Below are 50,856 nucleotides of genomic sequence, written 5' to 3' on the forward strand. Positions count from 1 at the left end.
GCCCTCCAGCGCCGATGGTACTGCACTCGGGAGGGTGTGGGAGAGTAGGACACCGCCGGACAATCATTCAAATCAGGGCCACCCCTATCGGGGGTGGCCCTGATTTGTGTTTGCGTCCCGGAAATCAATCTGCCCTGGTTCGGCGAATCGGCCGGCCTCGCCCCGTCTTCTCGGTACCGTCGGTGCGGGACCCGCCCCCGCTGCGGGGTCCCCCGGCGTGATGGCGGGAAACGTGACGTGGAGTACGCCTCGTCCGCAATCGGGGCGGACCGGTCGGGGTACCTGCTCACCGTACGACCGGAACTGACCGTCGGGACCGGCGGAGGCAGGAGTGGTCATGAAGATCGGAATCATCGGCTCGGGGCACATCGGTGGGACGCTCACCCGGCGGCTGCGGACCCTCGACCACGACGTGACAGTCGCCAACTCGCGGGGGCCGCAGACCCTCACCGACCTGGCCCAGGAGACCGGTGCCACCGCGGGCACCCTCGAGCAGGCGGTGCAGGACGCCGAACTGGTGATCATCGCGATCCCGCTGCTGGCCGTGCCGGCCCTGCCCCCGGAGCTCTTCGACGGCAAGGTGGTCGTCGACGCGAACAACTACTACCCGCAGCGCGACGGCGACATCGCCGAGCTGCTGGACCGCAGCCTCAGCTCCAGCCGGTGGACCGCGGAGCACCTCAAGGGTGCCCGGGTGGTGAAGGCCTTCAACAACATCCAGGCCCAGCACCTGATGGAGAACGGCCGCCCCGCCGGCGCCGGCGACCGGATCGGTCTGCCCGTGGCCGGTGACGACGCCGAGGCCAAGCAGCTGGTGATGCAGCTGGTCGACTCGCTCGGCTTCGACCCGGTCGACGCGGGCACCCTCGACGAGAGCTGGCGGCAGCAGCCCGACACGCCCGTCTACGGCACCGACCGGGACGCCGGCGGGGTACGGCAGGGGCTGGCCGCGGCGCGGCCCTGACGGCGTACGACAGACGAAAGCCCCGCCGGCGACGAGCCGGCGGGGCTTCTCCGTGCCCGGATCAGGACGGCTCGGGGCCGCAGATGAAGCGGGGCTCGGCGTCGTAGGTCCAGCTGAACTTTTCCCGCTTGACCACCTTGCCGTCCTTCTTGATCACCCGGAAGGCGTCCTGGGCGAACCCGTCGCTGCCCACGGCGGCGATGCAGGTGGGACCGGGCTCCAGGTACACCGTCTTCGGCTTGGTGATGTTGCGGCGGGGACCGTACTCGGTCTTGACGCTGTCGTAGATCTTCGTGCTCCAGATCGACACCGTGATCGTGCTCGACGTGTACGAGGTGTCGATCAGGACGCCGTGCGGGGTGTTGTTGCGGAACTTGAAGTCCAGGTCCGGCCAGAAGATGGTCGACTCGATCACCGCCGGGTAGCGGCTGAAGTAGAACGAGTGCGGCTTGTGCTCGACGTCCTCCAGGCCCGCGTAGTACGTGGCGTTGAAGAGCGTCGTGGTGAACTGCGAGACGCCGCCGCCGACCCCGGGCACCAGCTTGCCGTTGACGATCACCGGGGCGTCCTTGTAGCCCTGGTCGTACCCGCGCTCCCCGGTGTGCCCGTTGAGGGAGAACGTCTCGCCCGGCTTCACCACCGTGCCGTCGACGTCCTTGGCGGCCTGGATGATGTTCTGGCTGCGCGGCGAGGAGAGCCCGCCGGGGAACCGGGTGGTGAAGGTGGAGACCCGCTCCTTGATGCCCAGCGCGCCGAGCTTCTCCACGGTCAGCTCCGGCTCCGCCGGCTTCAGCTGGCCGCTGATCGTCCGCCCCTCCGCCTTGGGGAGGACGGCGAGCAGGTCGCGACCGAGGGCGGCCGAGTCGAGCTGCTGGCCCGGGCGACCGGCCACCACCTTCGGCTTGCCGCCGGAGATGGTCATCGTGGCGTCCTTCGGTGGCGACTCGATCGACGCCAGCTTGGCACCGAGGGCGGCGCGGAGCCGCTTCACGTCCACCCGGGGGGTGAGCTTGCCGGCCTCGTCGGCCGAGAAGCGCAGGCCGCGCGCGATCGCTGCCGGGGGGATGGTCACCGTGCCCTTGTCGGTGGTCAGCGTGACGGGTGCGGCGACCGCCGGCTTGGCCAGCTCCTCGACCATCCGGTCCACGTCCGCGGCGGTGGTCGCCGGCGCCTGCTCCACCAGCGGCACAGTGACCTGCTCGCGGGCGAGCCAGCCGGCCGTGACGGCCTCGGCGGAGCGCGCCTTGTCCAGGGAGAGGGCGGGCTTCGGGTACACGGGCTTCGGCTTGGTGCCGGTGAAGATGATCGCCGGCATGGTCATCTCGCGGCCCTGCTTGCCCATGATCTTGCGCAGCGCCGCGTCGAGCCGGTCGGAGTCGACGGTGACCACCGGGTCGACCTCGCGGGAGCCGAGCAGCCGGCTGACCGGGGGCGCGTCGGCCTCGGCCGCCGCCGCCACCGTGGCCTCCACGTCGATGGCCAGCCCCACGTCGGTCGGGCTGATCTCCGCCCGCTGCTCGCCGATCTGGACGGTCAGCGGGGCGTTCAGGGTGGCCGCCCGGCGCTCCAGCTCGGCACGCAGCTCGCGGGCCGCCTCGTCCCGGCTCCGGCCGCCCAGCTCGGCGCCGAGCACCGACGTGCCCCGGGGCACGTCCCCGGCGTACGCGTAGGCACCGGCGCCGGCCACCCCGGCCAGCACCGCGGCGGCGAGGCCGCCGGCGAGCAGCAGCCGGGCGCGCCGCGACCGTGACCCGCCCGGGCCGCTGCCGGTCGGCGCCGGCTCGTCGTCACCCGGCCAGGTCACCGCGGTGACCTGCACCGTGGGCCGGTCGTCGGAGACACGTTTGTCGCCGTACAGGGTCACAGCCACCTCTATCGGACATACCACGTGGGGGCTGCGGGCCCCCGGAGAGACACCTACGGTAGCCAACTCTCGGCCTGAGGACATCGTGCGGGGCGGTCAATATCGTCACCGCGTGTCGATCCCGGCGGCCCCCGCTCGCCCGACCCTGTCGCCGCAGTGGCACCGTGTCCCCGCGAACGCCGGCGAGAGAGGGCCGACCCGGCCGGGTCGGCCCTCTCCGGGATGTCCTGGTCTCCGAGTAATGAACTTTTGCCCTGCCTACGCCGATTGCGGAGATCTGCCGGATCCGGCTACCGGCAGCGCCACACGACAGCCTGGATCGTGTCCCCCGCGTCGTCCGACTGTCCGGCGACAGTGCGCCCGTCATCGCTCAACGTGGTCGCGATATTGGACACGGAGGTCGGCTGTCCGCCGGCCAGAGCCGGCAGCACCACGGGCTCGGCGCCGGCGACGAGCACCGCGCGCCCCTGCTTGTCCGTGCCGACCTGCCAGCCTTGCGCGTTCACCTCATTCGGGAACCCCTGCAGCTCGCCGAAAACGCGCACCTCCCCGGTGCGGACGTTCCACCGGACCACCCGGGCGCTGTTCGGCCGGTCAGCCTTCTTGCCCTTCGCCCCGCGCCTGAGCTGGCCGGCCAGCCCCGTCGCCCAGCCGTTCCGGACGCTGAAGGCCCGGGCGCCGGCGGTCTGCACACCGTCGATGCGTGGTATCGGAAGCTCGCGGTGGGTGCCGTCCGGGAACCAGACGTACGGCCGCTCATCGTCGATGGTGCCGACCGTTGTGCCGTCCTCGTCGATGTCGCGGGCCGTGGACACCGACGTGCCGGCGGGCACCGGCAGCCGGATCGGCTTCGCGGTCGCCGACGGCCAGACCAGCGCGGCCTTGCCGGTGTCGTCGTCGCCCACGATGGCTCCGGCGTCGTTGATCGCGTACGCGGATCCGCGCCGCACGCCCTGCAGCGCCGAAACCTCGCCGTCGTGATAGACGTACGGGACCCGGCCGGTGTCCTCCTCGCTGCCACCGGTGTAGCTCCAGCCGACCGCGGTACCCGCCGAGTTGACGTCCTGCAGCAATTCCTCGTCGCCGGGGAGCATCACCTTCTGGGCTCGGCCGTTGTGCCAGATGACAGCCTGGTAGCTGGCGGCCTTCGGGTACGAGCGCCCGACGATGTACCGGCCGGTGGAGTCGGCGCCGGTAACCAGTGCCATCGGCGCGTTGTCCGGTACGGGCAGCCGGTTGAGCGTGCAACTGGTGGGCGGGGTCGCCGGCGCTGCGCTCCAGCCGGCGGTGCCCGGGATCGTGTACTCCGGCTTCGGCGGGGCGGAGGCGCTGGTGCGCGGCGCACCGGTCGCCGCAGTCTGCGATGGGGCGGGGTTGAACACCCCTCCCGCGACCGAGGCGCCGGCGACGGCGAGCGCGGTCACCGTCGCGGCGCCCGCGTAGCCGACGCTGCGGCGGACCCGGCGGCGGCGTCCGTCGGCGATTGCGCGTTGGACGTCCACGGTGGAAGAGGTGCGCGGCTCGTCGTCGAGCGACCGCAGCAGATCGAGTTCGGATGGCATCATCGACTCCTCAATTGATGGTGGAGAACCCTGCGAACTCCCGCTCACCGAGCAGGCGTCGCAGCGTGGCCAGCCCCCGGGACGTCTGGCTCTTGACCGTGCCCGATGAGCAGCCGAGCATCCCGGCCACCTCGTCGACCGGCAGGTCGTAGAAGAACCGCAACACCAGCACGGCCTGCTGCCGGCGGGGCACCCGGCTCAGTGCCGCCCGGACGACCTGACGCACTTCGACGCTGCCGTCCTCGAACGGCGGTGGCTCAGGTGTCTCGCGAAACAGCCGCACCCGCGCCCACGCCAGCCGTCGCTCGTCCACGTACGTACGCACCAGCATGGTCCGGACGTACGCGTCGAGATGGTCGGCGGCCTGCGCACGCCGCCACTTCACGTACAGCGTGGTGATGGTCTGCTGGACCAGGTCATCGGCGCGGTGCTCGTCGCCGGCCAGGAGGTACGCCAGCCGCCGCAGCGCGGGAATCCGCGCCGTGACGTAGTCGACGTACTCCGTTTCCGAACCATCCCGCATCGCCCGTCCCTCCGTTGGGTCATCACCCCTCAGACGGGCGCGGAAGATCACCCGGTTGTCCGGTCCCGCAAATTGATCGCGTAGGCAGGTGCGGCCACCGCTGGTGGCGCACCGCATCGGCTCGCGCTCAATTTTCGATCCGGTGGTCACGCAACCCTGCAGCTGGCCCCGCTCACCCGACGCTCCCGCTGGCGTGGCACGGTGTCTGCATGAACGCTCGGGTGCTGGCGTACGGCGGCGGATGGCTGGACCGGGCGGCGGCGCTGCGCGGCAACCGCGAGTGGATCTCCGCTCGGCTGACCGATCCCGGGGCCGTTCTGCTGCCGCTCTGGCGGGACCACTGCCTCGTCGACGCCGACCAGACGCCGGTCCGGCTGAGCCCGGCCGACGCCCCCGAAGTGCTCGCCGTCGCCGACGAGACCGTCTTCCTGGGGCTGGACGACGAGGTTCCGGTCTTCGCCGTGGATCTTTCCGGGCGTACCGCGCCCGAGGCGGCCCGGTTGGCCGGGGCCGCCGCCACCGCGGACGTGCGCGCCCTGGTCGCCTGGCTCGACCCGGCCCAGTCAGCGGTGCAGGCGTACGCGCGCGGGCTGCTGCACTGGCACCGGCAGCAGCGCTACTGCGGCAGCTGCGGCTCGGCCACCGTGGCGCGCGACGGCGGGCACGTGCGGGCCTGCTCGGGACCGCGCTGCGGGCGGCTGCTCTTCCCCCGGATCGAGCCGGCCATCATCGTGCTGGTCGAGGCGCCCGGATCGCCGGACCGCTGCCTGCTGGCCCGGCACGCCGGTGCCCCGGAGGGGTCGTACTCCACGCTCGCGGGCTTCGTCGAGGTGGGCGAGAGCCTGGAGGACGCCGTCCGCCGGGAGATGGCGGAGGAGGCCGGGGTGGCCCTCTCCGCGCTGTCGTACCAGGGGTCGCAGGCCTGGCCGTTCCCGGCCGGGCTGATGGTCGGGTTCCGGGCCACCGCCGCCTCCGAGGAGGTCCGGGTGGACGGCGTGGAGCTGCTGGAGGCGCGCTGGTTCACCCGGGACGAGCTGCGCCGCCGGGAGGCCGAGGGACGGCCGCTGGGCCGGGCCGACTCGATCGACCACCAGCTGCTCGGCAGCTGGCTCGCCGCCCGCGACTGACACCGGATCCGCTGTCCGGGCGGCCCGCCCTCAGCGGTGCCGGACCGGGTCAGTCCGGGCGGCGGGGGCGCAGGACCAGCCAGGCCATCACGGCGGCGGTCAGCGCGGCGGTGCCGAGCGCGCAGACCAGGACCCCTTCGACGGTGCGCGGCGCGACCAGCACCGCCGCGCCGGCCAGGCCGGCGGTGGCCACCCAGAGCGGCGCGGCGGGGAACCGGGCACCGCTGGCCACCCGGTCGTTGACCAGCATGAAGACGACCGCGTAGAGGGCGCCGGTGGCGGCGAAGAGCGGGGCCTCGCCGGCCAGGTGCAGGTAGTCGGCGCCACCGGCGAGCCGGAACGCCAGCTCGCCGCCGAGCGCGGCGGCCGCCACCAGGACGGCACCGCAGGCGAGGATGACCGCCAGCCCCAGCGCCCGGACCCGCCGGTCCCCCTGCGCGAGCCGCGGCAGCGCGAGCAGGGTCACCACCTGCGGTGCCCAGAGCGCGCCCTTGGTGAGCACCGCCCCGACCGCGTACGCCCCGGAGCCGTCGGCCGAGAGCAACTGCCGGGCGAGGAGCAGGTCGGCGTACGAGATGGTGAGCATCGCCAGCGTGGCCGCGCAGGCGGTCGTCACGTGGCTGGGCCGCAGGTCGCCCTCCGCTGCGACGGGCGGGCCGGGGCGGGCGGAGCGGGCGAGGCGGGCCAGCAGCGGCAGGGCGAGCAGCCCGGTGACGGTGGCCAGCAGCAGCGCGGTGACCGCACCCCCGCCGAGCGCCAGGCCGGCGATCAGCCCGCCGTAGCGGCCGAGGGCGAGCACGGTCATCCCCACGGAGAGCCGCAGGAAGCGCTGGTCGCCCTGGAGTTCGCCGAGCCAGCGGCCGGCCAGCACGGTGGCGAAGGTGGTCGCCGCGAGCAGCAGGGTCAGCGCCACCGGCAGCCGCAGCAGCACGGTGAGCAGGGGTGCCGCCGCGACCGTGACGCCGGCGGTGACCCCGGCGGTGAGCAGCGCCAGCCGGCCGGTGGGGGTGGGACCGCGCCGGGCGCGGTGCACCGCGACGGCGATCTGCAGGCCGAAGCCGGGCACGGCCGCGATCGCGCCCAGCGCCAGCACGGTGGCCAGCGCGCCGAGGTCGGCCGGGTCGAGCCGGCGGGCGCCGAGGACCGGCACCAGGTAGGCCAGGGCGTTGCTCAGGGTGGTGGCCACGGTGACGGCGGCGCCGGCGGCTCCGAGCCGCGCCGCGCCGGCGTCCCTGCCGATGGTCTGTGTCATGCCGCCCCGAGTGGCCCCGCTGCTCCGACGACCGGGTGCGCCTCGCGGCCGGCGACGGCCGTGGCCGCCCCGGCCCGACCGGGGAGACGGTACCGGTCGACCGACCGGCCGTCCGCCCCGCACCCACGACCCCTGCCGTCGCGGCCGGGAAGCGTCTAGTGTGCTGCCCCATGGCGTCGACGAACGTGGCCGCGGCCGCGACCTCCGGGCTGGCCGCGAAGCTCCCCGAACGGTGGGTCGCGGGCGGGATCCGGCTGGTCTACCCCCGAGTGGAGCCCGAGCTGGCCCGGCTGGCCGACTTCGTGCCGCGCGGCGGCACCGCCGTCGACGTGGGCGCCTGGTACGGCCCGTGGACCGCCCGTCTGCTGCGCCGCGCCGACCGGGTCGTCTCGGTCGAGCCGACGCCCCCGCTGGCCCGCCAGCTGCGGACCGCCTTCCCCACCGTCGAGGTGGTCGAGGCGGCCGTCTCCGACCACGAGGGCACCGCCGCGCTCTACCTGCCCGACGGCGGCGCGATCGTGGGCACCTCCTCGCTGGAGCAGCCGGAGCAGGGCAGCCCGGTGCAGGTACGCCGGATCACCCTGGACTCGCTGGGCCTGACCGACGTGCGCTTCGTCAAGCTCGACATCGAGGGGCACGAGCTGCCCGCGCTGCGCGGCGGGGCGGAGACCATCCGGCGCGACCGGCCGGCGCTGCTGATCGAAATGGAGGAGCGGATCCAGCCGGTGGAGCCGCTGCTGGAGCTGCTCACCGGCTGGGGCTACCGGGGATACGTCCTGCCGGGGCGTACCTGGGTGCCGCTGGCCGACTTCGACCTCGAGCGGCACCAGCGGGAGGCGATCGCCCGGGTGGGCCAGAGCTTCGCCCGCCGGGTGCTCTGGCCCCGCCCCCGCTACGTCAACTCGGTGCTGTTCCGGCCGGAGTGAACCCCGGCCGGGGCCGTCACTGCTGAGGCGTCGGGGTGCCGACGGCGACCTCGTTGGTGCAGAGGGTGACGTCGGGGTCGGCGACGGTCAGCTCGGCGGTGTCCCCGCCGCCGGTGAACTCGAAGTAGATCTGGTGCAGGCCGGTCTTCACCGGGAACCGCTTCTCCGTGGTGCCCAGCCGGAACGTGGCGGTGCTGTTGCCGGAGCTGAGGTAGCCGATCCGGACCACCCAGAACCAGTCGTCGCGCGGCCCGGTCAGCGGCATCCGCACCGTTTCGCCGTCGGTGACCTTCCAGCCGCAGGCCTGCTCCGGCCCCGGCTGCACGGTCGGGCCGTCGATGCGTACCGGGGTGATCCGGCCGGTGCGGTCGAACAGTGACGGCGCCTCCGCCTCGGTGACGAAGACCGGCCGCTCCGGCAGCGCGCGGAAGAAGCTCGACTGCCGGTTGTACGGCGCGGAGAGCGTCGGCACCACGTCACCCGGGACCGGCTGGTCGAAGAAGACCGTGCCGGGCGGGGCGGCGGCCAGTTCGGTCCGGACGGTGTCCAGGTAGGTGCGCCCGGCCTTCACCGCCCACTCGTCGCCGAACCGGGCGGTCGTCCAGGCGGTGCCGAGACCGCCGGCGACCAGGGCGAGGGCCAGGCCGACGGAGACCGCCTCCCGGTGGCGGACCAGCACGGCCGGGGGCGGCGGGTCGTCCGGGTCGCGGCCGCCGGTGAACGCCGCCAGCACGGCCGGCTGCTCCGGCCGGTCGACGGGCGGGTCGGCCGGGTCGGCCGGCCCGGTCGCGGCGACGGTGCGGCCCGCCGGGCCGGTGGCCGCAGCGGGCGGCACCGGCGGGGTGACGGCCGGTGGGGTCGGGCGGGTGGCCGCGCCGGCCCGTTGGGGCGGCGCGTCGAACGGTCGCGCCGCCGGCGGGCGGACCGTGGCCGGCAGATCGTCGTCGTCGTACTCGGCGTGCAGGACGCCGTGGCCCTGGTAGGCGGCGGCCGGGACGGCGACCCGGGGGGCCGGCTCGGCGTCGGCCGGGCGCTGCACGTCGGCCGTGACCGGCTCGGGCGCGGCGGTGGACCGGTCCGGCTCCTCGTCGTCGCCCGCGCTTCCGGTCGCGGTGCCGGTGGGCTCGTCGTCGGCGGTGGTCGCCGGGGTCGCGGCGTCGTCCGCCCGCTCGGTGTCGGAGTCGGCGTCGGCCGGGTCGGCGTCGTCGCGGTCCGCCGGTGCCGGGTCGGCGGGGGCGAAACGGTCCGGCACCGGCCGCAGGCCGAGCAGGGCGACGCCGATGCAGAGTGCGGCCACCACCACCACGTCGCTGACGTACCGGGGGACGGCACCGGCGACGTCGCTGTAGATCGAGCCGAGCCGGGTGGCGGCCAGCAGGGCGGTCACCAGGGTCAGGTACGACGCCAGCAGCAGCCAGGCCCGGCCGGCGACCCGGCGCAGCCGGACGGTCAGCACCACCAGCACCAGGAAGGCCGCCCAGGCGATCCACCGGCCCAGCTCCGGCGGGGCGGTCACCGGGGCGCCGTCACCGGCCGGCAGCCAGCGCCACGGCCCGCCCAGCAGACCCGGTACGACCGTGGAGCCGAGGAGCTGCCAGAGGAAGGAGAACACCTCGCCGAGCGAGTCCGGGCGGCGCAGCGACGACTCCGCGCGGGAGCCGTAGAGGGCGAGGAAGCCCAGCGAGAGCCCGGTCAGCAGCAGCCAGGACGGCCAGTACCGGCGGACGGTGGTCAGCACCGCCCGCACCGGCGGGCCGCCGACGAACAGGAACGCGGTCAGCAGGAAGACCAGCGGCACCACCAGCAGGGCCTTCTCGAAGAAGAGCAGCCCGAGGAGCACGGCCAGGGCGAGGGTCACCAGGTGCCGCCGCCGGCCGGTGCGCACGTAGCGGACCTGGGCGCCGACCGCGAGCACCATGGCGATCTGCATCGGCAGCATGTTCACCCCGACCGCCCACCAGGAGGTGGCCTCCAGGGTCAGCGGGCTGAACAGGAACACCGCCAGCGGCACCAGCAGCGCCCAGCCGGGGCGTACCAGGGTGCGCAGCAGCCGGGCGAAGCTCACCGCGAGCACCGCCTGGGCGGCGGTGAGGATCAGGACGTACGGCCAGTAGGCGAGGCCGACCGCCCGGGTCACCAGCCAGGTGGCCAGCAGCGCCGCCGGCATGAAGTGGTTGTTGTAGAGCGTGAGCAGGAAGCCCGGGGTCAAATCGGACTCCGCGGCCCGGGCGATCAGCATGTAGTCGTCGACCGCCAGGTAGCCGCGCGAGGCGAGCTGCGCCCGCCAGACCAGGCTCACCAGGATCATGGCGACGGCCACCGCCCGGACCGGGTGGACGCGCGCCCAGCCGCCGATGAGGCCGGTCCCTTCAGGGGAGGTGGTCGTGCCGGTCGATGCCATGGCGGGAAGACTGCCACACCGGCCACCTGGCGTCCCATCAGGTCATCGGGTGGTTCACGGTCGTCGCCGGAGCGCGGCGGTGGCCGCGTACAGTGGCGAGCCACCACGGCGCGGTCGGGCCGCGCCCGGCAGGCAGGTGGGGGTCGACGGATGCGTGGACGGCTGGTGCCGTACGGCGTGGCCGCCGTCGTGGCGGCGGTGGTGCTCGCGCCGCTGGCGCTGCCCGGGTACGTGCTCCGCTACGACATGGTCTTCGTGCCCCGGCAGGCGTTGAGCTGGGACGTGATCGCCCCGGCCTCGGCGCTGCCCCGCGCCGTGCCGCAGGACGCCGTGGTCGCCCTCGCCAACCTGCTGGTCCCCGGCTGGCTGCTGCAACGGCTGGTGCTGGTGGCGATCCTCTGGTTCGCCGCGCTCGGCGCCGCCCGGCTGGTGCCCACCACCCGCACCGCCGTACGGGTGGTCGCCGCGCTCGGGTACGCCTGGACGCCGTACCTGGCGGAGCGGCTGCTGATCGGGCAGTGGGGGCTGCTGCTGGCGTACGCGATGCTGCCCTGGCTGGTGGCGGCGGCACTCGGGGTGCGCGCGGGCCGGCCCGGGGCGCTGCCCGGGCTGCTGCTGGCGGCCGCGGTCTCCGCGATCACCCCGACCGGCGGGCTGATCGCCCTGGTGGCGGTGGCGGTGCTGCTGCCCGGTCGCTACCCCGGCGCCGTCCGCCGGGCCGGCACCGGGGTCGCGGTGACGGTGCTGCTCAACGCGCCGTGGCTGGTGGCCGGGCTGGGCAGCGCCACCGGGGGGCGCTCCGACCCGGCCGGGGTGCCGGCCTTCGCCGCGCGTGCCGAGAACTGGGGCGGGTCGCTGGTCGCGCTCGCCGGCACCGGCGGGATCTGGAACGCGCTGACCGTCCCGGCGTCCCGTCAGGCCGTGTTCGTGCCGCTGGCCACCGTCCTGCTGCTGCTCCTCGCCGGATACGGCCTGGCGCTGCTGCGCCGGCGCTGGCCGGCCGGTGCGCCCGCGCGGCTGCTGGTGCTGGCCGCCGGGTCGTGGCTGGTGGCGGCGCTCGGCGTGCTGCCCGGTGGGGCCGCGCTGCTCGGCTGGCTGGTCGACACCGCGCCCGGGGGTGGGCTGGTCCGCGACGGGCAGAAGCTGCTCGTCCCGTACGCGCTGGCCCTCGCGGTGACCGTGGCGCTCGGCGCGGAACGGCTCGCCGACCGGCTGGCCACCCGGTTCGACCGGACCACCGGCACGGTGCTGCTGGTCGGCACGGCGATGCTGCCGGTGGCGCTCCTGCCCGACCTGGCCTTCGGGGCGCTCGGCCGGTTGACGCCGGTGCACTACCCGGCGGACTGGGCGGTGGTCGCCCGGCAGGTGGCCGACCGGCCGGGCGAGGTGATCTCCCTGCCGTTCCAGGAGTACCAGCGGTACGCCTGGAACGGCGACCGGGTGGTGATCGATCCGGCCCCGCGGTACCTGTCGTCGCCGGTGCTGATCGACGACACCCTGTGGGTGGGTGACGTCGCGGTCGGCAAGGAGGACCCCCGCGCGGCCCAGGTGCGCGACCTGCTCGCCGCCGGCCGTCCGCTGGTCGGCATGGGGGCGCGCTGGGTGCTGGTGCAGCGGGCCTCGGGCCCCGCGGTGCCCGAGGCGTCGCTGGTCGGGCTGCGGCTGGCCCACGCCGGGCCGGAGTTGGCCCTCTACGAGAACCCGGCCTGGACGGCCCCGGCCGGGCGGGCCGGCCCCGGTCCGGTCGGTCTCGCCCACCTGCTGGCCGGAACGGTGGTGTTGGCCATCGGGTTTTCGGGCACTGCGCAGGTGCTGCGACGCGTGGTAGCGTCCCGGCACGCGAGTCCCGCGGAAGGAGAAGGTGGATGAGGAACCTGCCCGCGTTCGTCGCCGTCGGGGTGCTCGGGGTCGTGCTCGGCCTGCTCGGCAGCGTCGGTCTGGCGAATGCGCTCAGCCCGTCCGCCAAGGAGGCCGCCAACACCAAGGTGAGCGAGCAGAGCTCCGAGAGCACCCTGTACGGCACGCGCTGAACCATCGTCGACCGGGGCGTCCGCTGATGCGGGCGCCCCGGTCGCGTGTCCGGGGCCGGGGCGCGCCGGCCGTCAGCGGGCGGCGGTGAGCCGGGCGACCAGCTGCGCGAAGCGCGCCCCGGTCGCGGCCCAGGTGAAGCGGCCCGCGTGGGCCAGTGCCGCCTCGCCCATCGCCTTGCGCCGCACGTCGTCGGCGAGCAGCTCGCGGACCCGGTCGGTGAACTCCCGCTCGTCGTCGACCAGCAGGCCGGTCTCGGTGTCGACCATCGCCTCGGCCACGCCACCGGCGTAGCGGAACGCGATCGTGGGCGTGCTGCGGGCGGCGGCCTCGACGATGGTCAGCCCCCAGCCCTCCTTGAGCGACGGGGTCAGCGCCAGCCAGCAGGAGGAGAGCACCTCGTGCTTCTCCTCCTCGCTGATGAAGCCGGTGAAGCGGACCCGGTCGGCGATGCCGAGGGAGTCGGCCACCTCCCGCAGCGGCTGCTCCCACCAGCCCTGACCGGCCACCACCAGCTCCAGCTCCGGCAGCTCCTCGGCCAGCTCGGCGACCGTACGCATGGCGATCTCGACCCGCTTGTGCGGCACCAGCCGGCCCAGCACCAGCAGCGACGGGTGGGTGGTGCGGGGCAGCGGCGGGCCGGTCACCGGCGGGGTGCCGTTGGGCACCACGTCGATCCGCTCCGCGTCCACCCCCAGCTCGGCCAGCTCGCTGCGGCTGGCCTCGGAGACCGTCACGTAGCGGCAGCGGCGGTAGAGCCGGACCGCCAGCCAGGACTCGATCCACCAGCCCAGCCGGCACATCCACGGGCCGAAGACCACCGGCCACTGCTCCCGGTGCACGTGGTGCACCAGCGCGAGCACCGGGCGGCCGGCGTAGAGCGGGGCGAAGAACGGCACGCCGTTGCAGACGTCCACCACCAGGTCCGGCAGGCCGAGGCCGCGCCGGCCCAGCGGGCCCAGCCCGAACCGGCCGGCCAGGTAGGTCAGGGCCGCGCGGGCGTACACCGTGTGCCGGGAGCCGCGCCGCAGCAGGCGTACGCCGTCGGGGTTGGTCTCCTCCGGGCCGCCGTTCGGGTGGGCGGCGCAGAGCATCGTCACCCGGTGTCCGGCGGCGACCAGTTCGGCGGCGATCCGCTCGATGTAGACCTCCGAGCCCCCGCCCTCGGGGTTGCTGGTGTCGCGCCAGTTGAGGAACAGCACGTGGCGAGCGGTGGTGCTGCTGGAGTTGTCCACGCCGCTCCTACCGGTCAGTAATCGGCACGATCGCGCCACCCTAGGGCGGCCCGGCCCGCGTACGCAATGGGTCGGACCGGCAGCGACGATCGGATAACAGCTCGTCGACCGGGGGTTTGCCGGGGACCCGAAACCTTGGCAGGGTGTGTCAGCGCGGAACGATGCGGGGTCGGTGAGACACCGGCCAGGGCCGTCCGCGACACCCGTGACCTGCGGCAGCGTGCCGACGGACGGGCGACGACCAGGAGGGGAGGCAGCCGTGGTGCGCGACGTGCCGGCGCGGTTGCTCGCCCGCCGTTCCCCGGTGGTGCTGCTCAGCGCCGCCCTGGTGCTGCTGCTCGTCGGCTGGGCCGGGTACGCCTGGCTGCGTGACGAGCAGGTGACGCCGGAGTGCGCCGAGCGGGTGCGGCTGCGGGTGGCCGCCGCCCCGGTGGTCGCCCCGGCGGTGGACCGGATCGCCCGCGCCTCGGTCGGCCGGCAGCCGTGCGTGTCGATCGCCGTGGAGTCCCGGGAGTCCGACGCCGTCGCCGCCGAGCTGGCCAGTGGCGCCGAGGTGGCCGACGCCTGGCTGCCCGAGTCGACGTTCTGGCTGCGCCGGGCCCGCGCCGCCGGCGCGTTCGAGGTGCCCGGGCAGGGCACGTCGGTGGCGAGCACCCCGGTGGTGCTCGCGGTGACCGAGCGGGTGGCCCGCAAGTCCGGCTGGCCCGCCAAGCCGCTGACCTGGGCGCCGCTGATCGGCCCCCGGGCCGGCGCGCGCCCGGTCGGGCTGCCCGACCCGGCCGCCGACCCGGCCGGGGTGGGTGCGCTGCTCGGCGTCCGGGCGCTCGCCGCCGGGGAACGCGACCCGCGCGGGGTGGTGGCGGCGACGCTGCGCCGGCTCGCCGGCCACACGTTCAGCCCCACCGGCACCGGGGCCGCGCTGTCCCCGGGCGCCGGACTGCCCGGCCGCTCCGAAGCCGTCGCCACCACCGAACAGGCGGTGCTCGGGCACAACGCGCTGGCCGGCGCCGACAAGCTGGTCGCCGCGTACCCGGAGGTGGCGGTCCCCGCGCTCGACCTGCCGTACGCCGTGCTGCCCGCCGCCCGCGACGCCGTGCGGGACGCCGCCGCCGGCTTCCTCAGCGACCTGCTGACCAGCGCCTCCCGGGAGGTGCTGACCGGGTACGGCTTCCGCACCGCCGCCGGCTACCCGCCCGCGATGCCGCGCGACCGCCGCCTCGACCCGGCGGTACGCGAACCGGTGGCGCTGCCAGCCGAGGAGACGGTCACCGAGATGCTGACCGGGTGGAGCGGGGTGCAGCGCAGCGCCCGGATCCTCACCATGCTGGACGTCTCCGGCTCGATGGCCGCCCGGGTGCCCGGCGGCGGCACCCGGCTCGACGCCACCGTGGCCGCCGCCCGCGAGGGTGCCGGGCTGCTGCTGGACAACAGCGAACTGGGGATCTGGGTCTTCTCCACCAAGGTCGACGGCGACCGGGACTACCGGGAGATCCTGCCGGTCCGGCCGCTGCGCGCGCAGCGGGCCGCGTTGGCCCAGCGGCTCGGCGAGGTGAAAGTCAAGCCCCAGGGCGGCACCGGCCTGTACGACTCGACCCTCGCCGCGTACCGGGAGGCCCGGCGGCACTGGACCCCGGGACGGATCAACCTGGTGCTGGTGATGACCGACGGGCGTAACGAGGACGCCGAGGGCATCGACCGCAAGAAGTTCCTCGCCGAACTCACCGCGCTGCAGGACCCGCGCAAGCCGCTGCCGATCGTCTTCATCGGCCTCGGCCGGGACGTCGATCCGGCCGAGCTGAACGCGATCGCCAAGGTCACCGGCGGGCAGGTGTTCCGGACCGACCAGCCGAAGGGGATGCGGCAGATCTTCTTCTCCGCCCTGGCCAAGCTGAGCTGCCTGCCGCCGGAGTGCCGGCGGTGACCGCGACCTCGGCGCGGCGGGTGCTGGACCGGGTCGTCCGGCCGGTCCGCGAGGCCCCCGCCACCGCGTCCTGCCTGGTGCTGCTCACCGTGCTGGCGTTCGCGCAGCGGCCCGGCCAGGTCACCTTCGACACCAAGCTCGACCTGGCGGCGAACCCGCTGCACTTCATGGCCCGGGCGCTGCACCTGTGGAACCCGGAGGCCACCTCCGGCGAGTTGCAGAACCAGGCGTACGGCTACCTGTTCCCGATGGGGCCGTTCTTCGGCGCGGGGCAGCTGCTCGGCGTACCCCCGTGGATCACCCAGCGGCTCTGGTGCGCGGTGCTGTTCTGCGCCGCCTTCTACGGCCTGCTGCGGCTGGCCCGCGCGTTCGGCATCGGTACCGAACCGACCCGGTACGCCGCCGCGCTCGGCTACGCGCTGGCGCCCCGGATGCTCACCGAGATCGGCGCGCTCTCCTCCGAGGTCCTCTCCGCGGCCATGCTCCCCTGGGTGCTGCTGCCGCTGGTGCAGGTGAAGCGGATCGGTTCGCCGCGCCGGGCCGCCGCGCTCTCCGCGCTGGCCGTGCTCGGCATGGGCGGCATCAACGCGGCCGTGGTGCTGATGGCCCTGGTGCTGCCCGGGGTGTGGCTGCTCTCCCGCCGCTGGGACGCCGCCCACCTGCGGCTGGTCGGCTGGTGGTGCCTCGGCGTCGTCGGGGTCTGCCTCTGGTGGATCGTGCCGCTGCTGCTGCTCGGCGAGTACAGCCTGCCGTTCCTCGACTACATCGAGTCGTCCACCACGACCACCGCGGTCGCCTCGCTGTTCCAGGCGGTACGCGGCACCAACCAGTGGGTGGCGTACATCGTCCAGGGCGACCCGTGGTGGCCGGCGGGCTGGCTGCTGATCGACCACCCGGCGCTGATGGCGCTCACCGCCGTGGTCGCGCTGGTCGGCCTGGCCGGGCTGGCCGGCAACCTGCTGCCGGAGCGGCGGTTCCTGGTGCTCGGCTTCCTGGCCGGGCTCAGCCTGCTCACCATGGGCTACGTCGGCAGCCTGGACAGCCCCCTCTCCGAGCAGGTCCGCGACCTGCTGGACGGCCCGCTGGCGCCGTTCCGCAACGTGCACAAGCTGGAGCCGGTGTTGCGGCTGCCGCTGATGCTCGGCTTCGCGCACGGCGTCGACGCCTGGGTCACCCGGCTGCACACCGCCGCCCGTCGCCGCCGGCCCGGGCTGCGGTTGCGCCCGGTGGTGTTCGTGCCCGTCTTCGCCCTGGTTCTGGGGGCGGCCGCGCCGGCCTGGACGGGGCTGCTGCGCCCCGGCCCCGGCTGGTCGGACCTGCCGCCGCACTGGCGGGCGGCGGCCACCTGGCTCGCCGACCGGGATGCGCTGGCCCGCACGCTGGTGGTGCCCGGCTCCGGCTTCGGTCAGTACGACTGGGGACGCACCGTCGACGAGCCGTTGCAGTCCCTGGCCGGGGCGCCCTGGGCGGTGCGCCACCAGATCCCGCTCGGCTCGATCGGCAACATCCGGATGATGGACACCGTCGAGACGGTGCTGGCCGGTGGCCGCGGCTCGGCCGGGCTGGCCGATTTCCTGGCCCGCTCCGGCTTCCGCCACCTGCTGCTGCGCAACGACATCGACCGTACGCAGATCGACGCCCCGCCGGTGGCGGTGCTGCGCCGGGCGCTGGCCGGTTCGCCGGGGATCACCCGGGTGGCCACCTTCGGCAGCACCGACGCGGTCGGCCGGGCCGCCGGCAGCCCGGTCGACGACGACGCCGGGGCGCTGCCGGCCGTCGAGGTGTACGAGGTCGACCGGCCGGTGCCGGCCGCCTCGGCGGTGCTCACCGCCGACGTGCCCACGGTCAGCGGCGGCCCCGAGTCGCTGCTACCCCTGCTGGAGCAGGGCGTCGTGGAGCGGGACCGCCCGGTGGTGCTGGCCGGCGACCGCCCCGACGCCGACGTCGGCGCCACCGGCGACCGGTGGATCGTCACCGACGGCCTGCGCCGCCGGGAACGCGACATCGGCCGGGTACGGGACAACCTCAGCCAGACGATGACCGCGGCGGAGTCGGGCCGGCAGGGCCGGGTGGCCCTCGACCTGCTGCCCTTCGGCGGACGCCGGCACCAGACCGTCGCGACCTACCAGGGGCTGCGCGAGGTCAGCGCCTCCACGGCGGCCAGCTTCGTGGACAACCTGGCCCCGGCCGACCCGTCGCACCTGCCGTTCGCCGCCGTCGACGGGGACGCCGGCACCGCCTGGCACTCGGCCTCCCTGGCCGGGCCGGTGGGGCAGTGGCTCCAACTGGACCTGGACACCCCGCGCGAGGTCCAGCAGGTCTCGCTGGCGTTCGTCGACGACCTCGGGGTCGGCTGGCCGGTCACCCGGTTCCGGATCAGCACCGACCGGGGCTCGGTCGACCACGACGTCACCGGCGGGCTGGGCGCGCAGACGTACTACACCCTGCCCGGGGCCACCAGCACGATCCGGATCACCGTGCTGGGGGTGGCCGGCAACCGGCTCGACGGCGGGGTGGGCATCCGGGAACTCACCGTCCCCGACGTCACGCCCCGGCGGGCGCTGCGGGTGCCGACCGACCTGCCGGCCACCGGCACCGGCCCGGTCTCCTGGTCGTTCAGCCGGGGCGCGGGCGACCGGCCGGCGTGCTTCCCGGCCGACGCGCCGAAGGGCGACCCCCGCGCGGTGCCGGCCGGCTCCGACGCCGTGCCGGCGAACTCCGAGGTCGTGCCGGTCAGGCGGACCACGGCGGGGGTCCGGCCGGCCGGCACCGTGGTGCGCTGCGACCGCTTCCTGGCCCGGGTCGGCGAGGAGCCGCTCGGGGTGGACCGGCTGTTCCGCAGTACCACCGCCGGCACCTACCGGCTGACGGTCACCGCGGTCGCCCGCCCCGGCGGTGCGGTGACGCCGGCCGGTGCCCCGGTGACCGCCGGCGCCTCGTCGCACCTGGCCGGTGACCCGTCCGTGGCGCCGTACGCGGCGGTCGACGGTGACCCGGGCACCGCCTGGCTGGCCGGCATCGGCGACCTGCGGCCCACGCTCACGCTGGCCTGGAAGGGGCAGCGCCGGATCGACCGGCTCCGGCTGCGCCCCGCCGACCTGCCGGTCGGTTCCCCGCCCACCCGGGTCGAGGTGCGCGCCGGTGGCCGTACCCAGCTCGTGCCGGTCGGCGCGGACGGCCTGGTCCGGTTCGCCGCCGTGCGTACCGACCGGGTGGAGATCGTCGTGCGGGAGGCCACCGACCGGGTGGCAGACCGGCGCGGCAACGGCTGGACCGCTACCGTCGGCATCGCCGAGGTGGAGATCCCCGGGCTGCCGATCCGGCCGCTGAACGCCGGTTCCCGGGTCTCCGCGCCGTGCGGCACCGGCCCGGCGGTGGAGCTCGACGGCTTCCGCTACGACACCGCGGTCACCGGCACTCTCGGCGACGTCGTCGCCGGGCGGCCGATGCCGGTCACCCTCTGCGGGGAGACCGGCGCGGTGGTGGACCTGCCGGCCGGCGGGCACCGGCTGGCCACCTCCCCGTCGCGCGGCTTCGTGGTGCAGGACGCGACGCTGCGGCCCGCCGGCCCGGCCGCCGTCGCACCCCGGCACCGCGACGTGTCGGTGCTCGACTGGGCCCCGACCGAGCGCCGGGTACGGGTGGCCGCCGGGGAGAGCGCGCTGCTGGTCGTACCCGAGAACGCGAACGCCGGGTGGACGGCCACCCTGAACGGACGGGAGTTGCCGGCCACCCGGGTCGACGGGTGGCAGCAGGCCTGGGTGCTGCCGGCGGGGGCTGGCGGCGAGGTGCGGCTGGAGTTCACGCCCGACCGCGCCTACCGGGGCGGCCTGGCCGTGGGCGCGCTGACCGCGCTCGCCGTGCTGGTGCTCGCCGCCTGGCCGGTGCGGCGGCGGCCGGAGGGCTCCGGGTCGCTGCCCGCCGAGAGCGCCCCCTGGTTCGTCGGGGCGCTGCTGGTGGTGCTGCTCGCCGCGCTCGGCGGGGTGCTGCCGGTGGCGATCGTGCTCGCGGCGATGCTGCTGCGCCAGCTCGCCCTCCGGGCCCTGCCGGTGGTGGTCTTCGGCGGCCTGACCGTGGCCACGGTGGTCGCGGTCGCCGGCCGGCTGCGCGGGCACGGCCAGGAGTGGGCGTACGGGACGTGGGTGCAGGCGGCGATGCTGGTGGCGATCGGCGCGGTGGTCGCCGCGGTGGTCCCGGTCCCCGGCGCGGTCCCGGCGACCGACGGCGGGCCGGCACGCGAGTCCGACCCGGTCGTCGCCGGTGCGTCGTCGACCCCGGGCGACGGGGCCGACGCCGCGCGGGACGAGCCGCCCGCCGGACCCACGACGGACGACGGGCCCGGCGTGCCGGACCGCGCGGACGACGGGGACGATGTGCCGGGCTCCGCGGAGGACCAGGACGGTGACCGGCCGACCGCCGGCGAGGACGAGGACGGGACGGTAGTGCGATGACCGTTGGACAGGGACCGGCGGCCCGCCGCCGGTTCGCCACGCTGGGCCGGTCGGTGGCCCTGTTCCGGGCCTTCCTGGTCGAGCAGACCGACCCGGACCACTTCTACGGCCTGCTCGCCGACGACTCGGTACGCCAGGTCTCCGGCTACACCGGGCTGGCCGGGCGGACGGTGCTCGACGTGGGCGGCGGCCCCGGCTACTTCGCGCAGGCGTTCCGCGCCGCCGGTGCCCGCTACGTGGGCCTGGACCCGGACGTGGGGGACTTCTCCGCGGCGGAGTCCTCGGCCGGGATGCTGCGCGGCAGCGGCACCGCGCTGCCGGTGCGCTCGGGCAGTGTCGACGTCTGTTTCTCGTCGAACGTGCTCGAACACGTCTCCGAGCCGCACCGCATGCTGGACGAGATGGCGCGGGTGACGAAGCCCGGGGGCGTCCTGTTCGTCTCGTTCACCCCGTGGCTCTCGCCGTGGGGCGGGCACGAGACCGCCCCCTGGCACTACCTGGGCGGGCAGCGGGCCCGGCGGCGGTACGAGCGGCGCAACGGACGCCCGCCGAAGAACCGGTTCCGCGAGACGCTCTTCCCGGTCTCCATCGCCGACGCGTTGCGCTGGGCCCGGGGCAACCCGGAGGTCGAGGTGCTGGATGCGCTGCCCCGCTATCACCCCTGGTGGGGGCGGTGGATCGTGCGGATTCCCGGGGCGCGGGAGATCGGCTCGTGGAACTTCCTGCTCGTGCTGCGCCGGGCCGGTGAGCGGCCCGACGTTGCCGGGCAGGCGGAGAAAGTAGAACTGACCGGGGGTCGCGTCCAGATGTGACCAGGTAGTAACCTCCGGCCATCCCTCTGATCGACAACGACGAAATTGAGCTCCTCCAGGGAGGAAACATGAAGCACCGCGCCATCGGTGCCGTGCTGTTCGGGGTCGGCGTACTGCTCCTGGCGCTGGCCGCCGGGCTGGTGTTCGTCGTGACCCCCGCGCTGACCAAGCTCCCGTACGACCTGAAGCCTGCGACGTCGGTGGCGGAGGCCAACGACGCGAAGTTCCTCCAGATCAGTAACGGGTCGATCAAGGTCAACGACGGTGACCTCAGGTCCACCGTCCGGGTCAACCAGCTGAAGGACGAGACCGCGAAACTCGGCGGCGACCTCGACGGCAAGGCCGTGGTGTGGCAGGTCGGTCAGACCGTGGACCGGGTCGACAACAAGGAGCTGGTGAGCGCGTACGGCGCCAAGCTGGCCATGGACCGGGTCTCCGGCGAGGCGGTCAAGTGGCAGGGCCAGTGGCTCGACGACACCGGCCAGCGCGACACCGGGATCCAGTTCGCCGGCCAGATCTACAAGTTCCCGTTCAACACCGAGAAGCGGGACTACAAGATCTTCGACCGTGACCTGCGCCAGGTCCGCGACGCGAAGTTCTCCGGCACGGAGAACATCAAGGGCATCGAGACCTACCGGTTCGAGCAGGTGATCACCGACGAGCAGCTGACCCTCGACCCGAGCCGGCTCGCCGCGCTGCTGGCCACGTTGGCGCCGGGTGCGACCGACGCCTCGCTCGTCTACAGCAACCAGCGCACCGTCTGGGTGGACCCGGTGACCGGGTCGTACATCAAGGTGCGCGAGGTGCAGAAGAAGGTCCTCACCCCGAACGTGGGCGCGCCGACCACGCTGCTGGACGCCGACTTCACGTACAACGACGCGACCATCACCGCCTCGGCCGAGCGGGCCAAGGAGAGCCGGGACAGCCTCAAGCTGCTCAGCGTCTACGTCCCGGTGGGCCTGGCCGTACTCGGTCTGGTGCTGATCATCGGCGGCGTGCTGGTGGCCCGCCAGGGTGCGGTCGCCACGGCCGGCGAGGCGCGGCACCGCGCCGACGTCGCGCCGTTCGACGCGCCGACCCGGCACGAGGAGCCGGTCGTGGACCGGGAGCGGCCGACCGCCGAGCAGCCCGCCGTGGGCCGCGAGGGCGGACCGCTGACCGACGAGATCCCGCCCGCGTCGACGAACTGGCGCACGGACAACGAGCCGACGGTCCCGACCCAGCGGTCCGCGTCGGACGAGACTGAGAAGCACTGACGCCGTAGCACCATCCAAGGGGGCGGGTCGATCCTTCGACCCGCCCCCTTGGCGTCGGTGTCGTCACGCTCGGCACTTGTTACTGAATCGTAACTTGTCGATGGTTTCACTGCGCGGGGTAGCCGACGGCGCTCGGGAACGTCCTTTTTGGCGGCTTGGTCCTCGCGTCTGCGCCCGAATGCCATGCACCGAGAGTGAAGACGATCAACCCTTGCCGTCCCGGTAACTTACGGCACCGTAAGTAGGGTCTTGTGACCCACGCCTCACTGGGTGCACCATCATGCGCACGTTCGTTACTCGCTGGTAACAGGCCTCCCGGTCCGGCCCCCGGGGTGCCCCCGTCCACGACCTGGCGAACGACCCCGAAGAGCACCGCCCCCCACCCAGGAGGAACCCGTGCAGGATCGGATCGAGAACCCGGGTCGTACCCGGTGGCGGCGTTTCGCCGCGATGATGGTGCCGGCGACCGCAGCCGTCGGCGCCATCCTGTTCGGCATGCAGTCCGGCGCGATCGCGTCCGACATCACCGTCTCCGGCCAGACCTTCAAGATCGGCGCCGAGCGCCTGGAGGGTGACGGCTTCAAGCAGTACGGCGGCATCGCCAAGGAGAAGAACGGCAAGGTCCACCCGGTCGCCCTCTCCGAGATCAGTCGCGCCGAGCTGTACAAGCTCTGCCAGTCGGTCCGCGCCGACCTGCCCGGCCTGCCGGTGGTCCTCACCATCAACGCCGGGGACGACAAGCCGGCGACCGCCAAGGACATGCTGATCGCGATGGACAGCCTGGAGGGCAACGCGACGTTCACCAACATCAGGATCGGCCGCGACGCCACCGACCTGAACGCGTCGGCGCAGGCCGGGTCGTTCGGTCAGGACGCCCAGCACGTCACCATCACCGATCTGGAGCAGGTGTCCCGCTACACCACCGCGGCCACCTTCAACCTGACCGGCCTCCGTCTCAAGGTCAACGTCGGGGACGCCGCCAAGGGCAAGGAATGCTTCTGAGCTGAGTCGTGGCCCGCGGCGCGCAACCGCCGCGGGCCGCGTCCGGTCCCCCGTCCCCCGCTCAGCCAGGAGGAGTACGTGACAACCGCCGATCCACGACACGTCCGCGCCGGTGGCCCCGGCCGGGCCTGGCGGGGATTCCGCCGCTGGCGGCGGAGCCGGCCGTTCTGGGGCGGCCTGTTCACCGCGCTGGCCGGGGTGGAGATGTTCGCCTCCACCCGGATGACGCTCAACGGCCTGAGCTTCCAGTCCGGAGCCACCGGGCTCTACTCGCTGCTCATCCCCGTCATCCTGCTCACCTGTGGGCTGCTGCTCTGGTTCAGCCCGGCGCAGCGACTCTTCTACTCGATCGTCGCCGCGGTCACCACGATCTACTCGCTGATGGGCCTCAACCTGGGCGGCTTCTTCGTCGGCCTGCTGCTCGGCCTGGTCGGCAGCGCCCTCGGCTTCGCCTGGACGCCGCTCGCCCGGAACGACGCCGCGACCACCGCGGTGGATCCGCCGGGCGACGAGGACCCCGGCACCCCCGGGCCCGACGACCCGACGCTGGCGGACGACCTGATGCCGGTCGACGACCGGCCCCTGCCCCACCAGCGCGGCGAGCTGCCGTCGTACCGGCCGGAGCACCCGGCCCCGGCCGGGTACGAGGCCCCGCCCACGCCGCCGGCCGGCCCCCGGGACCCGCGCTACTTCGCCGTGGCGCTGGTGGTGCTCGGCCTCTCCGCCGGTGGGCTGGTCGCCACCCGACCGTCGCCGGTGCAGGCCGCTCCGGCGGTGCCCACCCCGGCCGTCACCGCCACCGCCTGCCCGCGGCCGTCCGCCCCGTCGCCCACCCGGTCGGCTGCGCCCCGGCCGAGCGCGCCGACCGCCACCCCGTCGGCCGGCCCCACCCCGTCGCCGACGTCCACCTCGGACGGCACCATCATCGGCGACATCCTGCGCGGCATCGGCGACCTCTTCACCGGGGGTCGGCGGGCCGAGCCGAGCGCGACCCCCTCCGCCAGCCCGACGCCGAGCCCGACGCCGAGCCCGACGGCGACCGCGCCGAGCGCGAAGGCGATCTCGCCGAGCGCCGGGCCGACCCCGACCGGTCGGGCGTCGGGCCGTACCGGCGAGTGCGTGCCGAGCCGACCGAAGCGGCCCGACACGGTCGAGCCCGGCAAGCTGCTACCCCGGTTGGCACCCGAGCCGGGGCAGCCGAAGGTGGCCCAGCGGCCGTCCAAGCTGACCGGCTCCAAGGTCACCATGACCAAGTTGCGGTTCGAGGGGATCGTCGACCTGCCGACCGCGAACGGCACGTTGAAGGCCTTGAAGTTCGGCATGAGCAAGGCGGTGACCGACGACTTCAAGCTGGTGGCGGACGGCCCGGCGGGCCGCAGCCAGCAGTACGTGACCGACCGGCTCACGGTCCAGGGCGACGTGGAGTTCTACGCCACCCGCTTCGTCGGCCGGCTCCTCGGCATCAAGATCACGCTGACGCCGGACCTGCCCTTCCCGAACGGCATTCCGATCACCTCGCCCATCCCGATCACCTTCACCGACCCGGTGATCGACCTGGCGTTCGTCGAGTGCGACACGTTGACCGCCCGGCCGGCGCTGGAGCTCAGCCTGCCCTGACCTGTTCCCACCACCCTGGTGACCGGGGGCGGGCCGTCCCGCCCGCCCCCGGTCGGGAGCACTCAGAGGCGGGACAGCGCCTTGCGCAGCGGGTCGAGCCCCAGCGAGCCGAGGTCGAGCGCCTGCCGGTGGAACTCCTTGAGGTCGAAGTCGGCACCCTTGCGGGCCTTCGCCTCCTCGCGGGCCTGGAGCCAGATCCGCTCACCGACCTTGTAGGACGGCGCCTGCCCCGGCCAGCCCAGGTAGCGGTTGAGCTCGAAGCGCAGGTTCTCGTCCGGCACCCGGCAGTGCGCCCGCATGAACTCCCAGCCCAGCTCCGGCGTCCAGCGCTCGCCCGGGTGGAAGCCGAACGGGTTGTCCTTCGGGATCTCCAGCTCCAGGTGCATGCCGATGTCGACGATCACGCGCGCCGCCCGCATGGCCTGCCCGTCGAGCATGCCGAGCTTGTCGCCCGGATCCTCCAGGTAGCCCAGGTCGTCCATCAGCCGCTCCGAGTAGAGCGCCCAGCCCTCGCCGTGCCCGGAGACCCAGCAGAGCAGCCGCTGCCAGCGGTTGAGCAGCTCGGCCCGGACGGCCGTCTGCGCCACCTGCAGGTGGTGCCCCGGCACGCCCTCGTGGTAGACGGTGGTCACCTCGCGCCAGGTGGAGAAGTCGGTGATGCCCTGCGGCACCGCCCACCACATCCGGCCAGGGCGGGAGAAGTCCTCGCTCGGCCCGGTGTAGTAGATCGCCCCGTCGCTGGTCGGCGCCAGGCAGCACTCGATCCGGCGGACCTGCTCGGGGATGTCGAAGTGGGTGCCGTGCAGGTCGCTGATCGCCTTGTCGGCCAGCGCCTGCATCCAGTCCCGGAACGCCTCCTTGCCCTGGATGGTCCGGGCCGGGTCGGCGTCGAGCGCAGCCACGGCTTCGTCCACAGTGGCACCCGGACCCACGATGCGCCCGGCGAGGGTGCGCATCTCGGCCTCCAGCCGGGCCAGCTCCGCGAAACCCCAGGCGTACGTCTCGTCGAGGTCGACCTTCGCGCCGAGGAAGTACTGGGAGGCCAGCTCGTACCGCTCCCGGCCGGCGGCCTGCTTGTCCCGCCCGTGCGGGGCCAGCTCGGTGCGGAGGAACTGGCCGAACTCGGCGGTCGCGGCGGTGGCGGAGGCCGCGCCCCGGCGCAGCTCCGCGCCGAGGGTGCCGTCCGTGCCGAGCCGTTCCACCAGCCCGTGGAAGAAGTTGTCGCCGTCGGGGTCGGTCCAGACGTCGCACTGCTTGGCCACCTCGACCAGCTGCACCTTCGAGCTGACCTGGCCACCGGCGGCCGCCTCGCGCAGGGTGGTCTTGTAGCCCTCCAGCGTCGCGGCGAACCGGTTGAGCCGGGCGGCGATGTTCGCCTGGGCGGCCTCCCCGTCGGTCGGCATCAGGTCGAAGACCATCCGGATCTCGTGCAGCCCGCTGGCGATCACGTTGACCTCGCTGGTCACCTCACCCGCGTCGTACCGGGCCAGGTCGAGGCCGAGGCGTTCCTGCATCGCCTCCTTGGCCGTCCGCTCGGTCTCCGAGTCCGGCTCGGTCACGTCGAGGTCGGCGAGGGTGCGCCGGGTCAGCTCGGCGCGGGCCGCGTAGCCGGCGGGGGAGAGGTCGTCGAGCTGGTCGTCGTAGCCGGCGATGCCGACGTAGGTGGCGCCGGTCGGGCTCAGCGGGGCCCAGTCGGCCACGTAGCGGTTCGCGAGGTCATCGATTCGTCCCACGCTGCGACCCTACGTGACCGACCGGCCCCGATGTCGAGCGTGTTTGGCGTGTTCGGGGCAGCAGTCGTGCCGGGTCGACATCGATCGGGAACGGCGCGCGGGCGCGCAGCCGCTGGCCGTCCACCGCCCGCGCGGTGCGGACGTAGTGCCCGTCGCCGTCGAGGCCGAACAGCTCCACCGCCACCGGCCGCGACCGGCCGCCGGTCTCCACCCGCATCACGTACGGCACGCCGCCGTCGGCGCAGCGACGCCACGTCTCCGCGCCGTCCCGTCCGGGTCCGCCGGGGCGGACGAACTGCACCGCCAGGACGCACAGCTCCGCCGGCACCCACCGTTCCTCCTCGTCGCTGGCCGGGAGGGTGTGCAGCACGGTGACGTCGGGCTGGATCCAGCAGCTCGGCGAGAAGGTCAGGTTGACCCGGCCGAGCACGTGCCGGCCGGCCGCCTCGGCCGCCGGGACGAGGGCGCTGGCCAGGCTCGCCATGGCGATGCTCTCGGTCGCCGGCGGGAACGGCGTCACCACCAGCCGCCCGTCGAGGCACTCGTGCCGGGCGCCGGCCAGCTCGCCGATCCGCAGGTGGCGTTCGGCGCGCCGCACCGTCCACCCGCCGTCGAGGTCGGGGACCGGTGCCGACCCCCGCGTCAGCAGCATCAACGCCTCATCCCTCCCGGCTGATCAACGACGGCGCGCCGCCGGGGTTCCGGTGCGGAACGTGCACCTGCCGAGGATCGACGTCCGCACCGGCCGACGGTGGCTGTGGCGGGCGACACGGCGTCCGATTTTCGCGGGACATCGTCGTACCCCTGCGGCAGAGTGTCAGGGGTGACCACCCATGTGACTCCTGACCGGGCGCCGCTGCGCAGCTGGCTGCCGGGCTTCCTGGCGCTCGCCGCGATCTGGGGTGCGAGCTTCCTGTTCATCAAGATCGGTGTTGAGGAGCTGCACCCGGTGCATCTCACCCTCTACCGGGTGGCCGCCGGCGCGCTCACCCTGCTGGTGGTGCTCGCCGTGCTCCGCGACCGGCTGCCGCGCGAGCCCCGGGTCTGGGCGCACCTGGTCGTGGTCGCCGCGTTCGGGGTGGCGCTGCCGTTCACCCTCTTCGGCTACGGCGAGCAGCGCGTCGAGTCGATGCTCGCCGGCATCTGGAACGCGACCACCCCGCTGATCGTGCTGCCGCTGGCGGTGCTGGTCTTCCGCACGGAGCGGTTGACCACGCGCCGGGCGGTCGGGCTCGGGCTGGGCTTCCTCGGGGTGCTGGTGGTGCTCGGCGTCTGGGAGGGCGTCGGTGGGTCGCACTTCACCGGCCAGCTGATGTGCCTCGGCGCGGCAGCCTGCTACGGCGTGGCCATCCCGTACCAGAAGAAGTTCATCGCCGGCAGCGCGTACTCCGGGCTGTCGCTCTCGACGGCGCAACTGCTGATGGCGACGGCGCAGCTCGCGGTGGTCGCGCCGCTGGTGGCCGGCGCGCCGCCGGTGCCGACCGAGCTGTCGGCGCCGGTGGTGGGCAGCGTGGTAACGCTCGGCGCGCTCGGTACGGGGCTGGCCTTCGTGATCAACCTGCGCAACATCCGGGCGGCCGGCGCGAGCACCGCCTCCACGGTGACCTACCTGATCCCGATCTTCGCGGTGCTGATCGGCGCGGTGGTGCTCGACGAGCGGCTGAACTGGCACCAGCCCGTCGGTGCCCTGGTCGTGCTGCTCGGCGTCGCGGTGACGCAGGGCCTGGTCGGGCCGCGCCGCCGGCGCGACGAAGCCGTTCCCGGCATCCCCGCCGTGCCGGCCGCGGAGCCTGCCGCGCGCTGACGCCCTGTCGCGACGACCCGGGTGGATCAGCGCTGGGGCGTCAGCGGCGGGTCCGGGCCCACTTCAGCAGGCGGTCCGCCGGCCAGGTGTTGACCACCCGGTCGGCGGGCACGCCGCAGAGCGCCGCCCGCTCGCAGCCGAACCGCTGCCAGTCCAACTGGCCCGGCGCGTGCGCGTCGGTGTTGACGGCGAACCGGCAGCCCGCCTCCAGGGCCCGGCGGATCAGCCGCTTCGGCGGGTCCTGCCGCTCCGGCCGAGAGTTGATCTCGACCGCCACCCCGCGTTCGGCGCACGCGGCGAAGACCGCGTCCGCGTCGAAGTCGCTCTCCGACCGGGTACGCGGCCGGTGCGCGCGGTCACCCGGACCCTTCACCCCGGCCGGGCGGGACGACACCATCCGCCCGGTGCAGTGGCCGAGGATGTCCAGGTGCGGGTTCTCGATCGCGGCCAGCATCCGCCGGGTCATCTTGGCCCGTTCGTCGTTCAGCCCGCTGTGCACCGAGCCGACCACCACGTCCAGCCGGACCAGCAGCTCGTCGGTCTGGTCGAGCGAGCCGTCGGCGAGGATGTCCACCTCGATGCCGGTGAGGATGCGGAACCCCTTGGGCAGCGCCTCGTTGACCGCCGCGACGTGGTCGAGCTGTTTGCGCAGGCGGTCCGCGGTGAGGCCCCGGGCCACCTTGAGCCGGGGCGAGTGGTCGGTCAGCACCAGGTACTCGTGGCCCAGCTCGACCGCCGCGAGCGCCATCTCCTCGATCGGCGACCCGCCGTCGGACCAGTCGGAGTGGGTGTGGCAGTCCCCGCGCAGCGCGGTCCGCAGCGCGGTGGCCGCGGCGTCCAGGTCGGTGCCCTCGGTGGCGACCAGCCGTCGCAGGTAGACCGGCTCCTCACCGGCCAGCGACTCGGCGACGCAGCGGGCCGTGACGTCGCCGACCCCGGGCAGCTCGGTGAGCTTGCCGGTGCGGGCCCGCTCGGCCACCTCCTTCGCCGGCAGTTCGGCGAGGGCCTTCGCCGCCGACCGGAACGCCCGGACCCGGTAGGTGGCCTCGTTGGCCCGCTCCAGCAGGAACGCGATCCGGCGCAGGTCGGCGATGGGGTCCCGGGCGCTCATGACCTGCAAACTACGCGCCCGCGCCGCCGGTCGGGGGTACGACCGGCGGCGCGGGCTGGTGGTGGTGCGGCGGATCAGGCGTACGGCAGCGTCACGACCGAGCGGTCGCCGATGCCGAGGGTGGTCGGGTTGGTGCCGATGGCGGACCAGACCTCCACCTTCACCGTGCCGTTGGCCAGGTTGCCCAGGGCGCCGGTGGCGGAGTGCAGCCCGGCGCTCTGCGTGTAGTGCTCGTAGCCGGGCACCGGATCGGTGGCGAAGTACCGGTACGTCTCCACCCGGTCGAAGCTGCCGTCCCCGGTCAGGTCGTAGGAGACCCGGGTCTGCACCCCGTTGCCGACCGCCGAGCCGGCGTCGAGGAACAGGTCGAAACGGGTCTGCCCACCCGAGTACGCCATGGTCAGGCCGGTCGCGGTGAAGACCACCGGGCTGGTCGGCGTGCCGTCGTGGTTGACGCCGCCGGCACCGGCCACGGTGGTGGTCGCCGGGCCACCGGCCGTGCCCAGACCACCGCCCGGCAGCAGGTACCGGGTCGGCGAGCCGCTCGGCGGCGGGGTGGTGGGGGGCGGCGTCGGGTTGGTGGGCGTCGGCGTCGGGTCGGTCGGCGTCGGGCTCGGGCTCGCGCCGCCGCCCGCGTTGCCGCCGCTCCAGGTGTACGCCCCGGTGGTCGCCGTCCGTCCGGCCGCGACCGTCAGCCGGGTGCCGTCGGACCAGGTGACGGTGAGCGGCGCGGCGGTGATGTTGCTGGCGACGTAGGTGCGGGCGCCGTTGCGGCTGAAGACGACGGCCAGCGGGTGGTTGGCGGTGACGCCGGTGTCCACCTGACCCAGTGCCGCGAGGTTGCGGACCCAGTGGAAGGTGTGGGCCCGGCTCCCCCCCTCCTCCGGGGTGTAGCCGGGGTTGGCGCGCAGCTTCGCCAGCGCCGCGTCCGGGTCGCCGAGGGCCAGGAACTGCCAGTGGATGTCCTGCCAGACCGTGGGTTCGCCGCCGTTGTTGCGGACGAGTTCGGCGTAGTTGGCCCGGACGTAGGCCGGCCGGTTGCCCAGGTACAGGTGACCGCCGGTGACCGGCAGCAGGTTGATGCCTTGGATCATCTCCGGTTCGGCGCTGAACCAGGTGGCGTACGCGGCGCCGTCGCCCCACACCATGCCGACGGTCGAGTGCCCGAAGTTGGCGGGGAAGTTCTCGTCGTCGACGTCGAACCAGTACTGCTGGATCGCCGCCGCCTGGGTGGTGTGCATGAAGATGCCGGCGTCACGTACGGCGGTGTTGCCGGTGGCCTGCCCCCACTGGATGAGGGCGTTGGCGAAGTTCATCCCCTCCGAGGACGACTCCTGGTTGTTGCCGGCGTTGAACGAGCCGTGCCCGGAGGCCCAGTCGTGCCCGGCGTAGATGTCGAAGTCCCGCAGGTACGGGAAGCGGGTGTCCTCCCGGCTGTAGTTGTTCGCGTCCCGGATGAGCAGGTCGACCATGCCGCCGTACTGCGCATTGGTGGCCCAGGTCGGGTCGAACTTGGCCAGCGTCGCGGCGGCCGCGATGAAGTAGCCGTAGTGGAAGTGGTGGTCGTTGAGTTCCTGGTCGGAGCCGTACGAGGCGGGGTAGCCGATCAGGGTCCCCCAGTTCCGGTCGTAGTGGAAGACGCGGGCGGTCTTGCCGGGGGTGGCGGTGAACCAGTCGGTCAGCGTGGCCCGGATGGCGTTCAGTGCGGCGGTACGGGTCTGCGTGTCGCCGACCAGGTCGGCGATCTCGGCGATCCGAGCCGCGCGGCCGAGGCCCTTGCCGGTCCAGTAGGTGTCGGTGCCGCGCTGGTCCATCGGGTTGCTGCGGACCGCCGCGAGCTGTTCCCTGAGCTGCGTCAGGTCGGCGCCGGCGCCGGTGGCGACGGCGGGCAGCTCCGGCAGCACCCCGTGGTAGGTCATGGCGGTGCGGAACTGGCTGACGCCGGTGAGCACCTTCATCCGGCCGCGGGCGGACGGATAGGTCTGGCCGATCGGGGTGGCGCCGGTCAGTGACTTCCACTGGTGCGGGTAGAGGCTCACCACCGTCTGGGTGGCGGTGCCCTCGCGCGGGGTGGTGGTGAGCGCGTACGTGGTGGTGAGCCGGCTGCCGGCCTGGTCGTAGGCGTACCCGACGCGGGTGCCGGTGACGTGCGCGTGGGCGTACCGGCCGTAGGTGGTGGCGAGGCCGACGCGGGCGGTGGCGTCGGTGCCGGGCGTGGTGGGCAGCAGGGCGACGGAGAAGTAGTCCTTGCCGGCCAGGCTGGAGGTGATCCGTCCGCCGGAGACGGTCCAGCTCGCGCCGGTGGGGGCGTAGGCGACGTAGTCGTGCCCCCGGACGGTGAACCCGATGGTGGCGCCGCTGTGCGACCAGATCGTCGGGCTGCCGCCGGTGGGGTTGATCAGCGCCTCACCGCCGCCGGTCCGGAAGTACGCGAACGGCAGGCCGTGCCCGATGGTGGCCCGCAGGGTGCGGGTGCCGTCGCTCCAGTGCGGACTGACCGTCCAGTCCGTCCAGTCGTCGACCTTGACCACCGGCGCGCCGAGCCCGGTCACGCCGACCCGGATGTCCTCGGTGTACGTGTACTTGTACTCGCCCACCCCGGTCGCCGTGCCGGTGACGGTGGGGGTGGAGGTGGCGGAGAAGCCGAGGCCGTCGCCGAACGGCTGGTAGGAGACGGGGTGGGCGTGCAGCGGCTCGCTGTACGCGCAGTTGGTCCGCTTCCACAGCAGCGACGACCACCAGTCGTTGGTGGGGACCGGGCCGGCGGGCGCGTTGGCGGTGGCGAACTGCCGGGGGTTGGTGGTGAGGTCGCCGCAGCCGGTGGGGAGCGGGCCGACCCGGTCGGTGGTGTAGCTGCCGGCGCCGACGGGGGCGGCCTCGGCCGGGGCGGTGGCGGCGGTGATGGCGAGGCCGGCGACGACGACGGCCAGGGCGGTGGTGGTGGCGAGCACCCAGGGGGTGCGGCGGGGTGGGACGGGAGGGTTCATCGTTCCTCCAGCGCGCGCCGGATCGGGGGACCGGGGTCGCGGTTCGTCGGAATCGGGAGGTTTGTTATCCGAGAGAGCGCTCTCTCACGCGGACGTTAACGATTGATATGACTTTCGTCAATGTTTCAATCGAATGACGCACCCGTTGCGGGCCGCCGGACCCTCCGGTCAGCCGGCGCCGGTGGTGGCCCGCGGGGTCTTCGGGCAGCCGTGTTCGCGCTCCCAGGCGGTCACCTCGGCGGCCGGCGAACGGTTGCCGCGCCGCCGCCACGAATCCAGGTACTTCGCCGGCCAGACCACGCCCCGCCGGATCCACCAGTCGTCGCGGCCCGTGCACTTCGGCGACAGGCCGAAGTGGAGGTGGCAGACGTTGTTCGCGTTGCCGGTCCGTCCCACCTTGCCGAGCTGCTGCCCGGCGCGGACCCGTACACCGGCGCCGATGCCCGCGCTGATCGCGCTCAGGTGCGAGCCGTAGTACCGCACCCCGTCGTCACCGAGCAGCGACACCGAGAGCCCGCCGTTGTACGGCCCCAACGGCCCCCGCCGGTCGAACCGGTCCACCCGGCTCACCTCCAGGATCGTCCCGTCGGTCACCGCCACGACCGGCTCGCCGCAGTCGGCGAAGATGTCCGTGCCCGGATACGTCGAGTGCGTCGGGTGGTAGGCGACGTCGCTGGCGCGGACCGGAAAGACCCGCCGCAGGGGCGCGCGGCTCGGCGACGCCGACGGCGCGGCCGGGGTCGCGGCCGGGGTCGCGGAGGGCGCGGTCGTCGTCGGCGCCGGCTGGCTCGCGGTGGCCACCGCGGAGGGGGCGTCCCAGACCGTGCTCGGTGCGGCGGCCGGCCGGTCGCCGGGCGCGCAGCCGGCGAGCAGCGCCGGCCCGAGCAACAGCAGGACCGGGTACGCCGAACGCGCGCGGCGGCCGGTCGATCGCGACGACATCCGGACATCCTGGCAGACGGATACGGTGGAAGGGTCCCCCCGGAGCGCCGGGGGTCCGTGGACGGGAGCAGACGGCGATGGACGGTCAGCCCACGTACCCGGTCGGGCCGGCCGCCGGGCAGTTCATGGCGCGTACCCCTTCGGGTCTCTTCCCCTCGGGGCCGCCCCGCCGGCCCACCTGGCGCGAGCCGCACCCGGTGACCGGCAGCGGAGTCGCCGCCGGCGGCGCGGTCGCCGCCGCCTGGCTGGTGCTCTTCGGCCTCCTCGGCCGGGACGTCCCCGGGTACGCGTGGTGGACCGTGATCGCCGGCGCGGTCGCCTGGCTGGCCGCCCTCGGGCTCGTCCGGTACGGCGACCGGGGGGTCGGCACCGGCGTGGCGATCGTCACAGCGGGTGGCTGGAGCATCGCGTTCGCGGTCGTGGTGGTGCGCTGGGCGACCAGCGCGGACTGGCCCCTGTGGTGACGCTCCGTGGCTGGTCGGCTCCGCTTCGAACGCCATCTTGACGTACTCGCTGTGACTGGGGACGCTTTCCGGTATGGCCTGGACCACCCCGCGGCTCGACCCTGAGCGAAGCCGTCGCCGCCTGCAGATTCTCGCCGAGCTGGCGGGGGCCCGCGCGGTACGACAGCGGGACAAGCCGCAGCGGGAGCGCACCGAGCGACTGCGGCAGCTGATCGCGACCCGGCGTCGCGTCGCCGGCTGACCCGTTTTCTCAGGATTGACCGGCCCTTCGGGGCGTTGACCGGTCGCCTGCCGACCCGACCGGTTAACGTGCATCGCGTAACGAGTCGGCGTGCTGTGCCGAAGCCTTTGGGGGGACCGTGTCGTACTTCGCTGCCGCCGTGGTGCGCGACGAGGGCGAATGGAGCGCCGCCGAGGTGAACCTACGGGGCGCCTCCGACATCGACGACGTCGCCGACCGGCTGCGCGACGTCGAGCCCGACGCCGACCTGTCGCTGCTCTTCGTCGAGGCGGACGACGCCTACCTGGTGATCCTGCGCCTGGACGAGGGGGAGGACCTGCGGGTCTTCGGCTCCGACTCCGCGTACGCGGAGGAGTCCCGGCTGGGCGCGCTGCTCGTCGGCGACCTGAAGACCTCGGTCACCGGGCTGGAGGAGGGCGAGGAGCCCGCTCCGGCCGCCACCGGCGACGCGGAGAGCGAGCAGCCGGTGGTCGACCCGGAGGCCGACCCCGTCGGGGACGCGGACATCCTCGCCGACCTGGGCATCTCCGCCCAGAAGCTGCTCCGGCTCAGCGCCCACCAGGGGATGCTGCCCGCGGACGTCACGGCCGAGGTGTGCCAGGTGCTGGGCTGCGCCGACGAGGTCGAGGAACTGCGTGAGGTCTGAGCCGCCCTCCTCCGACGGAGCCGCCCCCCTGTCGGGCGGCGGCTCGCCGCTGGCCGGGTCCGCCGAGCCGGTCGACGCGACCGACCCGGCGCTGGAGACCGTACGTTCGGGGCAGCCGACCCCGGGCGCGGTGGGCCGGGTCGGGCCCGGCGCGCACGTGGGGCTGGCCGATCCGGACGGGGCGGGCCGCCGGCAGCGGCACGAACTGTGGATGCGCCGGGCGCTGGAGGTCGCGGTGACCGGCCCGGACACGCCCGCTCCGGGCCCGGACGGATCCGACGACATCCCGGTCGGTGCCGTGCTCTACGGGCCGGACGGCACCGAACTGTCGATCGGCCGCAACGAGCGCGAGCTGACCGGCGACCCGACCGCGCACGCCGAGGTGCTGGCGCTGCGCCGGGCCGCCGAGCGCACGGGTCGCTGGCGGCTCGACGGCTGCACGCTGGTGGTGACCCTGGAGCCCTGCACGATGTGCGCGGGTGCGCTGGTCCTGGCCCGCGTCTCCACCGTGGTCTTCGGTGCCTGGGAGCCCAAGACCGGCGCGGCCGGCTCGCTCTGGGACGTGCTGCGCGACCGTCGGCTCAACCACCGCCCGGAGGTCTACGGCGGCGTCCTGGAGTCCGAGAGCGCCGCGCTGCTGCGCGCCTTCTTCCGCTGACCCCCCGCTGACCCGCCGCAGCTCCTCCCCCCTCCTCCCTCCCCCCGCGCCCCCCGCGCCGCCCCTTCCTCGCCGATCTAGGGGTTTTTGCTGCGAGATGATCTCTTCCGGGAACGATGAGCCCTAGATCGACGAGCGGAGGCGACCGTGGCGACGATGGAGAACGGGTTCTGGTAGAGGTCGGGGGCGGTGAAGTAGCAGACGAGCCAGCCGTGTTGTTGGAGCCAGTTGTGGCGGGCGCGGTCGTGGCGTAGGCGTTGTGAGGTCAGGTGGGAGGAGCCGTCGTATTCGACGGCGATCAGGTGGACCGGATCGCCGAGATCGAGGCGGAACAGGAGTCGCCCGGAATCGCCGCGTACCGGTAGTTGAGGCACGAAGCCAGTGATCCCGGCATCGTGCAGGATGAGCCGTAGCTGCGTCTCCTGCCGGCACTCGCTGCGTCCATCCGCCATGCCGACCAGGTTCCGCGCCTGTCGGACACCGCGTAGGCCGCCGTGGCGGCTGACCTCGAGCAGCAGATCGTCGCGACTCACCGCCCCGGCGTACAGTGCCGCATCCAGGACGGGCAGGGCGTCGCGACGAGTCAGGGTACGAGCAAGATCGATGGCGCAGCGTGCTGCCGGTGCGCAGGGTAGCCCCATGATGTGGACCGGCTGACCGAGCGGGAGAACCGCCTGGTGAGCGGTGACCCCGGGACGCTGGGGGAACGGTGTGCCAGCGGGTACCAGTACGTGGACGCTCTCGGTGGGGGCCGTGCCGAAGCCGTGCAGTTGCGCGGCGGTATGAAATCCCAACACCGCGAGCGGCGACGCGGCCAGCAGCGCGGCTCGCGCCCGACTGACCAGCTCAGGATGACCTGGCCCGGGCAGGTAGATGCCCTGATGGACTCGAGTGAGCCGAGCGTGCTGGTTAGCCCGCCACCGGATCGCCTGATCCGTCCATCCCCGGTTCCGCAGCTCCCGGTACCGAATCGGTCGCGCACCCACCGGCAGCCGCCACGGCAGGCCGGCCGCCGCTGAATAGAGGTCCATGACCGGCCACCGTGCCGCCCCGCCCTTCCACCCTCAACCCCTCCCCCCAAACCTGTGGACAACCCGCCCCCCTGTGGAAAACCCCCGCCCCATCGATCTAGGGATTCTGGTTGCGCCGGGAGATCAACTAGCAGCGCTTCGCCCTAGATCGACGGGGTGGGGTGGGGCGTGGGGCGCGGGGAGGGGGAGCGGCGACGCCCCGCCATCCGACGGATGACGGGGCGTGCTTGGCAAGCGGGGGGATCAGGCGATGGCGGTGTCCAGGGCGATCTCGACCATCTGGCTGAAGGTCTGCTCACGCTCCTCGGCGGTGGTCTTCTCGCCGGTCTTGATGTGGTCGCTGACGGTCAGGATGGTCAGGGCGCGGGCCTTGAACCGGGCGGCGATCGTGTAGAGCGCCGCGGACTCCATCTCCACCGCGAGCACGCCGTAGTCGGCCAGGGTGTCGTAGAGGTCCGGCCGGTCGGTGTAGAAGGCGTCCGCCGCCAGGATCGGCCCGACCCGCATGCTGATGCCGCGCCGCTCGGCCACCTCGACCGAGGTACGCAGCAGCCCGAAGTCGGCGACCGGGGCGTAGTCGATCAGCCCGTCGAACCGCATCCGGTTCATGTTCGAGTCGGTGGAGGACCCGATCGCAGCGACCACGTCGCGCAGCTGGAGGTCCTCGGTCAGGGCACCACAGGAGCCGACCCGGATCAGGGTCTTCACGCCGTACTCGTTGACCAGCTCGTGGGCGTAGATGGAGGCGGACGGCATGCCCATGCCGGAGCCCTGGACGGAGACCGGCACGCCGTTCCAGCGGCCGGTGAAGCCCAGCATGCCCCGGACCGTCGAGTAGCACGTGGCGTCCTCGAGGTAGGTCTCCGCGATCCACTTGGCCCGCAGCGGGTCGCCCGGCATCAGGACCCGCTCGGCGATCTCTCCCGGCTTCGCGCCGATGTGCGTACTCATGGCAAAGATCCTGCCAGGCCGGGAGCGGGCATACCGGTTCGGCATCCAGACCCGTGGTCCTGTACCCTCGTCGGCGGTGGCGTGTCCGAGTGGCCTAAGGAGCACGCCTCGAAAGCGTGTGAGGGTTTACGCCCTCCGCGGGTTCAAATCCCGCCGCCACCGCTCGTGAACAGCGAGGACGCCCGGTCGATCCGCGAGGATCGACCGGGCGTTCCGCTTTGTGGTCTCAGTTCTGGGTCTGTTGCCTAGCCTGTAGTTGGCTGATCGTCTTGATGTCGCTCCAGCGCGCTGCACCACGCACCCGCTTCGAACGGAGTACGGCCATGAAGGAGTTTCTGGTAGAGCTGACTACCAGTGTCCCTGCGGGCACCGAACCGGCCGAGGTCGACCGACGTCGCGCCGCCGAAGCGGCGCGCGCTGCGGAGCTTGCGGCGGCGGGCCACTTGGTGCGGTTGTGGCGACCGGTCGGCGAGCTGCGCAGCGTCGGTCTGTGGCGCGCTGCCAACGAGGGCGAATTGCACGAGAAGGTACTCGGCACCCTGCCGCTTCGTCCGTGGATGACCGCGGTTGTCACCGCACTGGAGCCGCACCCCAACGATCCGGGCAGGGCTGACGGAACCGCGTGAGAGGAACGTCGATATAGTGAAACAGGCGCAAATCGCCGCAAAGGGTACTTAAACTGGGGGTCACTGAGCCAACCAGCTGCCCTGCGGAGGACAGCCACATCAGGAGAAAATGCCATGAGCGGCGTCAAGTTGTCCGTCATCTACTACTCGGCTACCGGCACCGTCCATGCGATGGCCGAGCGCCTGGCCGAAGCTGGGCAGCAGGCCGGCGCTGAAGTCCGCCTTCGGCAGTGTCCCGAGCTCGCTCCCAACGAGGCCATCGCCTCCAACGCAGCCTGGAGCCAACACTTCGACCGGACCAAGGACGAGCCGAAGGCCACCGCGGATGACATCGTCTGGGCCGATGCCGTGCTGCTCGGCACCCCTGTCCGCTACGGCAACGTCTCCAGCCAGCTCAAACAATTCCTGGACACCCTTGGGCCACAGTGGGTGCAGGGCCTGCTGGCCGACAAGGTCTACGCGGGCTTCACGGCCGCGCAGACGCCCCACGGCGGCCAGGAGGCGACGTTGCTGGCTCTCTACAACAGCATCTATCACTTCGGCGGCGTCATCGTGCCGCCCGGTTACACCGACCCGTTGAAGTTCGCCGACGGAAACCCCTACGGGGTCTCGCACGGCACGGGCGGCAACAACACCGATCCGCTGACCGAGGTGCAGTTCGCCGCCCTCGATCACCTGGCGCAGCGTGTGGTCCGCTACGCCGCCAAACGCTGAACCTGAAGTTCGGGACGGATCCGTTCGTCTCGTGGAGCGGCGCGAGCCTGCGTACCGACCGGATCTGGCCCATGCGGTACGGCACCCGGGTCGCCGGGCCGCAGGGCGGCGGCGGAATGTACTGACCGGCTTCACCGTCGACGGAAACGCCCGGTCGGTCCGTGTGGACCGGCCGGGCGCTTCCGCTTGTCAGACCGGGTGCGGCGGGACCCGCCCGGGAGAGGGCCGGCCCGCCGTCGCTCACGGCGCCGGGGTGGTGGCGTCCCGGTGGGTCACCCGGTACGTGGCGTCGACCGCGTCGGTCTCCAGCAGGACCGTCACCGGACCCTCCGGCAGGGCGCAGGTGACCGTCCGCTGGGCGGCGTAGTCGATAGGGCTGCACGTCCGCACCCCCTGGCCGTCGAAGAACGACAGGCGGGCGCGGCCGGCCCCGGAGGTACGGGCCCAGGTGAAGCTCTCCTGGGCGGCGTGCTGGTCGGCCGGGATGGAGAAGCAGACCACGAAGCGGTCCGTCCCGGTGGTCACCGTGGCGCCCGTCGCGTCCCGGGGCAGCACCGGGCAGGCCGGCGGCCCGTCGGTCCGGGCGAAGGCCAGGGCGTACGCCAGGGTCGGGACCCAGTCCCTGCCAGTGAGCAGTACGGAGAACGGCGCCGGACCGGTCAGTTGGCAGCTGTGCTGACGCAGTGCGGAGAAGTCGCACACCGGCCGACCGTCGGCGTTCAGCACGTCGATGTCCGGGGATGTCGCGACGGTCGTCTCGCCCGGCAGCAGCGCGGCGAGGCGCCCGCCGGACGGGGTGGGCAGTTGGAGGCAGTTGAGCTGTCCGGAGGTCTGGAACTCGCCCCGGTGTGGCGCCTCGCGCCAGCCCGTGTCGGAGACCGGCGTGCATCCCGACGGCTGCCAAGGCAGCAGCGCGACGGCGTACTCGAGGTCGTTGTCGATCACCCGGTCGCCAGTGAGCACCAGCGTGTACCGCCCGGCGGCCGGAAGTTCGCACTGGATGTCGGTGCAGACCGTGCGGCCGGCGGGGTCGTAGACGCGCGCGTACGCCCTGAGGTTCTCGCCGTGCACGGCCTTGACCCGGTAGACCCCGGCGGCCGGGACCTCCAGGATTCGGCAGCGGATGCCGCTCAGGGCTCCGGCGGGTGCCGCGTTGTAACTCCCAGGCCGGACCGTCGGGCAGCCGACCGGGTCGGAGAGCCGACGGAGTTGCATCTGGTAGGTGAGGTCGGTGCTGTCGGCGTTCCACTCCCACAGGTACGAGATCACCCGGTAGGTGCCGTCGGCCGGCAGCACACACCCGTCATCCGGGGACGGCTCGGTGCAGATCTGCGCGCCGGTCCGGTCGACCAGCCACGCGTTCGGGTGCGGGGTGGCGTAGGTGAGTACCCGGTCGCCGGCCTTGCCCTGGAACGGCTGGCAGTTGGTCTGCACGGGCGAGGTCTGGTGCAGGTGCAGGGCCGGCTGGTCCCAGGAGGTACCGGTGGTTGCGGCGCACCCGTCGAATCGGTCGAGGGGGGTCATGGCCACCCGGTAGTTCACCGCGGCGTCGGAGACATGCCGGTTCATCACCAGCAGCGTGTAGGTGCCGGCAGCCGGCAGGGCGCAGAGGCGCGAATTCGTGCCCTTCTCGCAGACCTGCCGGCCGGCGGTGTCGTGCACCGTCCACGCGGTGGTCTGTTCCTCCTGACGCGGGAAGCGCACCAGGACGGGCCCTGCGGCGTCGGTCGTGAAGGTGTTGCAGGCCAGGTCGTCCGCCCGGGCGACGCCGCTGCCGAGGGCGGCGCCGGGGTCACCGAACGGCGCCAGCGGCACGGCCGGGCAGCCCACCGGGTTCGACAGCCGCCGCATCTTGAGCGTGTAGGGGCTCTCCTTGCCGTAGTGCTCCCACATCAGCAGCCGGTAAGGCCCCGGGCGGCTGAGGGTGCACTCGCCGCTGCCGTAGGGGAGGCTGCAGACCGGCTCGTGCTGCGCGTCCAGGACCTGTGCCCGAACGTCGAGACCGCCATCCCGCTCGGCCATCACCCGCAGCATCGAGTGCAGCGGCTGGTCGAAGCTGTAGCAGTTCGCCGCCGCGCCGAGGGACAGGGTGTCGGTCGCTCCCGCGGAGTCGAAGGAAAAGAAGCTCCCCGGCAAGACGTCGCACGTGGACGGTGTGCGCGTCGAGTCCACCGCGAGGGTGTAGTTGCCGCGGTCGTCCGGGGAGTACAGCGTGACGGTGATCGTGTAGGTGCCTGCGGGGCCGAGCCGGCAGGTGCCCGAGTCGATCCCGAAGGTGCAGACGGACTGGCCGGCGGCGTTGGTCACCCGGGCGCTGGGGAAGTCGCCGCCGCCTCGGGTGAGCTGGGTGATCAGGGTGTCCTGGTCGGCGGTCGTGGTGACCGTCCAGACGTTCTTCTGCTGACCGCTGATCGACTGGCAGGTCTCCACCTTGCCGAGGGTCAGCTTGCCGCCGCAGACCGGGACGCGGGGGGCCCGCTGCTGCGTGACCTTCGCCTCGGCGTACCTGGTCAGGCTCGGCTCCGCGACCGCGCCGGTGGCCTGCCGCGCGGTCGCTGCGGACGTGGGCGTCGGCGCGGGCGACGCGGTCGGCTTCCGGCCGGCGGTCGACGTGGCGGTGGCCGTCCGGCCGGTGGGGGCCGTGACGGACGCGGCGGTCGACGTGCTCGCCGACGCGGTGGCGGCCGGGCGGGAGAGGTTGGTGCTGGCGCCGGCGGGAGTCGGCGTGGTCGTCGGTGGTGCGGAGGGTCCGATCAGGACGGAGGACGTCGCGGCGACCGCCGCGAGCGTCGACAGCAGGCCGAGGCCTTTCCGGGGTCGGTTCCCCGGATGCGTGGACAGGAGAACGCCCAACATCAACTCCCCGTGACATGCCGCGCGACGTGCGGGGCGAGGGGATGATTCCAGGTCGCTCGATCAACTGGCAATCCGTCTTCCGGTCCCAGAAGAGTCGGTGTCAGCAGGGGCCGTAGCCCTCGTCGAAGAGGCGACGGGCCCAGTCGGCGTACCCGGCGATGATCTCCCGCACGGAGGTGCCGTCGTGCAGGAAGAGGTACGCCCGGTCGCCGTCGCGGGCGAGCAGCCCGTCGAACCGGTACGTCCGCTGTGGAGCGTCGAGCCGGACCGCCGACGGGTAGCTGGCCAGCACCTCGTCGACCGGCGTGCCGACGGTGATCCCCTCGGGCGTGCTCATCGGGTCGTCCAGCCAGAGCAGCACCAGGCGGTCGTCGACGAAGATCGGGCTGGCGGCCCCGTGCCCGGCCAGCGTCGGCCCGCAGGCGTCGACCTCGGCCTGCAGCACGCCACGGCGGGTCAACTCCTGCTCGGTGTCGCCGAACTCGATCTGGGCCAGGCCGCTGAGGCGTACCACTGCGGTGTCGCCGACCGGCGGGGCCGGCACGTCCGGCCCTTGTGGACGGACGCCGCTGCCTGAGATCGAGGCAGCCGTCAGCAGCGTGGCAATGAATACGAATTGTCGCAATTTCATGGAATCCCCCAGTCCCCAACGGAACCGGGCCGCTCAGGTTGCTGCTCCTGGCCGGATTGCCGGTATTCCCACTCCTCGGCCAGCTCGTCCCAGTAGTCGGCGGAGAGCCCCCGCCGTCCGTGGGCCAGCCAGCCGTCGGTGTGCCGCTCCAGGTGCAACCCCAACTCGGCGAAGGGGTCGAGCCACTGGCCGGGCTCGGCACCCAGCCGGGTCAGCGCCGCGTTGATCGGCCACTCGGCGCGTGGCCCGTCCAGCAGCCGGTCGAGCCGCGGGCCCCAGCTCACCTCGCCACCCAGCCACACCACCGCCGACTGGTGCCCGGCGCCACCGGCGAACTCCGCCTCCAGGTACGCCACCGGCCCCTGCCGCGACCAGCGGGCCAGCAGCTCCGCCAACGCCGGGGAGAGGACCAGGTGGAACGGCTGCTCCGCGCTCGGCTCGTCGGTGGCGAAGTCGGGCAGCGCGCCGGTCAGTTCCTGCACGAGCTGAGGCGTCACCGGCAGCAGCGCGAAATCCTGCCGGAGTGCGGCGAGGACCGCGGGGTCCAGCTCGGCGGTCTGCTCGCGGAGCAACTCGACATCCGCGACGACCGCGCTGAGCTGGTAACTCATCCGAGCCCTCCGGCATCCACAGCCTGTGGATGGAACATGTGTACGACGGAGTTGCCGCCGCCGTCGATCACTCGGACGGTACCCGCCGGAGCGCCCGTCCCGTCAGGGCCGGACGCTCCCGCTGCGCTCGGGTCAGGCCCGCTCGGCGACCTGGGCGACGAAGGCGCGCCAGGCCGCCGCCGCGAAGACGAGGGCCGGTCCGGCCGGGTCCTTCGAGTCCCGTACGCCGACGATGCCGGGCAGGTTGTCGGCGACCTCGACGCAGTCGCCCCCGTTGCCGCTGCTGCGGCTGCTCTTGCGCCACCGCGCGCCGTTCAGGTCCATGTCTCCGCCGCTTCCGTGATGAGGTCGACAGACTGCCAGTGGGACAGCGCCTCGCCGCGAACGTTCTCCCACGCTGCCATCATCGCCGCGATGTCCTCCGGGTCGCTAACCACTTGTCCCTGGAGTTGGTTGTCGAGATAGCCGGCGACCCGGTGGTCGTGGCTGTTGGCGATCACGAAAGGGCCGTTGAGACCCGCGTAGGCGCCGACCGAGGACGGCACGACGTGCACCCGGATGTGCGGGTCGGCACACGCCGTGACCAGCGCCCGCAGTTGCTCGTGCATCGTCGTCCGGCCCCCGACCGGCCGGCGGAGGACCGCCTCGTCGACGACGGCAGTGAACTGCGGCGGGTCGTCCCGCTTGAGGATGCCCTGCCGAGCGAGCCGAGCCGCGAGGTGCCGCTCGACGTCGCCCCTGGGAAGCAGGCCGCCGCCGGTGAGCACGGCGCGGGCGTACGCCTCGGTCTGAAGAAGGCCCGGCAGCACGACCGACTGATAGGACCGCAGCGAAACCGCCTCACGCTCGATCTCCTGCCATGGCCGGAACCAGATCGGGTCCCGACGTCTCGATGTGTCCGGCCATATGTCCGCTACGTCCCGGCCGAGGGCTTCCGCCGCCGTGAAGCGGTGCCGCGGGTGTGGGATGCGGCCCTCGGTCAGCCAGCGCGCGACCGTCTTCGGGTCGACGCCGACGCGTTCGGCAAGGGATTCGGTGGTGTGCCCGGTGTCGCTCAGCGCCGCCCGTAGCGCGTCGTTCACGGCCCCTCCATCGGATGTCTCGAATATCCGCCGACCATATAGCTACGCGGTGTACCTGTCCGGTGACGCGCGGAAGGGTGGTCACGCAGGACGGCGCGGCCGGTGGAGGTGAGTGAGCCCGGCGGCCGGCGTCAGTCAGGGGCCGCCTCGACGCCGGAGGCGGGGCGGCCCCCTCCACCGCGAAGGAGGCCCGCCCATGCCGCCCAGCTCCCGCGTCACCGTCGGCGCCACGATCCGCGTCCCCGCCGATTCGTACCGCTTCGGGAAGGGCCCGCTGACCCTGTGGATCACCGAGGTGCTGAGCGTCGTCCCGTTCGAGGGGGCGCAGTGGGCCGAGCTGCGCGGCCACGAGGTGAACCCGGACGGCACGCTCCGTATCCGCCAGCGCTTCGCGTTCGTCCGGGTCGACCGGGCCGTCGCCGTCGAGGTGCCGTCGCGGTGAGCCGCCGCCGGGAGCACGTCCCCACCCGACCCACCTGGCGCTGCCAGGCCTGCGGCATAGCCTGGCCCTGCTCGGCGGCGAAGCTGCGGCTGCTCGCCGAGTACCGCCACGACCGGGCCGCGCTCACCGTCTACCTGGCGACCCTCCAGGTTGAGGCCGCCGAAGAATTGGCCGGTTCCGGCCCCGGCACGTCCCCGGCGGTCCTGATCGACCGGTTCGTCTCCTGGGCTCGCCCACGCGGGTGACGTGGCTCGCGTACGACGAAGGGCCGGCCCGTGCGGGGCCGGCCCTTCGTGTCGCTCTGTCGAGCGGAGGATACGAGATTCGAACTCGTGAGGGTGTTAACCCAACACGCTTTCCAATTCTCCTCGGCCCCATATGCGCTTGATCGGCTCCGTTCGCCACCTTGGCCAACTCGACCGGCCGTTCGTCTGCGCTCGCCTCCGTACGCCAACGAACGAGACGAGAAGTGAGACGAGGCACCCGGGCGTGTGCAGAGACGTTCAGGCGGCCGGACCGATCACCCTCGGGTCGATGAGAGCCGAGGCGATTGTGGCTGGATCTCCGCGATGCTGTCCTCCGCGGCGTCGAGCCGTGCTCGGTTGGCGACACGGCGGGCCTCGGCCATGATCGTACGATGACCATGCCCGCAGCCCTGACCGCATCGCTGCACGACCCCGCCTTCTGGGCGCGTTATCTGTTCGCGCACGAGGGATGGCCCGGCTCGGAGCGCCTCGGCGATCTCGCTGACGTCATCGACGAGCAGGACGACCTTGCCGACGAGGGCGACGAGGGCGACGATGGGTCGGCACCGGAACTGGCGGTCGTGTTCGACGTCGGTGGCGGCCACCGACTCGCGCTCGAGCTCAGCCCGGTCCTCGGGTATCACAGCCTCGGCATCCTCAGTCCGGATGAATCGGAGGCGGTCGAACTGGGCTGGGACGACTGCGCGCACTGGCACCCGTACGCGCTGCGCTGGTCCGAACTCGAGCTGGTCTGCCGGGCAGTGGCCGCACGCGATGCGGAACTGCCGAATCCGGGGCCCGCGCTGGCGCTGCTGTGCCGGTTCGCCGCGGTGTTCGAGGACGATGATGTGGACGGTGCGGTGGCCACGGTGGAGGCCGCCTTCGCCTCGCTGCGCCCGGACGGCTGGACCGGCTACTGGCCGAGCGGCGCCGACTGGCTGGCCCGGTCCGACTTCCGCGGCCAGGGCGTGACATGGCACCGCGACGCGGCCGGCTATCGGTGGGCGGCACAGGGCCTCAACGAGAAGACAGACTTCTACAGCACCCGCATCACCCCACCCGGCACCGACCAGGGCTTCCCGCACGCGCAGCTTCACGGGCTGCTGGCCGCAGCTCAGGCGACCACCGAGGCCCGCTGAGGTCGTGCTGCTTCCCGGGAGTCGTCGTCGCCGGTCTGCGGGTAGAGCATGTCGAGGCGGGCGAGGAGGATGCCCTGATCGATCTGCTGCGGCAGCACCGGGAGGAACAGGACGTCGAGCGCGAGACCGCCGCCCAGCTCTGGCGCGATGAGGGCTGGGTGTTCGCCTCTCCGAACGGCGAAGCGATCCACCAGGCGACCGACTATGACGAGTGGAAACGGCTGCTCAAGCTCGCCGGAGTGCGGGACGGCCGGTTGCACGATGCCCGGCACACCGCCGCCACCGTGCTCCTGGTCCTCGGCGTCTCCGGCCGTGCCGTGATGGGCATCATGGGCTGGTCCAACTCGGCGATGGCGGTCCGATACCAGCACATGACCGATCAGGTGGGCCGGGACATCGCGCAGCAGCTCGGCGGGCTGCTCTGGGGCGACCCGCCGCGTAGGTCGGGGGAAGCCGGCCACGAGCAGCCAGACGGGCCGGAACATGGCAAGTGAGACGACAACTGAGACGAAAGCGACCGTAGAGACGACTCAGGGCCGGTCCCCGGTGGGGCCGGCCCTGTCGTTCGTGCTGCTCAAGCGAGCGGAGGATACGAGATTCGAACTCGTGAGGGTGTTAACCCAACACGCTTTCCAAGCGTGCGCCCTAGGCCTCTAGGCGAATCCTCCGCGAGCCAGGATACAGGTCCCCGGCGGGCCGGCCACCCCACCACCCCCTGAAGATCCACCGGGGTTCGGGTAGGCTGGGTGGCACCTCCCGTGCGGCGGTACCTCGTGAACCTCCCCAGGGCCGGAAGGCAGCAAGGATAAGCGAGCTCTGCCGGGTGCACGGGAGGCCTTTTTTGTCTCCGGGCGCCGGTACCGTACCTGCGGATCAGGTCACGGGGTGGTGGGTGGTCACCCGCGCCTGACCGGCGCAGAATGGCTCGGTCGAGAGGAGGCGGTACGGGTGGCACTGGCCCTTTACCGCAAGTACCGGCCACGCACCTTCGCCGAGGTCATCGGGCAGGAGCACGTCACCGAACCGTTGTCGCAGGCGCTGCGCAGCGGGCGGCTCAACCACGCCTACCTCTTCTCCGGGCCCCGGGGCTGCGGCAAGACCTCCAGCGCCCGGATCCTGGCCCGCTCGCTCAACTGCGAGCAGGGCCCCACCCCGGAGCCCTGCGGCACCTGCGCGTCCTGCCGTTCGCTGGCCACCGACGGCGCGGGCTCGATCGACGTGATCGAGATCGACGCGGCCAGCCACGGTGGCGTCGACGACGCCCGGGAGCTGCGCGAGAAGGCGTTCTTCGCGCCGGCCAGCAGCCGCTTCAAGATCTACGTCATCGACGAGGCGCACATGGTCTCGTCGGCCGGCTTCAACGCCCTGCTCAAGCTGGTCGAGGAGCCGCCGGAGTACGTCAAGTTCATCTTCGCCACCACCGAGCCGGAGAAGGTCCTCGGCACGATCAAGTCGCGGACCCACCACTACCCGTTCCGGCTGATCCCGCCAAAGACGCTCCGGCCGTACCTCGAACAGCTCTGCGAGGCGGAGGGCGTCACCGTCGAGCCGGCCGTCTTCCCGCTGGTGGTGCGCGCCGGTGGCGGTAGCGCCCGGGACAGCCTTTCCGTGCTCGACCAGCTCATCGCCGGTGCCGGTCCGGAGGGCGTCACCTACGCCCGGGCCGCCGCGCTGCTCGGCGTCACCGACTCCGCGCTGATCGACGAGATGTGCGACGCGCTGGCCGCCGGGGACGGCGCCGCCGCGTACGCCACCGTCGACCGGGTGGCCGAGGCCGGGCACGATCCGCGCCGGTTCGCCTCCGACCTGCTGGAACGCCTGCGCGACCTGATCGTGCTCCAGCAGGTCCCCGACGCCGCGGCCAAGGGCCTGATCGACGGCCCGGCCGACCACGTCGAGCGGATGGCCGCCCAGGCCCAGCGGCTCGGCCCGGGCACCCTCTCCCGCTGCGCCGACATCGTGCACAACGGCCTGGTCGACATGCGTGGCACCACCGCGCCCCGGCTGCTGCTGGAGCTGATCTGCGCCCGGATGATGCTGCCCGGCGCGGACGACACCACCGGCGGCCTGCTCCAGCGCCTGGAGCGGATGGAGCGCCGGCTCACCCTGGGTGGCGTCGAGCTGCCGTCGGCCGCCGCCGGCGCCGCGCCGGTCGCCCCCGCTCCCCAGGTACGCCCCGAGCCCGCCCCCGCCGCCCCGAGCGCGCCCGCGCCCGTCGTGGAATCGCGGGAGGTTCCCGCCCCGGCGGCGGACCCGGTCACCCCGCCGGCCGCGCCCCGTCGGGTGCCGCCGGAGGCGGTGATGCCCGACCCGGCCACCCCCGAGCCGCCCCGCCCGGGCAGCAGCTCCCCGGGTGCCCTGGACGCCGTCGCGGTACGCCGTGCCTGGCCGGACATCGTCGGCAAGGTCAACCGGACCAACAAGCGGATCGCGGCGTTGATGCGCGACGCCGTGGTCCGCGACCTCGACGGCGACACGCTGGTGGTGACGGTGAAGTCGTCGGTGCTGGCCAAGATGATGTCCGACCACGCGCAGGTGCTCACCGACGCGCTCTACGAAGAGTTGGGCGGGCGCTGGCAGATCCGCTGCGAGGTGGCCGGCGAGCGGGGCGGGGCGTCGCTCGGCGGCCCACGTGCCGCCGCTCCCGCCCCGGCCCGCCCCACCCCGCCCGTCGTGACCCCGCCCGGCGCACCGGTGACCTCACCCCCGGTCGGCGACGGCCCCGCGACTTCAGCCACCACCGGCGGTGGCCCGGTGCCCTCGCACCCCGCCGGTGGTGGCGCGTCGACCTCGCCCGCTGCCAACGGCGGCCGTGGGCGGCCCGGTGACCCGGTGGCCGCGCACTCCGCCGGCGGTGACCTGGGACCGTCCGGTCGCTCGGACGCCCCGCCTCCGGCCGGTGCCCCGGGACGGACCGGTGGCTCTGCCGCCGCGACCTCGGCCGGTGCGGGAGCTGTCGACGCCGCGCCGGTGGACGACGAGGAGTGGCCCGAGCCGGCCCGGCTGGGTGGCTCCGGGGCAGCTCCCGCCGCGGTTGGTGGCGACGCCGGGGGCGACTGGCCCGAGGCGGCCCGTCCCGGTGGCGCGGCCACCTCGAACACCGGGTCGTCCGGCCCGGCCGCCGTGGTGTCCGGCGGGGCGACGGCCGGCGCGGCACCGGCCGCGTCGACACTGACCGTCGCGCCGAAGCAGTCCGCGCCCCCGTCCGGCAACGGCAACGGCGCACCGGTGAGCAGCGCGATCGCGGCGGCGCGGGCCGCCGCCGCTGCGGCTGGCACCGCGGCCGCGAAGGGTCCGCGTACCGCCCAGGCGAACCGGAAGACCGCCGACGCCGAGTGGGCCGGCGAGCCGCCGTACGACCCGGACTTCGACGGGCCGCTGCGCGGCGGTGGCCGTCCCCAGCCGGCGGCGACCCCGACCTACGAGGGGTTCGACCCGGGCGACGAGCCGCTGGACGAGGTGATCGACGAGCGGACCGCCCGGCAGTCCAGCGAGGAGCAGGCGGTGCAGCTGCTCCGGGAGGCGTTCGGCGCCGAGAAGATCGACGAGGTCGACGCGCGCTGAGCGCGCGCCGGCCACCGAGGACGTGTGCCGCCGCCCGGCTAGGCTGGGCGCGGCCGAGCAGACGAGTGCGAGAAGGAGCCATCCGTGCGCCCAGGTGGACAGCCGAACATGCAGCAGATGCTGAAGCAGGCGCAGAAGATGCAGCAGCAGATCGCCAAGGCGCAGGCCGAGCTGGCCGAGGCCGAGCTGACCGGCACCGCCGGCGGCGGCCTGGTCACCGCGACCGTCTCCGGCGCCGGTGAGATCAAGAGCATCAAGATCGATCCGAAGGCGGTCGACCCGGAGGACGTGGAGACCCTGGAGGACCTGGTCGTCGCGGCCCTGCACAACGCCGCCGAGGCGGCCAAGGAGCTGACCGAGAAGAAGATGGGTCCGGTCGCCGGTGGCATGGGCGGCCTCGGCCTGCCCGGTTTCTGAGCCGGCCGATGTACGAAGGCGCCATCCAGGACCTGATCGACGAGCTGGGCCGGCTGCCGGGCGTGGGCCCGAAGAGCGCCCAGCGGATCGCGTTCCACGTCCTGTCCGCGGACCCGGCCGACGTCAACCGGTTGGCCGGCGCGCTGCGCAAGGTCAAGGAGCTGGTCCGGTTCTGCACCACCTGCTACAACGTGGCCGAGTCCGACCAGTGCCGGATCTGCCGTGACCCGCGCCGCACCGACGAGGTGCTCTGCGTGGTCGAGGAGCCCAAGGACGTGGTGGCCATCGAGCGGACCGGTGAGTTCCGCGGCCGCTACCACGTGCTCGGCGGGGCGATCAATCCGCTCGAGGGTATCGGGCCGGACAACCTGCGCATCCGCGAGCTGATGACCCGGCTCAGCGGCGGCGCGGTCCGGGAGCTGATCCTCGCCACCGACCCGAACACCGAGGGCGAGGCGACCGCGACCTACCTGGCCCTGATGGTCAAGCCGATGGGCATCTCGGTGACCCGGCTCGCCAGCGGCCTGCCGGTCGGCGGCGACCTGGAGTACGCCGACGAGATCACCCTCGGCCGCGCCTTCGAAGGCCGCCGCGCCGTCTGACCGCCGCACGCGCGCCGAGTACCCGATGGGTCCACGCCGACAGGCGTGGACCCATCGCCGTTCCCGCCCCACCAGAGCGCCCGACTCCTTGGACCTCGGCCGCCCCGCCCCCACCATCCCCGCCCCCACCCCGCGTTGATCATGAAGTTAGCGGCGGTGTTGATCTCTTCCACTGCCGCCAACTTCATGATCAACGCGCCCGGCCGGTCTGGTCCGGGGAGATCTTGGACAGTTGTCGTTCGGGGGGAACGGTAAGTGTCCAAGATTCGGTGACGGGGTGGATGTGCCGCTGGCCGGCACCCCCGTGGGGTGCCGGCCAGCGTGTGGTTCAGTGCGGTCAGTTGTTCCAGTGCTTGGCGACGAGGTCGGCGGCCTGCTGCTCCCACTGGGCGTAGTGGAAGGGGTAGGCCGAGACCTG

General features: G+C 73.3%; 43 protein-coding genes, 2 tRNA genes, 1 other RNA gene and 1 pseudogene. 27 read left to right on the plus strand and 20 right to left on the minus strand.

Annotated elements, in window-relative coordinates; genetic code table 11:
* Nucleotides 1-337 precede the first annotated feature (337 nt).
* Complete coding sequence (locus V6U88_RS28030) at nucleotides 338-964, plus strand: NADPH-dependent F420 reductase (RefSeq protein ID WP_442934713.1); 627 nt, start codon at nucleotides 338-340, stop codon at nucleotides 962-964.
* Between the two features lie 61 nt (nucleotides 965-1,025).
* On the opposite strand, the gene V6U88_RS28035 is transcribed toward V6U88_RS28030, so the two are convergent.
* The 3 genes from V6U88_RS28035 to V6U88_RS28045 form a co-directional block, all read right to left on the minus strand.
* Complete coding sequence (locus V6U88_RS28035; protein WP_334457556.1) at nucleotides 1,026-2,834, minus strand: VanW family protein; 1,809 nt, start codon at nucleotides 2,832-2,834, stop codon at nucleotides 1,026-1,028.
* A 284-nt stretch (nucleotides 2,835-3,118) separates the two neighbouring features.
* Nucleotides 3,119-4,390 carry a hypothetical protein gene (locus tag V6U88_RS28040; RefSeq protein WP_334457558.1) on the minus strand — a complete coding sequence of 424 codons (1,272 nt, stop codon included), beginning with the start codon at nucleotides 4,388-4,390 and terminating at the stop codon, nucleotides 3,119-3,121.
* Nucleotides 4,391-4,400: 10 nt separating this feature from the next.
* Nucleotides 4,401-4,913 (minus strand): SigE family RNA polymerase sigma factor, encoded by a 513-nt coding sequence (locus V6U88_RS28045; protein ID WP_334457560.1) that lies wholly within the window; start codon nucleotides 4,911-4,913, stop codon nucleotides 4,401-4,403.
* 209 nt (nucleotides 4,914-5,122) lie between these two features.
* Here V6U88_RS28045 and nudC point away from each other — a divergent pair, with 209 nt between their 5' ends.
* A complete protein-coding gene (nudC, locus tag V6U88_RS28050; RefSeq protein WP_334457561.1) occupies nucleotides 5,123-6,040 on the plus strand; it encodes an NAD(+) diphosphatase in 918 nt (305 codons plus the stop codon).
* Between the two features lie 49 nt (nucleotides 6,041-6,089).
* On the opposite strand, the gene V6U88_RS28055 is transcribed toward nudC, so the two are convergent.
* Nucleotides 6,090-7,292 (minus strand): polysaccharide biosynthesis protein, encoded by a 1,203-nt coding sequence (locus V6U88_RS28055; protein WP_334457562.1) that lies wholly within the window; start codon nucleotides 7,290-7,292, stop codon nucleotides 6,090-6,092.
* A 170-nt stretch (nucleotides 7,293-7,462) separates the two neighbouring features.
* Here V6U88_RS28055 and V6U88_RS28060 point away from each other — a divergent pair, with 170 nt between their 5' ends.
* Complete coding sequence (locus V6U88_RS28060) at nucleotides 7,463-8,218, plus strand: FkbM family methyltransferase (protein ID WP_334457563.1); 756 nt, start codon at nucleotides 7,463-7,465, stop codon at nucleotides 8,216-8,218.
* A gap of 16 nt (nucleotides 8,219-8,234) precedes the next feature.
* Here the strand turns inward: V6U88_RS28060 and V6U88_RS28065 are convergent, their stop codons facing one another.
* Nucleotides 8,235-10,619, minus strand: a complete 2,385-nt coding sequence (locus V6U88_RS28065) for a hypothetical protein (protein ID WP_334457564.1) — start codon at nucleotides 10,617-10,619, stop codon at nucleotides 8,235-8,237.
* Nucleotides 10,620-10,769: 150 nt separating this feature from the next.
* Here V6U88_RS28065 and V6U88_RS28070 point away from each other — a divergent pair, with 150 nt between their 5' ends.
* Both V6U88_RS28070 and V6U88_RS28075 read left to right on the plus strand, forming a co-directional pair.
* Entirely contained in the window at nucleotides 10,770-12,488 is a 1,719-nt protein-coding gene (locus V6U88_RS28070; protein WP_334457565.1) for a hypothetical protein, read from the plus strand.
* Nucleotides 12,485-12,649, plus strand: coding sequence for a hypothetical protein (locus V6U88_RS28075; RefSeq protein WP_334457566.1), 165 nt, complete (start codon nucleotides 12,485-12,487; stop codon nucleotides 12,647-12,649). The genes V6U88_RS28070 and V6U88_RS28075 overlap by 4 nt, the downstream gene beginning before the upstream one ends.
* Before the next feature lie 72 nt (nucleotides 12,650-12,721).
* Here V6U88_RS28075 and V6U88_RS28080 read toward each other — a convergent pair whose 3' ends face one another.
* Nucleotides 12,722-13,882, minus strand: coding sequence for a glycosyltransferase family 4 protein (locus tag V6U88_RS28080; protein ID WP_334457567.1), 1,161 nt, complete (start codon nucleotides 13,880-13,882; stop codon nucleotides 12,722-12,724).
* A 259-nt stretch (nucleotides 13,883-14,141) separates the two neighbouring features.
* On the opposite strand from V6U88_RS28080, the gene V6U88_RS28085 reads away from it, so the two are divergent.
* The 6 genes from V6U88_RS28085 to V6U88_RS28110 all read left to right on the plus strand — a co-directional run bounded on the left by V6U88_RS28085 (nucleotide 14,142) and on the right by V6U88_RS28110 (nucleotide 24,941).
* Nucleotides 14,142-15,803, plus strand: a complete 1,662-nt coding sequence (locus V6U88_RS28085; RefSeq protein ID WP_334457568.1) for a substrate-binding domain-containing protein — start codon at nucleotides 14,142-14,144, stop codon at nucleotides 15,801-15,803.
* On the plus strand, nucleotides 15,800-20,254 hold the full coding sequence (locus tag V6U88_RS28090) for an alpha-(1->3)-arabinofuranosyltransferase domain-containing protein (protein ID WP_334457569.1): 4,455 nt from the start codon (nucleotides 15,800-15,802) through the stop codon (nucleotides 20,252-20,254). Before V6U88_RS28085 ends, V6U88_RS28090 begins: the two co-directional genes overlap by 4 nt.
* Nucleotides 20,251-21,066 (plus strand): class I SAM-dependent methyltransferase, encoded by an 816-nt coding sequence (locus V6U88_RS28095; protein ID WP_334457570.1) that lies wholly within the window; start codon nucleotides 20,251-20,253, stop codon nucleotides 21,064-21,066. The genes V6U88_RS28090 and V6U88_RS28095 overlap by 4 nt, the downstream gene beginning before the upstream one ends.
* Nucleotides 21,067-21,134: 68 nt before the next feature.
* Complete coding sequence (locus V6U88_RS28100; RefSeq protein WP_334457571.1) at nucleotides 21,135-22,322, plus strand: DUF3068 domain-containing protein; 1,188 nt, start codon at nucleotides 21,135-21,137, stop codon at nucleotides 22,320-22,322.
* A gap of 396 nt (nucleotides 22,323-22,718) precedes the next feature.
* On the plus strand, nucleotides 22,719-23,324 hold the full coding sequence (locus V6U88_RS28105; RefSeq protein ID WP_334457572.1) for a DUF6230 family protein: 606 nt from the start codon (nucleotides 22,719-22,721) through the stop codon (nucleotides 23,322-23,324).
* A gap of 78 nt (nucleotides 23,325-23,402) precedes the next feature.
* Entirely contained in the window at nucleotides 23,403-24,941 is a 1,539-nt protein-coding gene (locus V6U88_RS28110; protein ID WP_334457573.1) for a DUF6114 domain-containing protein, read from the plus strand.
* Between the two features lie 62 nt (nucleotides 24,942-25,003).
* Here the strand turns inward: V6U88_RS28110 and V6U88_RS28115 are convergent, their stop codons facing one another.
* A complete protein-coding gene (locus tag V6U88_RS28115; protein WP_334457575.1) occupies nucleotides 25,004-26,674 on the minus strand; it encodes a DUF885 domain-containing protein in 1,671 nt (556 codons plus the stop codon).
* The gene (locus V6U88_RS28120) at nucleotides 26,658-27,326 is read right to left on the minus strand and encodes a Uma2 family endonuclease (protein ID WP_334457577.1); all 669 of its coding nucleotides are present in this window, start codon (nucleotides 27,324-27,326) and stop codon (nucleotides 26,658-26,660) included. The genes V6U88_RS28115 and V6U88_RS28120 overlap by 17 nt, the downstream gene beginning before the upstream one ends.
* Before the next feature lie 171 nt (nucleotides 27,327-27,497).
* Here V6U88_RS28120 and V6U88_RS28125 point away from each other — a divergent pair.
* A pseudogene (locus tag V6U88_RS28125) lies at nucleotides 27,498-28,636 on the plus strand (DMT family transporter); the annotation flags it as partial.
* Here V6U88_RS28125 and V6U88_RS28130 read toward each other — a convergent pair.
* The 3 genes from V6U88_RS28130 to V6U88_RS28140 form a co-directional block, all read right to left on the minus strand.
* The gene (locus V6U88_RS28130) at nucleotides 28,519-29,589 is read right to left on the minus strand and encodes a PHP domain-containing protein (RefSeq protein WP_334457582.1); all 1,071 of its coding nucleotides are present in this window, start codon (nucleotides 29,587-29,589) and stop codon (nucleotides 28,519-28,521) included. The pseudogene V6U88_RS28125 and the gene V6U88_RS28130 overlap by 118 nt on opposite strands.
* Before the next feature lie 74 nt (nucleotides 29,590-29,663).
* Nucleotides 29,664-32,576, minus strand: coding sequence for a glycosyl hydrolase (locus tag V6U88_RS28135; protein WP_334457584.1), 2,913 nt, complete (start codon nucleotides 32,574-32,576; stop codon nucleotides 29,664-29,666).
* Between the two features lie 168 nt (nucleotides 32,577-32,744).
* Nucleotides 32,745-33,518, minus strand: coding sequence for a M23 family metallopeptidase (locus V6U88_RS28140; protein ID WP_334457587.1), 774 nt, complete (start codon nucleotides 33,516-33,518; stop codon nucleotides 32,745-32,747).
* A gap of 77 nt (nucleotides 33,519-33,595) precedes the next feature.
* On the opposite strand from V6U88_RS28140, the gene V6U88_RS28145 reads away from it, so the two are divergent.
* From V6U88_RS28145 to V6U88_RS28160, 4 genes are all read left to right on the plus strand, one after another.
* Nucleotides 33,596-33,982, plus strand: a complete 387-nt coding sequence (locus V6U88_RS28145; RefSeq protein ID WP_334457589.1) for a hypothetical protein — start codon at nucleotides 33,596-33,598, stop codon at nucleotides 33,980-33,982.
* Between the two features lie 73 nt (nucleotides 33,983-34,055).
* Nucleotides 34,056-34,223 carry a hypothetical protein gene (locus tag V6U88_RS28150; RefSeq protein ID WP_170285394.1) on the plus strand — a complete coding sequence of 56 codons (168 nt, stop codon included), beginning with the start codon at nucleotides 34,056-34,058 and terminating at the stop codon, nucleotides 34,221-34,223.
* Between the two features lie 118 nt (nucleotides 34,224-34,341).
* Nucleotides 34,342-34,869, plus strand: coding sequence for a tRNA adenosine deaminase-associated protein (locus tag V6U88_RS28155; RefSeq protein WP_334457592.1), 528 nt, complete (start codon nucleotides 34,342-34,344; stop codon nucleotides 34,867-34,869).
* A gap of 211 nt (nucleotides 34,870-35,080) precedes the next feature.
* Nucleotides 35,081-35,527 (plus strand): nucleoside deaminase, encoded by a 447-nt coding sequence (locus tag V6U88_RS28160; protein ID WP_334457616.1) that lies wholly within the window; start codon nucleotides 35,081-35,083, stop codon nucleotides 35,525-35,527.
* A gap of 77 nt (nucleotides 35,528-35,604) precedes the next feature.
* Here the strand turns inward: V6U88_RS28160 and V6U88_RS28165 are convergent, their stop codons facing one another.
* Both V6U88_RS28165 and deoD read right to left on the minus strand, forming a co-directional pair.
* Nucleotides 35,605-36,558, minus strand: a complete 954-nt coding sequence (locus V6U88_RS28165; RefSeq protein ID WP_334457594.1) for a hypothetical protein — start codon at nucleotides 36,556-36,558, stop codon at nucleotides 35,605-35,607.
* A gap of 243 nt (nucleotides 36,559-36,801) precedes the next feature.
* Nucleotides 36,802-37,509, minus strand: coding sequence for a purine-nucleoside phosphorylase (gene deoD / locus V6U88_RS28170; RefSeq protein ID WP_088959848.1), 708 nt, complete (start codon nucleotides 37,507-37,509; stop codon nucleotides 36,802-36,804).
* 75 nt (nucleotides 37,510-37,584) lie between these two features.
* On the opposite strand from deoD, the gene V6U88_RS28175 reads away from it, so the two are divergent.
* The 3 genes from V6U88_RS28175 to wrbA all read left to right on the plus strand — a co-directional run bounded on the left by V6U88_RS28175 (nucleotide 37,585) and on the right by wrbA (nucleotide 38,849).
* Nucleotides 37,585-37,671 (plus strand) — tRNA-Ser (locus tag V6U88_RS28175).
* A 161-nt stretch (nucleotides 37,672-37,832) separates the two neighbouring features.
* Nucleotides 37,833-38,135 (plus strand): muconolactone Delta-isomerase family protein, encoded by a 303-nt coding sequence (locus tag V6U88_RS28180; RefSeq protein WP_334457598.1) that lies wholly within the window; start codon nucleotides 37,833-37,835, stop codon nucleotides 38,133-38,135.
* Nucleotides 38,136-38,249: 114 nt separating this feature from the next.
* Entirely contained in the window at nucleotides 38,250-38,849 is a 600-nt protein-coding gene (gene wrbA / locus V6U88_RS28185) for an NAD(P)H:quinone oxidoreductase type IV (RefSeq protein WP_334457600.1), read from the plus strand.
* Nucleotides 38,850-39,089: 240 nt separating this feature from the next.
* Here the strand turns inward: wrbA and V6U88_RS28190 are convergent, their stop codons facing one another.
* The 5 genes from V6U88_RS28190 to V6U88_RS28210 form a co-directional block, all read right to left on the minus strand.
* Nucleotides 39,090-41,705 (minus strand): hypothetical protein, encoded by a 2,616-nt coding sequence (locus tag V6U88_RS28190; RefSeq protein WP_334457602.1) that lies wholly within the window; start codon nucleotides 41,703-41,705, stop codon nucleotides 39,090-39,092.
* A gap of 100 nt (nucleotides 41,706-41,805) precedes the next feature.
* Nucleotides 41,806-42,300: a hypothetical protein gene (locus V6U88_RS28195; RefSeq protein ID WP_442934715.1), complete on the minus strand. Its 495-nt coding sequence runs from the start codon at nucleotides 42,298-42,300 to the stop codon at nucleotides 41,806-41,808.
* Between the two features lie 32 nt (nucleotides 42,301-42,332).
* Entirely contained in the window at nucleotides 42,333-42,947 is a 615-nt protein-coding gene (locus tag V6U88_RS28200) for a hypothetical protein (RefSeq protein ID WP_334457606.1), read from the minus strand.
* A gap of 132 nt (nucleotides 42,948-43,079) precedes the next feature.
* Complete coding sequence (locus tag V6U88_RS28205) at nucleotides 43,080-43,271, minus strand: DUF397 domain-containing protein (RefSeq protein ID WP_334457607.1); 192 nt, start codon at nucleotides 43,269-43,271, stop codon at nucleotides 43,080-43,082.
* Nucleotides 43,262-44,029: a helix-turn-helix domain-containing protein gene (locus tag V6U88_RS28210; RefSeq protein ID WP_334457608.1), complete on the minus strand. Its 768-nt coding sequence runs from the start codon at nucleotides 44,027-44,029 to the stop codon at nucleotides 43,262-43,264. The genes V6U88_RS28205 and V6U88_RS28210 overlap by 10 nt, the downstream gene beginning before the upstream one ends.
* 196 nt (nucleotides 44,030-44,225) lie before the next feature.
* On the opposite strand from V6U88_RS28210, the gene V6U88_RS28215 reads away from it, so the two are divergent.
* The 3 genes from V6U88_RS28215 to V6U88_RS28225 all read left to right on the plus strand — a co-directional run bounded on the left by V6U88_RS28215 (nucleotide 44,226) and on the right by V6U88_RS28225 (nucleotide 45,855).
* Complete coding sequence (locus V6U88_RS28215; protein WP_334457609.1) at nucleotides 44,226-44,471, plus strand: hypothetical protein; 246 nt, start codon at nucleotides 44,226-44,228, stop codon at nucleotides 44,469-44,471.
* Complete coding sequence (locus tag V6U88_RS28220) at nucleotides 44,468-44,716, plus strand: flavin reductase (RefSeq protein WP_334457610.1); 249 nt, start codon at nucleotides 44,468-44,470, stop codon at nucleotides 44,714-44,716. The genes V6U88_RS28215 and V6U88_RS28220 overlap by 4 nt, the downstream gene beginning before the upstream one ends.
* 392 nt (nucleotides 44,717-45,108) lie before the next feature.
* Complete coding sequence (locus V6U88_RS28225) at nucleotides 45,109-45,855, plus strand: hypothetical protein (protein WP_334457611.1); 747 nt, start codon at nucleotides 45,109-45,111, stop codon at nucleotides 45,853-45,855.
* Here V6U88_RS28225 and V6U88_RS28230 read toward each other — a convergent pair.
* Nucleotides 45,831-45,953 (minus strand): hypothetical protein, encoded by a 123-nt coding sequence (locus V6U88_RS28230; RefSeq protein WP_334457621.1) that lies wholly within the window; start codon nucleotides 45,951-45,953, stop codon nucleotides 45,831-45,833. The genes V6U88_RS28225 and V6U88_RS28230 overlap by 25 nt on opposite strands.
* 60 nt (nucleotides 45,954-46,013) lie before the next feature.
* Between V6U88_RS28230 and V6U88_RS28235 the strand changes: the two genes are divergently transcribed.
* Nucleotides 46,014-46,349 (plus strand): tyrosine-type recombinase/integrase, encoded by a 336-nt coding sequence (locus tag V6U88_RS28235; RefSeq protein WP_442934714.1) that lies wholly within the window; start codon nucleotides 46,014-46,016, stop codon nucleotides 46,347-46,349.
* Between the two features lie 89 nt (nucleotides 46,350-46,438).
* Here the strand turns inward: V6U88_RS28235 and V6U88_RS28240 are convergent.
* Nucleotides 46,439-46,523, minus strand: a tRNA-Ser gene (locus tag V6U88_RS28240).
* Between the two features lie 82 nt (nucleotides 46,524-46,605).
* Between V6U88_RS28240 and ffs the strand changes: the two genes are divergently transcribed.
* From ffs to recR, 4 genes are all read left to right on the plus strand, one after another.
* Nucleotides 46,606-46,695: signal recognition particle sRNA small type (ffs, locus tag V6U88_RS28245), an RNA gene on the plus strand.
* Nucleotides 46,696-46,803: 108 nt separating this feature from the next.
* Entirely contained in the window at nucleotides 46,804-49,419 is a 2,616-nt protein-coding gene (locus V6U88_RS28250; protein WP_334457612.1) for a DNA polymerase III subunit gamma and tau, read from the plus strand.
* A 108-nt stretch (nucleotides 49,420-49,527) separates the two neighbouring features.
* Nucleotides 49,528-49,836, plus strand: coding sequence for a YbaB/EbfC family nucleoid-associated protein (locus tag V6U88_RS28255; RefSeq protein ID WP_218896632.1), 309 nt, complete (start codon nucleotides 49,528-49,530; stop codon nucleotides 49,834-49,836).
* Nucleotides 49,837-49,844: 8 nt separating this feature from the next.
* On the plus strand, nucleotides 49,845-50,438 hold the full coding sequence (gene recR, locus V6U88_RS28260; RefSeq protein WP_334457614.1) for a recombination mediator RecR: 594 nt from the start codon (nucleotides 49,845-49,847) through the stop codon (nucleotides 50,436-50,438).
* Nucleotides 50,439-50,856: the final 418 nt, after the last annotated feature.

It is taken from the genome of Micromonospora sp. CPCC 205739, from assembly GCF_036906795.1.
GTDB lineage: Bacteria > Actinomycetota > Actinomycetes > Mycobacteriales > Micromonosporaceae > Micromonospora.

Excerpts from the sequence above, each read along its gene's own strand:
- V6U88_RS28030 (WP_442934713.1), top strand. The coding sequence starts at position 338 with ATGAAGATCGGAATCATCGGCTCGGGGCACATCGGTGGGACGCTCACC.
- V6U88_RS28040 (WP_334457558.1), bottom strand. The coding sequence starts at position 4,390 with ATGCCATCCGAACTCGATCTGCTGCGGTCGCTCGACGACGAGCCGCGC.
- V6U88_RS28045 (WP_334457560.1), bottom strand. The coding sequence starts at position 4,913 with ATGCGGGATGGTTCGGAAACGGAGTACGTCGACTACGTCACGGCGCGG.
- nudC (WP_334457561.1), top strand. The coding sequence starts at position 5,123 with ATGAACGCTCGGGTGCTGGCGTACGGCGGCGGATGGCTGGACCGGGCG.
- V6U88_RS28055 (WP_334457562.1), bottom strand. The coding sequence starts at position 7,292 with ATGACACAGACCATCGGCAGGGACGCCGGCGCGGCGCGGCTCGGAGCC.
- V6U88_RS28060 (WP_334457563.1), top strand. The coding sequence starts at position 7,463 with ATGGCGTCGACGAACGTGGCCGCGGCCGCGACCTCCGGGCTGGCCGCG.
- V6U88_RS28065 (WP_334457564.1), bottom strand. The coding sequence starts at position 10,619 with ATGGCATCGACCGGCACGACCACCTCCCCTGAAGGGACCGGCCTCATC.
- V6U88_RS28070 (WP_334457565.1), top strand. The coding sequence starts at position 10,770 with ATGCGTGGACGGCTGGTGCCGTACGGCGTGGCCGCCGTCGTGGCGGCG.
- V6U88_RS28075 (WP_334457566.1), top strand. The coding sequence starts at position 12,485 with ATGAGGAACCTGCCCGCGTTCGTCGCCGTCGGGGTGCTCGGGGTCGTG.
- V6U88_RS28095 (WP_334457570.1), top strand. The coding sequence starts at position 20,251 with ATGACCGTTGGACAGGGACCGGCGGCCCGCCGCCGGTTCGCCACGCTG.
- V6U88_RS28100 (WP_334457571.1), top strand. The coding sequence starts at position 21,135 with ATGAAGCACCGCGCCATCGGTGCCGTGCTGTTCGGGGTCGGCGTACTG.
- V6U88_RS28120 (WP_334457577.1), bottom strand. The coding sequence starts at position 27,326 with ATGCTGCTGACGCGGGGGTCGGCACCGGTCCCCGACCTCGACGGCGGG.
- V6U88_RS28130 (WP_334457582.1), bottom strand. The coding sequence starts at position 29,589 with ATGAGCGCCCGGGACCCCATCGCCGACCTGCGCCGGATCGCGTTCCTG.
- V6U88_RS28135 (WP_334457584.1), bottom strand. The coding sequence starts at position 32,576 with ATGAACCCTCCCGTCCCACCCCGCCGCACCCCCTGGGTGCTCGCCACC.
- V6U88_RS28140 (WP_334457587.1), bottom strand. The coding sequence starts at position 33,518 with ATGTCGTCGCGATCGACCGGCCGCCGCGCGCGTTCGGCGTACCCGGTC.
- V6U88_RS28145 (WP_334457589.1), top strand. The coding sequence starts at position 33,596 with ATGGACGGTCAGCCCACGTACCCGGTCGGGCCGGCCGCCGGGCAGTTC.
- V6U88_RS28150 (WP_170285394.1), top strand. The coding sequence starts at position 34,056 with ATGGCCTGGACCACCCCGCGGCTCGACCCTGAGCGAAGCCGTCGCCGC.
- V6U88_RS28160 (WP_334457616.1), top strand. The coding sequence starts at position 35,081 with ATGCGCCGGGCGCTGGAGGTCGCGGTGACCGGCCCGGACACGCCCGCT.
- V6U88_RS28165 (WP_334457594.1), bottom strand. The coding sequence starts at position 36,558 with ATGGACCTCTATTCAGCGGCGGCCGGCCTGCCGTGGCGGCTGCCGGTG.
- deoD (WP_088959848.1), bottom strand. The coding sequence starts at position 37,509 with ATGAGTACGCACATCGGCGCGAAGCCGGGAGAGATCGCCGAGCGGGTC.
- V6U88_RS28180 (WP_334457598.1), top strand. The coding sequence starts at position 37,833 with ATGAAGGAGTTTCTGGTAGAGCTGACTACCAGTGTCCCTGCGGGCACC.
- wrbA (WP_334457600.1), top strand. The coding sequence starts at position 38,250 with ATGAGCGGCGTCAAGTTGTCCGTCATCTACTACTCGGCTACCGGCACC.
- V6U88_RS28190 (WP_334457602.1), bottom strand. The coding sequence starts at position 41,705 with ATGTTGGGCGTTCTCCTGTCCACGCATCCGGGGAACCGACCCCGGAAA.
- V6U88_RS28200 (WP_334457606.1), bottom strand. The coding sequence starts at position 42,947 with ATGAGTTACCAGCTCAGCGCGGTCGTCGCGGATGTCGAGTTGCTCCGC.
- V6U88_RS28205 (WP_334457607.1), bottom strand. The coding sequence starts at position 43,271 with ATGGACCTGAACGGCGCGCGGTGGCGCAAGAGCAGCCGCAGCAGCGGC.
- V6U88_RS28215 (WP_334457609.1), top strand. The coding sequence starts at position 44,226 with ATGCCGCCCAGCTCCCGCGTCACCGTCGGCGCCACGATCCGCGTCCCC.
- V6U88_RS28225 (WP_334457611.1), top strand. The coding sequence starts at position 45,109 with ATGACCATGCCCGCAGCCCTGACCGCATCGCTGCACGACCCCGCCTTC.
- V6U88_RS28255 (WP_218896632.1), top strand. The coding sequence starts at position 49,528 with ATGCAGCAGATGCTGAAGCAGGCGCAGAAGATGCAGCAGCAGATCGCC.
- recR (WP_334457614.1), top strand. The coding sequence starts at position 49,845 with ATGTACGAAGGCGCCATCCAGGACCTGATCGACGAGCTGGGCCGGCTG.